The sequence below is a fragment of the Streptomyces sp. Da 82-17 genome (assembly GCF_046098215.1).
Taxonomy (GTDB): Bacteria; Actinomycetota; Actinomycetes; order Streptomycetales; family Streptomycetaceae; genus Streptomyces.
In genome coordinates this window covers 280,689-337,551 of the sequence record NZ_JBJURH010000007.1, presented here as the reverse complement: position 1 = coordinate 337,551, position 56,863 = coordinate 280,689, and the positions used below count along the sequence as shown (strand labels likewise).

General features: G+C 71.8%; 50 protein-coding genes and 1 riboswitch (2 of these 51 only partly in view). Of the genes, 17 read left to right on the top strand and 33 right to left on the bottom strand.

Going from position 1 to position 56,863, the window contains the following annotated elements; translation table 11 throughout:
- The 7 genes from ACIDOF_RS15230 to ACIDOF_RS15200 form a co-directional block, all read right to left on the bottom strand.
- Window positions 1–334 carry the start of a YihY/virulence factor BrkB family protein gene (locus ACIDOF_RS15230; protein WP_409006368.1) on the bottom strand. Its footprint begins 548 nt before the window's first position, so 334 of the gene's 882 nt are visible here — the first part of the coding sequence; its start codon is at window positions 332–334; the stop codon falls past the left edge of the window.
- Window positions 322–753: a GtrA family protein gene (locus ACIDOF_RS15225; protein WP_409006367.1), complete on the bottom strand. Its 432-nt coding sequence runs from the start codon at window positions 751–753 to the stop codon at window positions 322–324. The genes ACIDOF_RS15230 and ACIDOF_RS15225 overlap by 13 nt, the downstream gene beginning before the upstream one ends.
- On the bottom strand, window positions 750–1,703 hold the full coding sequence (locus tag ACIDOF_RS15220; protein ID WP_409006366.1) for a decaprenyl-phosphate phosphoribosyltransferase: 954 nt from the start codon (window positions 1,701–1,703) through the stop codon (window positions 750–752). The genes ACIDOF_RS15225 and ACIDOF_RS15220 overlap by 4 nt, the downstream gene beginning before the upstream one ends.
- Complete coding sequence (locus ACIDOF_RS15215) at window positions 1,696–2,241, bottom strand: phosphatase PAP2 family protein (protein WP_409006365.1); 546 nt, start codon at window positions 2,239–2,241, stop codon at window positions 1,696–1,698. Before ACIDOF_RS15215 ends, ACIDOF_RS15220 begins: the two co-directional genes overlap by 8 nt.
- Window positions 2,242–2,458: 217 nt before the next feature.
- Entirely contained in the window at window positions 2,459–3,052 is a 594-nt protein-coding gene (locus ACIDOF_RS15210) for a 2'-5' RNA ligase family protein (protein ID WP_409006364.1), read from the bottom strand.
- Between the two features lie 76 nt (window positions 3,053–3,128).
- The gene (gene trpS, locus ACIDOF_RS15205) at window positions 3,129–4,148 is read right to left on the bottom strand and encodes a tryptophan--tRNA ligase (protein ID WP_409006363.1); all 1,020 of its coding nucleotides are present in this window, start codon (window positions 4,146–4,148) and stop codon (window positions 3,129–3,131) included.
- 172 nt (window positions 4,149–4,320) lie between these two features.
- Window positions 4,321–5,772, bottom strand: a complete 1,452-nt coding sequence (locus tag ACIDOF_RS15200; RefSeq protein ID WP_409006362.1) for a glycine hydroxymethyltransferase — start codon at window positions 5,770–5,772, stop codon at window positions 4,321–4,323.
- Between the two features lie 71 nt (window positions 5,773–5,843).
- A riboswitch (ZMP/ZTP riboswitch) is annotated at window positions 5,844–5,930 on the bottom strand.
- 117 nt (window positions 5,931–6,047) lie between these two features.
- On the opposite strand from ACIDOF_RS15200, the gene rocD reads away from it, so the two are divergent.
- Window positions 6,048–7,253, top strand: a complete 1,206-nt coding sequence (rocD, locus tag ACIDOF_RS15195) for an ornithine--oxo-acid transaminase (RefSeq protein WP_409006361.1) — start codon at window positions 6,048–6,050, stop codon at window positions 7,251–7,253.
- 50 nt (window positions 7,254–7,303) lie between these two features.
- Here the strand turns inward: rocD and ACIDOF_RS15190 are convergent, their stop codons facing one another.
- From ACIDOF_RS15190 to ACIDOF_RS15180, 3 genes are all read right to left on the bottom strand, one after another.
- Window positions 7,304–8,488, bottom strand: coding sequence for a glutathionylspermidine synthase family protein (locus tag ACIDOF_RS15190; protein WP_409006360.1), 1,185 nt, complete (start codon window positions 8,486–8,488; stop codon window positions 7,304–7,306).
- 3 nt (window positions 8,489–8,491) lie between these two features.
- Complete coding sequence (locus ACIDOF_RS15185) at window positions 8,492–8,737, bottom strand: hypothetical protein (RefSeq protein ID WP_409006437.1); 246 nt, start codon at window positions 8,735–8,737, stop codon at window positions 8,492–8,494.
- A 543-nt stretch (window positions 8,738–9,280) separates the two neighbouring features.
- The gene (locus tag ACIDOF_RS15180; RefSeq protein ID WP_409006359.1) at window positions 9,281–10,744 is read right to left on the bottom strand and encodes a PLP-dependent aminotransferase family protein; all 1,464 of its coding nucleotides are present in this window, start codon (window positions 10,742–10,744) and stop codon (window positions 9,281–9,283) included.
- A gap of 47 nt (window positions 10,745–10,791) precedes the next feature.
- On the opposite strand from ACIDOF_RS15180, the gene ACIDOF_RS15175 reads away from it, so the two are divergent.
- The 9 genes from ACIDOF_RS15175 to ACIDOF_RS15135 all read left to right on the top strand — a co-directional run bounded on the left by ACIDOF_RS15175 (window position 10,792) and on the right by ACIDOF_RS15135 (window position 16,900).
- On the top strand, window positions 10,792–11,313 hold the full coding sequence (locus tag ACIDOF_RS15175; RefSeq protein ID WP_409006358.1) for a carboxymuconolactone decarboxylase family protein: 522 nt from the start codon (window positions 10,792–10,794) through the stop codon (window positions 11,311–11,313).
- Between the two features lie 59 nt (window positions 11,314–11,372).
- Window positions 11,373–11,780, top strand: a complete 408-nt coding sequence (locus ACIDOF_RS15170) for a carboxymuconolactone decarboxylase family protein (RefSeq protein ID WP_409006436.1) — start codon at window positions 11,373–11,375, stop codon at window positions 11,778–11,780.
- The gene (locus ACIDOF_RS15165; protein WP_409006357.1) at window positions 11,771–12,493 is read left to right on the top strand and encodes an isocitrate lyase/phosphoenolpyruvate mutase family protein; all 723 of its coding nucleotides are present in this window, start codon (window positions 11,771–11,773) and stop codon (window positions 12,491–12,493) included. Before ACIDOF_RS15170 ends, ACIDOF_RS15165 begins: the two co-directional genes overlap by 10 nt.
- 205 nt (window positions 12,494–12,698) lie before the next feature.
- The gene (locus tag ACIDOF_RS15160) at window positions 12,699–13,022 is read left to right on the top strand and encodes a hypothetical protein (protein ID WP_409006356.1); all 324 of its coding nucleotides are present in this window, start codon (window positions 12,699–12,701) and stop codon (window positions 13,020–13,022) included.
- Window positions 13,022–14,299 (top strand): hypothetical protein, encoded by a 1,278-nt coding sequence (locus tag ACIDOF_RS15155; RefSeq protein ID WP_409006355.1) that lies wholly within the window; start codon window positions 13,022–13,024, stop codon window positions 14,297–14,299. Before ACIDOF_RS15160 ends, ACIDOF_RS15155 begins: the two co-directional genes overlap by 1 nt.
- 27 nt (window positions 14,300–14,326) lie before the next feature.
- Window positions 14,327–15,037, top strand: a complete 711-nt coding sequence (locus tag ACIDOF_RS15150; RefSeq protein WP_409006354.1) for a hypothetical protein — start codon at window positions 14,327–14,329, stop codon at window positions 15,035–15,037.
- Window positions 15,034–15,660 (top strand): hypothetical protein, encoded by a 627-nt coding sequence (locus tag ACIDOF_RS15145; protein WP_409006353.1) that lies wholly within the window; start codon window positions 15,034–15,036, stop codon window positions 15,658–15,660. Before ACIDOF_RS15150 ends, ACIDOF_RS15145 begins: the two co-directional genes overlap by 4 nt.
- On the top strand, window positions 15,650–16,288 hold the full coding sequence (locus ACIDOF_RS15140) for a hypothetical protein (RefSeq protein ID WP_409006352.1): 639 nt from the start codon (window positions 15,650–15,652) through the stop codon (window positions 16,286–16,288). Before ACIDOF_RS15145 ends, ACIDOF_RS15140 begins: the two co-directional genes overlap by 11 nt.
- A gap of 6 nt (window positions 16,289–16,294) precedes the next feature.
- Window positions 16,295–16,900: a hypothetical protein gene (locus ACIDOF_RS15135; RefSeq protein ID WP_409006351.1), complete on the top strand. Its 606-nt coding sequence runs from the start codon at window positions 16,295–16,297 to the stop codon at window positions 16,898–16,900.
- A 149-nt stretch (window positions 16,901–17,049) separates the two neighbouring features.
- Here the strand turns inward: ACIDOF_RS15135 and ACIDOF_RS15130 are convergent, their stop codons facing one another.
- From ACIDOF_RS15130 to ACIDOF_RS15110, 5 genes are all read right to left on the bottom strand, one after another.
- Window positions 17,050–18,048: a glycine betaine ABC transporter substrate-binding protein gene (locus ACIDOF_RS15130; protein ID WP_409006350.1), complete on the bottom strand. Its 999-nt coding sequence runs from the start codon at window positions 18,046–18,048 to the stop codon at window positions 17,050–17,052.
- Between the two features lie 53 nt (window positions 18,049–18,101).
- On the bottom strand, window positions 18,102–20,120 hold the full coding sequence (locus ACIDOF_RS15125) for an ABC transporter permease (protein ID WP_409006349.1): 2,019 nt from the start codon (window positions 20,118–20,120) through the stop codon (window positions 18,102–18,104).
- Between the two features lie 43 nt (window positions 20,121–20,163).
- Window positions 20,164–21,273, bottom strand: a complete 1,110-nt coding sequence (locus ACIDOF_RS15120) for a glycine betaine/L-proline ABC transporter ATP-binding protein (protein ID WP_409006348.1) — start codon at window positions 21,271–21,273, stop codon at window positions 20,164–20,166.
- Window positions 21,270–22,805: a GMC family oxidoreductase gene (locus ACIDOF_RS15115; RefSeq protein WP_409006347.1), complete on the bottom strand. Its 1,536-nt coding sequence runs from the start codon at window positions 22,803–22,805 to the stop codon at window positions 21,270–21,272. Before ACIDOF_RS15115 ends, ACIDOF_RS15120 begins: the two co-directional genes overlap by 4 nt.
- Before the next feature lie 95 nt (window positions 22,806–22,900).
- Entirely contained in the window at window positions 22,901–24,403 is a 1,503-nt protein-coding gene (locus ACIDOF_RS15110; RefSeq protein WP_409006346.1) for an aldehyde dehydrogenase family protein, read from the bottom strand.
- Between the two features lie 186 nt (window positions 24,404–24,589).
- Between ACIDOF_RS15110 and ACIDOF_RS15105 the strand changes: the two genes are divergently transcribed.
- Complete coding sequence (locus tag ACIDOF_RS15105) at window positions 24,590–25,345, top strand: hypothetical protein (RefSeq protein ID WP_409006345.1); 756 nt, start codon at window positions 24,590–24,592, stop codon at window positions 25,343–25,345.
- Between the two features lie 26 nt (window positions 25,346–25,371).
- Here the strand turns inward: ACIDOF_RS15105 and ACIDOF_RS15100 are convergent, their stop codons facing one another.
- From ACIDOF_RS15100 to ACIDOF_RS15070, 7 genes are all read right to left on the bottom strand, one after another.
- Window positions 25,372–26,250, bottom strand: a complete 879-nt coding sequence (locus tag ACIDOF_RS15100; RefSeq protein ID WP_409006344.1) for a hypothetical protein — start codon at window positions 26,248–26,250, stop codon at window positions 25,372–25,374.
- Window positions 26,251–26,252: 2 nt separating this feature from the next.
- The gene (locus tag ACIDOF_RS15095; RefSeq protein ID WP_409006343.1) at window positions 26,253–26,636 is read right to left on the bottom strand and encodes a hypothetical protein; all 384 of its coding nucleotides are present in this window, start codon (window positions 26,634–26,636) and stop codon (window positions 26,253–26,255) included.
- Entirely contained in the window at window positions 26,620–28,404 is a 1,785-nt protein-coding gene (locus tag ACIDOF_RS15090) for a hypothetical protein (RefSeq protein WP_409006342.1), read from the bottom strand. Before ACIDOF_RS15090 ends, ACIDOF_RS15095 begins: the two co-directional genes overlap by 17 nt.
- A 187-nt stretch (window positions 28,405–28,591) precedes the next feature.
- Entirely contained in the window at window positions 28,592–29,581 is a 990-nt protein-coding gene (locus tag ACIDOF_RS15085; RefSeq protein ID WP_409006341.1) for a malate dehydrogenase, read from the bottom strand.
- 499 nt (window positions 29,582–30,080) lie between these two features.
- Window positions 30,081–31,100, bottom strand: a complete 1,020-nt coding sequence (locus ACIDOF_RS15080; protein WP_409006340.1) for an XRE family transcriptional regulator — start codon at window positions 31,098–31,100, stop codon at window positions 30,081–30,083.
- A gap of 349 nt (window positions 31,101–31,449) precedes the next feature.
- Window positions 31,450–31,938: a DUF3017 domain-containing protein gene (locus tag ACIDOF_RS15075; protein WP_409006339.1), complete on the bottom strand. Its 489-nt coding sequence runs from the start codon at window positions 31,936–31,938 to the stop codon at window positions 31,450–31,452.
- Window positions 31,939–31,944: 6 nt separating this feature from the next.
- Entirely contained in the window at window positions 31,945–32,814 is an 870-nt protein-coding gene (locus ACIDOF_RS15070; protein WP_409006338.1) for a bifunctional methylenetetrahydrofolate dehydrogenase/methenyltetrahydrofolate cyclohydrolase, read from the bottom strand.
- Between the two features lie 254 nt (window positions 32,815–33,068).
- Here ACIDOF_RS15070 and ACIDOF_RS15065 point away from each other — a divergent pair, with 254 nt between their 5' ends.
- The 4 genes from ACIDOF_RS15065 (at window position 33,069) to ACIDOF_RS15050 (ending at window position 36,085) form a co-directional block, all read left to right on the top strand.
- The gene (locus tag ACIDOF_RS15065; protein WP_409006337.1) at window positions 33,069–33,644 is read left to right on the top strand and encodes a hypothetical protein; all 576 of its coding nucleotides are present in this window, start codon (window positions 33,069–33,071) and stop codon (window positions 33,642–33,644) included.
- 47 nt (window positions 33,645–33,691) lie between these two features.
- On the top strand, window positions 33,692–34,456 hold the full coding sequence (locus ACIDOF_RS15060) for an RDD family protein (RefSeq protein WP_409006336.1): 765 nt from the start codon (window positions 33,692–33,694) through the stop codon (window positions 34,454–34,456).
- Window positions 34,457–34,526: 70 nt separating this feature from the next.
- Entirely contained in the window at window positions 34,527–35,222 is a 696-nt protein-coding gene (locus ACIDOF_RS15055) for an RDD family protein (RefSeq protein WP_409006335.1), read from the top strand.
- A gap of 167 nt (window positions 35,223–35,389) precedes the next feature.
- Window positions 35,390–36,085 (top strand): ester cyclase, encoded by a 696-nt coding sequence (locus ACIDOF_RS15050; RefSeq protein ID WP_409006334.1) that lies wholly within the window; start codon window positions 35,390–35,392, stop codon window positions 36,083–36,085.
- An 83-nt stretch (window positions 36,086–36,168) separates the two neighbouring features.
- Here the strand turns inward: ACIDOF_RS15050 and purH are convergent, their stop codons facing one another.
- Window positions 36,169–37,740: a bifunctional phosphoribosylaminoimidazolecarboxamide formyltransferase/IMP cyclohydrolase gene (gene purH, locus ACIDOF_RS15045; protein ID WP_409006333.1), complete on the bottom strand. Its 1,572-nt coding sequence runs from the start codon at window positions 37,738–37,740 to the stop codon at window positions 36,169–36,171.
- Window positions 37,737–38,378, bottom strand: coding sequence for a phosphoribosylglycinamide formyltransferase (gene purN, locus ACIDOF_RS15040; protein ID WP_409006332.1), 642 nt, complete (start codon window positions 38,376–38,378; stop codon window positions 37,737–37,739). The genes purH and purN overlap by 4 nt, the downstream gene beginning before the upstream one ends.
- Window positions 38,379–38,595: 217 nt before the next feature.
- On the opposite strand from purN, the gene ACIDOF_RS15035 reads away from it, so the two are divergent.
- Entirely contained in the window at window positions 38,596–39,438 is an 843-nt protein-coding gene (locus tag ACIDOF_RS15035) for a hypothetical protein (protein WP_409006331.1), read from the top strand.
- 69 nt (window positions 39,439–39,507) lie between these two features.
- Here the strand turns inward: ACIDOF_RS15035 and ACIDOF_RS15030 are convergent, their stop codons facing one another.
- The 3 genes from ACIDOF_RS15030 to ACIDOF_RS15020 all read right to left on the bottom strand — a co-directional run bounded on the left by ACIDOF_RS15030 (window position 39,508) and on the right by ACIDOF_RS15020 (window position 45,557).
- On the bottom strand, window positions 39,508–41,475 hold the full coding sequence (locus tag ACIDOF_RS15030; RefSeq protein WP_409006330.1) for a beta-N-acetylhexosaminidase family protein: 1,968 nt from the start codon (window positions 41,473–41,475) through the stop codon (window positions 39,508–39,510).
- A 49-nt stretch (window positions 41,476–41,524) separates the two neighbouring features.
- Complete coding sequence (locus ACIDOF_RS15025; RefSeq protein WP_409006329.1) at window positions 41,525–43,648, bottom strand: endo-beta-N-acetylglucosaminidase; 2,124 nt, start codon at window positions 43,646–43,648, stop codon at window positions 41,525–41,527.
- Window positions 43,649–43,880: 232 nt separating this feature from the next.
- Window positions 43,881–45,557, bottom strand: a complete 1,677-nt coding sequence (locus tag ACIDOF_RS15020) for a DUF6350 family protein (protein ID WP_409006328.1) — start codon at window positions 45,555–45,557, stop codon at window positions 43,881–43,883.
- A gap of 180 nt (window positions 45,558–45,737) precedes the next feature.
- On the opposite strand from ACIDOF_RS15020, the gene ACIDOF_RS15015 reads away from it, so the two are divergent.
- Complete coding sequence (locus tag ACIDOF_RS15015) at window positions 45,738–47,102, top strand: helix-turn-helix domain-containing protein (protein ID WP_409006327.1); 1,365 nt, start codon at window positions 45,738–45,740, stop codon at window positions 47,100–47,102.
- 124 nt (window positions 47,103–47,226) lie between these two features.
- On the opposite strand, the gene sucD is transcribed toward ACIDOF_RS15015, so the two are convergent.
- The 6 genes from sucD to ACIDOF_RS14985 all read right to left on the bottom strand — a co-directional run.
- A complete protein-coding gene (gene sucD, locus ACIDOF_RS15010; RefSeq protein ID WP_282511032.1) occupies window positions 47,227–48,111 on the bottom strand; it encodes a succinate--CoA ligase subunit alpha in 885 nt (294 codons plus the stop codon).
- A 21-nt stretch (window positions 48,112–48,132) separates the two neighbouring features.
- Entirely contained in the window at window positions 48,133–49,311 is a 1,179-nt protein-coding gene (gene sucC, locus ACIDOF_RS15005; protein WP_409006326.1) for an ADP-forming succinate--CoA ligase subunit beta, read from the bottom strand.
- Between the two features lie 487 nt (window positions 49,312–49,798).
- Window positions 49,799–51,235 carry a hypothetical protein gene (locus tag ACIDOF_RS15000; RefSeq protein WP_409006325.1) on the bottom strand — a complete coding sequence of 479 codons (1,437 nt, stop codon included), beginning with the start codon at window positions 51,233–51,235 and terminating at the stop codon, window positions 49,799–49,801.
- 121 nt (window positions 51,236–51,356) lie between these two features.
- Window positions 51,357–52,526 carry a hypothetical protein gene (locus ACIDOF_RS14995; protein WP_409006324.1) on the bottom strand — a complete coding sequence of 390 codons (1,170 nt, stop codon included), beginning with the start codon at window positions 52,524–52,526 and terminating at the stop codon, window positions 51,357–51,359.
- A gap of 161 nt (window positions 52,527–52,687) precedes the next feature.
- Window positions 52,688–53,893, bottom strand: a complete 1,206-nt coding sequence (locus tag ACIDOF_RS14990; protein WP_409006323.1) for a vWA domain-containing protein — start codon at window positions 53,891–53,893, stop codon at window positions 52,688–52,690.
- A 14-nt stretch (window positions 53,894–53,907) separates the two neighbouring features.
- Window positions 53,908–56,863 carry the 3' portion of a DUF5682 family protein gene (locus tag ACIDOF_RS14985; RefSeq protein WP_409006435.1) on the bottom strand. 155 nt of this gene lie beyond the right edge of the window, so only the last 2,956 of its 3,111 coding nucleotides appear in the window; its start codon lies off the right edge, out of view; it ends in the stop codon at window positions 53,908–53,910.

Here is a 56,863-nt window from a genome sequence, read left to right as displayed (position 1 = left end):
TGCCGGTGAACAGCAGCGCCGCGCCGGCGACGAGGCCGACGGTGCCCGCGTTGGCGACGAGCGCGCCGATGTCCAACTGCTCGGAGATGCCGGGGACTTGCTCGCTCAGCTTGTCCTGGAGCTCGCGCTGCCGCTCTTCGCCGAGGGTCGCGGCGGCGACGGCGGCGGCGACCGTGAGCAGCGGGAAGAGCGCCAGGAAACTGGTGAACGTCATGGCCGCGGCGAGCCGGGACCAGTGCACCTGGTCGAGGGTTTCGTAGGAGCGCCAGGCGTGGGTGGCCATGAGGCGGGTCACGAGCGGTCCCACGACGGGGAGGTTCTTCAGCCAGTCCATGATCTCTGTCTGCCCTCCGAGCGGAAGACCAAAGTCCGAGTACCCCAGAAGCGCACCACAGTGGCGAGCGCCATACCGACTCCCGCGCCGGAGACGGTGTCCGCGGTCTGCGAGGTGAGGCCGAACCCGTAGTGCGAGCAGGCCAGGCAGAGGAGTTGGACGAGGGCGCCCGCGACGTTCACCGCGAGGAACACCGCGTACTGGCGCAGCCGCGAGCCCTCGGGCGTGCGGTGCCGGTACGTGCCGAGGGCGTTGCCCGCGTACGCGACCGTGCAGCCCGCGACGAAACCGGCGGCCTTGGCGGTCAGCGGGTCCCAGCCGGCCGGGCCGCGCAGCCAGACGAAGAGGGCCAGGTCGGCGGCGTACGCGCAGAGGCCGGAGAGGGCGAAGCCGACGAGCTCGCCGCGTCGTACGCTCACAGGTCGGCGACCGCGAGGGCGTACAGGGCGAGCCAGACCAGGCCGATCAGGGCGAGCGGGCGGTCGCGCAGGACGACGTCCTCGGGTTCGCCGGCGGTGCCCCGGTCGGCGAAGACCGCGTACCGCAGGACCGCCAGGATGAAGGCGACCATGGAGAGTTGGCGCCACGGCAGCAGCCCCGCGTCCGCGACGCCGCCGGACTCCATGGCCCACAGGCAGTACGCGAGGACGGCGACGCCGGCGGCGAGCTGCCAGACGAAGCGGAGGTAGCCGGCGGTGTACTCGGTGAGCAGGGCGCGGGTGGCGCCGGTGCGGGCGTCCTCGACGCCGACGGACTCGGAGTAGCGCTTCGCGGCGACCATGAACAGCGCGCCGAAGCCGGTGGTGATCAGGAACCAGCGGGACAGCGGGATCTCCAGGGCGAGCCCGCCGATCATCGCGCGCATCAGGAAGCCGGTGGTGACGACGACGAGGTCGACGACGAGGACGTGCTTCAGGCTGACGCAGTACGCGAGTTGCATGCCGAGGTAGGCGGTCAGCAGCGCCGAGGTCATCGGGTTGCAGAGGAACACGGCGGCGAGCGGCGCCAGGACGGCGAGGACACCGCCGACCGCGTAGGCGACGGGCACGGGGACGTGGCCCGCGGCGACGGGGCGGCGGCACTTGGTGGGGTGGGCGCGGTCGGCCTCGGCGTCGCGGGCGTCGTTGATCAGGTAGACGGCGCTGGCGGCGGCGGTGAACAGGGCGAAGACGAGGGCGAGTTGGACGGCGGCGGTACGGGAGAACAGCTCGCCCGCGGCGGCCGGGGCGGCGACCACGAGGACGTTCTTGACCCACTGCCGGGGCCGGGCGGTCCGCAGCAGGCCGAGGGGCAGACCGACCGGGCCCACCGCGGCGGGCGCCTGCCGCGGCGGGCGGCGTTGCTCGACGAGTGCGGTGCGCTCAGCCACGGCCGCCTCCGCCCATGAGGACGGCGCCCGCGCGGGCGGCGAGCGCGCCGAGGACGGCCCCGGCGGCGACGTCGCTCGGGTAGTGCACGCCGACGACAAGCCGGGACACGCACATCGCGGCGGCGAGCGGCGGTACGAGGCGGGCGCCGAGCGGATGCAGGGCGCCGAACGCGACGGCGGCGGCCGCGGCGGAGGTGGCGTGCGAGCTGGGGAAGGAGTGCCGGCCGGCGGTGGCGACGAGGGGAGGCTGCGAGGCCCCCGCAGCATCCCCTGGCGGCTCGGTGGCCGGGCGGGGGCGGCGTACGACGCGCTTGACGCCCATGCTCGTCAGGTGGGCGGCGGCGGTGAGGGCGGTGGCGCGCAGCCAGGCGGGGCGGCGGTCGGCGTCGAGGGCGGCGCCGGTGAGGCCGGCGGCGAGCCAGAGCGCGCCGTGCTCCCCGGCGAACGAGAGGGCGCGGGCCGCGGCGGCCACCCGCCGGTCGCTGCCGCAGTCGCGTAGCGCGGCGAGGAGTCTGCGGTCCAGGTCCAGGTCGTGCACCGGGCCTCCCAAGCGGTTGTCGAATATCCCGTTTTGCCGCAAATAACCTTCCGCTGAAGAAACGAAGAATGACGGCAATATGGGGCGACACTCGCTCAATCACCCATTCCGGGGCACACCCTTCTGGGATACGCCATTCCGGGGCACGCGACAGGGCCCGCCCACCGCGAGGTGAACGGGCCCTGGACGAGGGTGAGTCGGACCTGGAGGAACGGCGTCAGGCCGTCGGCAGCGGCCCGCTCGGCGTACGCGAGTCGTGCGGCCCACCCTGGACCGGCACCGTGGTCGCCGAGCCGAAGGCGAAGTCGCGCAGCTTCCGCCAGACCGCGTCGGCGCCCTGCTCGTACAGTGCGAAGCCGGTGCAGGACCACTCCGCGGCGTACTCGCTGAGCTCGGCGAAGGCGCGGTCCATCGCCGCGTCGTCGATGCCGTGCGCCACCGTGACGTGCGGGTGGTACGGGAACTGCAGCTCGCGCGCGACCGGGCCCGAGGCGTCCCGGACCTGCTTCTGCAGCCAGGTGCAGGCCTCGGCGCCCTCGGCCACCTGCACGAAGACCACAGGGGACAGCGGGCGGAACGTGCCCGTGCCGGACAGCCGCATCGGGAAGGGCCGGCCGGCCGCCGCGACCTCTTCGAGGTGCCGCTCGATCGCCGGGAGCCGCTCCGCCTCCACCTCGGTCGGCGGCAGCAGCGTGACGTGGGTGGGAATGCCGTGTGCCGCGGGGTCACCGAAGCCCGCGCGCCGCTCCTGGAGCAGGCTGCCGTGAGGCTCCGGGACCGCGATCGAAACGCCGAGCGTTACGGTCCCCACGTCGTTCTCCTCCGTCGTGCGACTGGCCTGTGCAGGGCCCCGGCGGTCGGCGCCGGGGCCAGGGGGTGGTACGGGTTCAGTGCTTCGCCGGTACGAAACCGACCCTGTCGTACGTGGCGGCCAGCGTCTCCGCCGCCACCGACCGGGCCTTCTCCGCACCCTTGGCCAGGATCGAGTCCAGCGTCTCCGGGTCGTCGAGGTACGCCTGCGTACGCTCGCGGAACGGGGTCACGAACTCGACCATGACCTCGGCGAGGTCTGTCTTCAGCGCACCGTAGCCCTTGCCGGCGTACTTCTGCTCCAGTTCCTCGATTCCCGCTCCGGTCAGGGTGGAGTAGATGCTCAGCAGGTTGGAGACGCCGGGCTTGGCCTCCCGGTCGAAGCGGATCACGGTGTCCGTGTCGGTGACGGCGCTCTTGACCTTCTTGGCCGTGGTCTTCGGCTCGTCGAGCAGGTTGATGAGGCCCTTCGGCGTGGAGGCCGACTTGCTCATCTTGATCGACGGATCCTGAAGGTCGTAGATCTTCGCCGTCTCTTTCAGGATGTGCGGCGCCGGGACCGTGAAGGTGTCGCCGAAGCGGCCGTTGAAGCGCTCGGCGAGGTCCCGGGTCAGCTCGATGTGCTGCCGCTGGTCCTCGCCGACCGGGACCTCGTTGGCCTGGTACAGCAGGATGTCCGCGACCTGCAGGATCGGGTACGTGAACAGACCCACGGAGGCCCGGTCCGCGCCCTGCTTGGCGGACTTGTCCTTGAACTGCGTCATCCGCGAGGCCTCGCCGAAGCCCGTGAGGCAGTTCATCACCCAGGCCAGCTGGGCGTGCTCGGGCACATGGCTCTGCACGAACAGCGTGCAGCGCTCCGGGTCGAGCCCCGCGGCGAGCAGCTGGGCGGCGGCCAGCCGGGTGTTGGCGCGCAGCTCGGCCGGGTCCTGCGGGACGGTGATCGCGTGCAGGTCGACGACCATGTAGTACGCGTCGTGGGTCTCCTGCAGCGACACCCACTGGCGGACGGCGCCGAGGTAGTTGCCGAGGTGGAACGAGCCGGCGGTGGGCTGGATACCGGAGAGCACGCGAGGTCGGTTGGCCATGGGGCCCATTGTCTCAGGTGCGGGGGCGTGTTCGGCCCGGGGTACGTGTTGTTTGCCCCACCCCGCCCCTTCCCGAAATCCTGCGGAGCTTCGGGGGCTCCGCCCCCGGACCCCCGCTCCTCAAACGCCGGAGGGGCTGGTTTTTCAGCCCCTCCGGCGTTTGAGGCGGGTCAGGGGAAACTCAGCTCAGGTCCACACCGGGGTACAGCGGGAAGCCCGACACCAGGTCGGTCGCGCGGCGGGCCACCTCGTCGGAGATCTTCTCCTCCAGGACGTGCTGCGCCTTCGACGGTGCGCCCTTCGCCGTCGTGCCCGGCTCCGCCGCCGTGAGGACCGTGTCGATCAACCCCGCGATCTCGTCCATCTCCGCGGTACCGAGGCCCCGCGTCGTCAGCGCCGGCGTGCCGATGCGGATGCCGGACGTGTACCAGGCGCCGTTCGGGTCGGCGGGGATCGCGTTGCGGTTGGTGACCACGCCGGAGTCGAGCAGCGCGGCCTCGGCCTGGCGACCGGTCAGGCCGTACGAGGACGCCACGTCGATCAGGTTCAGGTGGTTGTCCGTGCCGCCCGTGACGAGGGTGGCGCCGCGGCGCATCAGGCCCTCGGCGAGGGCGCGGGCGTTGTCGACGACGCGCTGCGCGTAGTCCCGGAAGTCGGGGCGGCGGGCCTCGGCGAGGGCGACGGCCTTGGCGGCCATGACGTGCGGCAGCGGACCGCCGAGGACCATCGGGCAGCCGCGGTCGACCTGGTCCTTGAGGCTGTCGTCGCACAGGACCATGCCGCCGCGCGGGCCGCGCAGCGACTTGTGGGTGGTCGTGGTGACGATCTGGGCGTGCGGGACCGGGTCGAAGTCGCCGGTCAGGACCTTGCCGGCGACGAGGCCCGCGAAGTGCGCCATGTCGACCATGAGCGTCGCCCCGACCTCGTCGGCGATCTCCCGCATGATCCGGAAGTTCACCAGGCGCGGGTACGCCGAGTACCCGGCGACGATCACCAGCGGCTTGAACTCGCGGGCCTGCGCGCGCAGCGCCTCGTAGTCGATGAGGCCGGTGGCCGGGTCGGTGCCGTAGGAGCGCTGGTCGAACATCTTGCCCGAGATGTTCGGGCGGAAGCCGTGCGTGAGGTGGCCGCCCGCGTCCAGGGACATGCCGAGCATCCGCTGGTTGCCGAAGGCCTGGCGCAGCTCGGCCCAGTCGGCGTCGGTGAGGTCGTTGACGTTGCGGACGCCGGCGCGCTCCAGGGCCGGGGCCTCGACGCGGTCGGCGAGGATCGCCCAGAACGCGACCAGGTTGGCGTCGATGCCGGAGTGCGGCTGCGCGTACGCGTGCGCGGCGCCGAACAGCTCGCGGGCGTGCTCGGCGGCGAGGGCCTCGACGGTGTCGACGTTGCGGCAGCCGGCGTAGAAGCGGCGGCCGACGGTGCCCTCCGCGTACTTGTCGCTGAACCAGTTGCCCATCGCGAGCAGCGTCGCCGGGGAGGCGTAGTTCTCGGAGGCGATCAGCTTGAGCATCTCGCGCTGGTCGGTCAGCTCCTGGCCGATGGCGTCGGCGACGCGGGGCTCGACGCCGCGGATCACGTCGAGGGCGCTGCGGAACGCGGTCGACTCCGTGGAGCGGGGCGGGGTGGCGGACATGGTGAGGACCTCCGGACGCGGTGACGGTCGTTTCTCGGTACGACGCTTCGTACGGTCTCGTACGACGTTCTCGGTACGGCCCAGGCGCACGGCACACAGTTCACGGACCGCTCCCCGATGGTTGATCCCATCTCAGCACGCCAGTCACGGCCCGCTGCTCACCTTACCGGCGAGCGTCGCGGCGAGGTTTCCCCGTCCGTGATGCGAGCGACCATAGGCACAGGGGCGTCATCCGCTCCCCTGTCGGACCCAGCTCCACGACGAACGGAGATCCCGTGTCCCGTACGGAACAGGCCATCGCCTCGGCGGACGCCCACAGCGCGCACAACTACCACCCGCTGCCCGTGGTCGTCGCCACGGCCGAGGGCGCCTGGATGACGGACGTCGAGGGCCGGCGCTACCTCGACATGCTCGCCGGGTACTCGGCGCTGAACTTCGGGCACGGCAACCGGCGCCTCCTCGACGCCGCCCGCACCCAGCTGGAGCGGGTCACGCTGACCTCGCGGGCCTTCCACCACGACCGGTTCGCGGACTTCTGCGGGCAGCTCGCCGAGCTGTGCGGCATGGAGATGGTGCTGCCCATGAACACGGGCGCGGAGGCCGTCGAGACGGCGGTGAAGACCGCCCGGAAGTGGGGCTACCGGAACAAGGGCATCCTCGACGGCATGGCGAAGATCGTGGTCGCCGCCGACAACTTCCACGGCCGTACGACGACGATCATCAGCTTCTCCACGGACCAGGAGGCGCGCGCCGACTTCGGCCCGTACACGCCGGGCTTCGAGATCGTGCCGTACGGCGACCTGGACGCACTGCGGGCAGCCGTCACCGACAACACGGTCGCCGTGCTCCTCGAACCGATCCAGGGCGAGGCGGGCGTCCTCGTGCCGCCGCCCGGCTATCTGGCGGGCGTGCGCGAGGTGACCCGGCAGCGGAACGTGCTGTTCATCGCCGACGAGATCCAGTCGGGCCTCGGCCGTACGGGCAAGACCTTCGCGTGCGAGCACGAGGGCGTCGTCCCCGACATGTACGTGCTCGGCAAGGCGCTCGGCGGCGGGGTCGTGCCGGTGTCGGCGGTGGTGTCGTCGGCGGACGTGCTGGGTGTCTACAAGCCGGGCGAGCACGGCTCGACGTTCGGCGGGAACCCGCTCGCCTGCGCCGTCGCCCTGGAGGTGATCGCGATGCTGCGCACCGGCGAGTTCCAGGAGCGGGCCACGGAGCTGGGCGAGCATCTGCACCGCGAGCTGGGCCTGCTCGTCGGCGGCGCGGTGCGCGAGGTGCGCGGGCGGGGCCTGTGGGCGGGCGTCGACATCGACCCGTCGCACGGCACGGGCCGGGAGATCTCCGAGAAGCTGATGGAACGGGGCGTGCTGGTCAAGGACACGCACGGCTCGACGATCCGGATCGCGCCGCCGCTGGTGATCTCGAAGGAGGACCTGGACTGGGGGTTGGACCAGTTGCGGTCGGTGCTGTCGGCCAAGTAGGCCGCTGTACTCGTCGAGGGTGCCGTCGGCCACGGCACCCTCGACGCCGACTAGAGGATCACGTGCGGCAGGAACCGCGCGTACTCGTCCGTGACCAGGCCCGACGACTCGCGGATGCCGAGGCCCGCCGACTCGTCCTCCACGACCCACGCGCCGAGCACGACCCGGTTGCCGTCGAAGTCCGGCAGCGGCGCCAACTCCTGGTAGCAGCACGGCTCTTCGCGTACGACCGCGGGCTCGCCCGGCTCGTGCACCGTGACGCCGGCGCCCTCGCGGCCGAGCAGCGGCTTCGCCACGTACCCGCCCTTGTCGGCGAGTTCGCGGGGGCCGTCGAGGTAGGCGGGCAGCAGGTTCGGGTGGCCCGGGTACAGCTCCCAGAGGATCGCGAGCAGCGCCTTGTTGGAGAGCAGCATCTTCCAGGCCGGCTCGATCCACAGGGTGGTGCCGGTGCCGCCGCCGTTGTCCAGGGTGTCCAGGACCTGCGGGCCGAACGGGTCGGTGGCCAGCCACTCCCACGGGTACAGCTTGAAGCAGCTGCGGATGAAGCGGAGCTTCTCGTCCACGAACCGGCCGGACAGCTTGTCCCAGCCGATGTCCTCCATCGAGATGGCCTCGGTGTCGATCCCGGCCTGCTGCGCGGTCTCGCGGAGGTACGCGACCGTCATCAGGTCCTCGCCCAGCTCGTCGCCGTTGGAGTGCGCGAAGTAGAGCGGGCTGCCCGGCGGGAGCAGCGCGGCCTGCTTCTTCCAGGCGTCGATCAGGCGCTCGTGCAGCGAGTTCCACTGGTCGGCGCCCGGGAAGCGCTCCTCCATCCAGAACCACTGCGGGCTGGCCGCCTCGACGAGCGAGGTGGGGGTGTCCGCGTTGTACTCCAGCATCTTGGCCGGGCCCGTGCCGTCGTACCGCAGATCGAACCTGCCGTACACGGACGGGAGTTCGGCCCTGCGGCGCCAGGCGTCCGCGACCAGGGACGCGAGGCGCGGATCGGTGATGCCGAGGTCGGCGAACCGGTTCTGCTCGACGATGTGCGCGGCCGCGGCCAGGCACATCCGGTGCAGCTCCTCGACGACCTCCTCCAGCGCCTCGACCTCCGGCAGCGAGAAGACGTAGTACGCGCTCTCGTCCCAGTACGGACGCAGCGAATCGTCCGGGTAGCGGGTCAGCGGGTAGATGCAGCCCTGCTCCTCGACGGTCTGCTGCCAGCCCTCGCGGGGCTCGATCGTGCGGCGCTCCACGGGTCAGCCGCCGCTGGAGGAGGAGCAGCCGAAGCCGCCGCGGGACACGGACGACTTGTCGAAGCTGCCGCCCTCGACCTTGCCGTTCTTCGAGCTGCCGCCGTAGTAGTACGAGCCGCTGCCCCCGCTGCCGCCGCTGCCCCCGCCCTTGCACTCGTAGCTGGGCAGCTGCTTGCGGGACATGGGGTCCACGCAGCGTTTGTCCGGCTCGGAGCCGCAGGCGCTGAGGGAGACGGCGAGGAGGCCCATGCCGCCGAGTATCACTGTGCTGGAGCGCAACTTCCGCGGGCGGCGTGTGCCGGTGCCCGTGCCGGGCGCGGTTTCGGTCGCAGTGTCGACGTTCGTCATGATTCGGCCACTCCCCCGTTGTACGTGTCTGATGTTCGACTGGGGTCAGGGTAGAGAACCCTCCCCTCGGGGCCGCAAGTTGGGGCTTGGGGGGAGGTTTCTTCGTGCGGGTTGGTGGCGGTTCGCGCCACGGCTCGTCCCCCCCACCCCGCCCCTTCCCGAAAGTCCTCAGCGGACAACTCCGGGACTCCGCCCCGGGCCCCGGGGGCGTCGTTCGGCTGCCGCGCCGCTGTGGCTGATCGCGCAGTTCCCCGCGCCCCTGTCGGGGCACGGATCCCCCACGCCTGCTGTGGGAGCCCTGATAAGGGGCGCGGGGAACTGCGCGACCAGCCGCGACGGCGGGTAAGCCGGAAGACGACCCGGACGGAGCCCCTCTGGGGGCACCTCCCAGCGGTAGCTGGGGGAGATTGAGGAGCGGGGGGCCGGGGGCGGAGCCCCCTGGGGTCAGGGGGTCTCGGCCAGTACCGCGGCCAGCGCCTCGCACAGCGCGTCCAGCGCCCCCGCCCACCCGTGGTCCGGCGGTGTGCCGTAGCCGACGACCAGGGCCGCGCGGTCCGTGCGCGGGACGTCGGGGTGGCGGAAGCGGTCGAGGCCGAGGAGGGTCAGGCCCTGCCAGGCCGCCGCCCGGATCGCCGACTGCTCGGCCCCCGCCGGGAGTTCGAGCACCGCGTGCAGCCCCGCCGCGATCCCGCTCACCGACACCTGCGGCACCCGCTCGGCGAGCGCCGCCACGAGCTGGTCGCGCCGTCGCCGGTACCGCAGCCGGCAGGCCCGTACGTGCCGGTCGTACGCCCCCGACGTCAGGAACTCGGCGAGCGTCAGCTGGTCGAGTGCGCCGCAGGCCCAGTCCGAGGGGCCCTTGCCGCGCGCCACGTCCGCCGCGAGCCGGGCGGGCAGCACGAGCCAGCCGAGCCGCAGGCCGGGGGCGAGGGACTTGCTGGCGGTGCCGAGGTACACGACGCGTTCCGGGTCGAGGCCCTGGAGGGCGCCGACGGACTGCCGGTCGTAGCGGAACTCCCCGTCGTAGTCGTCCTCCACGATCAGCCCGCCGCCGCGCCGCGCCCAGTCGACGGTCTCGGCGCGCCGCTCGGGCGGCAGGGCGACGCCCAGCGGGAACTGGTGCGCGGGCGTGAGCAGCACCGCGTCGGGCCGCAGCCGCGGCAACGCGTCGGTGCGGGTGCCCTGTTCGTCGTACGGCAGCGGGGGCGTGCGCAGGCCCGCGGCGGTGAGGAGTTCGCGGTGCACGTCGAGGCCGTACGACTCGACGGCGACGGAGGGGCTGCCGCCTCGGCCCTCCCGCAGTACGCCCGCGAGGAGTTGGAGGCCGTGCGCGGCGCCGGCGCAGACGACGATGCGGTCCGGGTCGGCGTACACGCCGCGGGCGCGCGCGAGGTAGTCGGCGAGGGCGGTGCGCAGCTCGACACGGCCGCGCGGATCGCCGTACCCGAAGGCCTCGTTGGGCGCGGCGGCGACGGCCTTGCGGGCGGCCCGCAGCCATGCGGCGCGCGGGAACGCCGACAGGTCCGGGCTGCCCGGCAGCAGGTCGTGCCGCGCGGGCCCCGGCGTGCGGGGCGGCGGCGGGGGCGCGGCCGGGCGGGACACGGCGCGCTCGGCGACCCGCGTGCCGGAGCCCTGGCGCGCGGTGAGCCAGCCCTCGGCGACGAGGTCGGCGTACGCGTCGGCGACGGTGTTGCGGGCGACGCCCAGGTCGACGGCGAGGGTGCGGGAGGAGGGCAGCCGGGTGCCGGGCACGAGCCGGCCGCCGCGGACCGCTTCGCGGAGGGCGTCGGTGAGGGCTCTGCGCACGCCGGAGCCGCTGCGGGCGGCGGTTTCGCGCAGGTCGATGTGCAGGTCGACGCCGGTGCCGGAGGGCCCGGCGCCCGGCAAAGTGGCCCATGATTTCGCCATGGAAGTGGACCATACGCCTGGGCCAACACGTCCGTAGGGTCGAGTCCATGAACCATCACGAGCAGCAGCACGGAGACGGGCGCGGCTACGCCCCCGAACACACCCCCCGCATGGAATGGGCCAAGCTCGCCCCCGACGTGTACAAGGCGATGTGGCAGCTGGAGAAGGCCGCCCGCCAGGGCCTCGACCCGGCCCTCTACCACCTGGTGAAGATCCGCGCCTCGCAGATCAACCACTGCGCCTTCTGCCTCGACATGCACACCAAGGACGCGCTCGCCGAGGGCGAGTCGGTGGAGCGGATCATTCAGCTGAGCGCCTGGGAGGAGTCGAAGCACTTCTACACGCGCAAGGAGATCGCCGCGATCGAACTCACCGAGGCCGTCACCGTGTTGACGGAGGGCTTCGTGCCGGACGAGGTGTACGCGCGGGCCGCCGCCGAGTTCGAGGAGGCCGAACTCGCCCAGCTGATCGCGGGGATCACGGCGATCAACGCGTGGAACCGGTTCAGCGTGGCCACGCGCAAGGTCCCGGGCCACTACAAGCCGGCGGCGCAGGGGGCCCGTTCGTGAGCGCGACTCCCCGTACGTACCCCCGTACGACCGCGCTCGACCCGGGCTTCCGTACGGCGATGCAGTCGCTGAGCGCCGCCGCCAAGCGCGGGCTCGGCGACGCGGTCCTCGCCGAGCTGGTCATGATCCGCGCCTCGCAGCTCAACCGGTGCGCGTTCTGCCTCGACATGCATCTGACGCTGGCCCGGAAGGCGGGCGAGTCGGAGGACCGGCTCGACCTCCTCGCCACCTGGGAGGAGACGGACGGCACGTACACGCCCCGCGAACGCGCCGCGCTCGCCCTCACGGAGGCGATCACGGAGCTGACGTCGACGGGCTTCGTGCCGGACGAGGTGTACGCGGAGGCCGCAGCCCACTTCGACGACCGCGAACTCGCCCACCTCATCGGCGTGATCACGGCCATCAACTCCTGGAACCGCCTGATGGTCGCCCGCCGCATCCAGCCCGGAGGCCCGGCATGGCCGTGACGGCGTTCAGGAATCTGCACCTCGACCGCGCGCCCGGCGACCCGCTGATCCTCCCCGGCCCGTGGGACGCGGCCAGCGCCCGCGTGTTCGCCGAGGCGGGCTTCCCCGCCCTGGCCACGCCGAGCGCGGGCATCGCGGAATCCCTCGGCCACGCGGACGGGTCCACCCCGGCCGACGAGATGTTCGCGGCGGTCGCCCGGATCACCCGCGCGGTCTCGGCATTCGGCATCCCGGTCTCCGCGGACCTGGAGTCGGGCTACGGCCTCCCGGCCCGCGAACTCGTCGACCGCGCCCTGGAGTCGGGCGCGGTCGGCGTCAACCTGGAGGACTCCGGCCCGATATCCGGCCTCAAGGACCCTGCGCGGCACGCGGGTTGGCTGGCCGAGGTGCGCGCGGCGGCGGGCGACGCCCTGTTCGTCAACGCCCGCGTGGACACGTACGTACGGGGCGTCCCGGACGTCGACGAGACCATCCGCCGCGCCCGCCTCTACGTCGAGGCCGGCGCGGACGCCGTCTACCCGATCCTGTGCCCGCCGGACCACCTCCCCACCCTGTCCGCCTCCGTCCCGGCCCCCCTGAACGCCCTCGCCCTCCCCGACGGCCCACCCCCACCCGAACTGAGCCGACTCGGCGCGACCCGCGTCACGTTCGGCCCGGGGCTGCTGAGGCGGGCGATGGGGGTGGTGGGGGAGATGGCTCGGGGGTTGCGCTGACTCCCCTCGCACGCCTCGGCCTTGGCGAATGCACCCGTCGAGTAGTGACCCGGTGCAGATCCAGTGCGGGCTTCCCTCCCGGCCCCTCAAGGGCAAAGGGGCTGACCAGCGGGCTTATATGACGGATGTAGGGTGCCGAGAGGTCCAGCGGGCGACACGCCCCCTGGACCTTTCACGTCCAGCGCCGATCGGGGAACAGCGGTTCATGGGAGAGCACTTCAAGACGGACATCGACCAACTCCAGCAATTCCTGTCGAACCTGGAGAGATGCGTCGACGAACTCAACGAGGCCCGGACCGCCCTCGCCCACGTCCGCGGCGACCAGATCGGCACGGCCCGCCTGGACGAGGCCTGCGACAAGTTCCAGATGGAGTGGAAGTACGGCTCCGACAAGACGAAGGAACTGATCGGCGAGATCAAGGAGGGCGTCGAGGGCAACAAGAAGGGCTACGAAGAGGTCGAACAGGCCTTGGAGAAGGCCTTCAAGCAGATCGCCGACCAGAGCACCTCGGGCGGGGGCGGTAAGTGATGGCGGCGAACCCCTACTCCAACATCGGCTTCAATCCCGTACCGGGCATCCCTGCCGAGGTCTCCAAACTGCAGGAGAAGGTTGCCGCGGCAGCCACGGCCCTGGAGAACACCCACCGCCAGCTGAGCAGGCTCACCGCCGAGAGCAGCTACTGGCAGGGCGACGCGGCGGAGAAATTCCGCGAGAACATCGACGGCGACCTGTCGGACTACCTCAAGAAGGCCGGGGCATCCCTGCGCGCCGCCGCCCACCACCTGCACAAGTGGGACGGCCAGTTGGGCTCCAACCGTGAGCTGGCGACGAAGTACGACGAGGCCGCCGGGGAGAAGAAGGCGGCTGCGGACAAGGCCAAGAGCGCGTACGACCAGGCGGCCCAGAACCCGGACCTGAGGCCCGCCGAACGGTACCCCTCCCAGGAGGAGGCCGACGCCGCGACCGCCCGGATGCGCACCGCCGAGAGCGAGCTCCGCGAGGCGAGCACGGCCCTCACCAAGGCGAACGACGCGTACGACGAACTGAACCGCAAGATCAAGGAGTTGGAGGCCCACCACTCCGACCAGGCGGACGTCATCGCCAAGGCACTCTCCGTGCAGGCGGACAAGGCGCCGGACAAGGGGTTCTGGGAGAGCGTCGGGGATGTGCTCGCGTCGATCGGCACCTTCCTGTACGAGCACGCGGGCACCATCGGTGCGATCGCGGGCCTGCTCGCACTGTTCCCGACGCCACTGGCACCCCTCTTCGCCGGAATCGCCATCGTGGCGAGCGGCACCTCGATGACCAAGAACTTCGCAGACAAGAACTTCAGGGAAGCCTTCTTTCCCTGGGGCGACAAGTTCGGGTGGAACATGGACACCTTCTCCGCCTATGCCTCGTTCGGTGGCGACACTCTCGGCATGGTGCCCGGCGGAAAGGCGTTGGGGACCGCCGCCAAGGAAATCGGCGAAGGACTCAGGTACGCCGACGAAGTCGGCACAGTCGTGAAGAATTCCGAAAAGGTAGCGGAATTCACCAAGGAAACGTGGCACGTCCTCAAAACAGCTCCCGCGACACAGGTCGACGAGGCCTGGGACGCGGCCAGGGCGAGCGCCGGCGGCTCCGCCAAGCTGATGGCCGATATCAGCGTGAACGGCCTCAACGTCGCCGCGAACGTGGAGTCCTCGCTCGAAACAGCCGGCGTGGTGCCGAAGGACGGGGCTGCGCACAATGCCGCGGAGATCACCAAGGCCGGCGCAGGAGCCTACGGCGTGCCCGCCCTGATCAGCTCGTTCATGCGGTGACAGCAAGCCTCTGAAAGGTGGGACATCGTGTCTGATGTCATTTCGAAATCACCGGGCGAGCCGGAGCCGCTCTTCTGGTTCGGGATCCCGCACGGCTACATCAAACTGGACCTCGATCCGCCGCGGGAGCAGATCGAGTCCATGGTGGAGCAGGCACTCGAGCTGCCCGCTGAAATGCGCGACCAGGCGGATCAGGTCCTGCAGTTCTACGCGGGCTTCGTCAGGTCTCTCAAGGCTCAGAACGTCCATGCCTGTGCGGTCGGCCTCCACCCGGACGAATCCGGCGGCTACGCCTCGTCCACCATCACGGTCTCGACCGTGCCCACTCAAGGGGCCAGCGCGAAACTGGTCATCGCCGGGCTGGCGGGGACGGCGGCGGACTCTTCGGACAAGGGAATGCGGCCGCTCGAACTGCCCTGCGGCCTGGCCTACCTGGCTGAGGAGAAGCGGCGTACGCCTGCACTCGGCAACCCTCCAGAGGGCAGCGACGGTCCGCTGATGGGGACCGTCTGGCAGGGCACCGTGGCGATCGCAGGCACCGGCACGCCCGACATCATCGTGATCCAACTGGTGACGTCATCGCTGGAGTTGGCCGACTCCTACCGGGACATCCTGCTCGGCGTCGCGCGCACCGTCACCTTCGCCGATCCGGAGCGATCCCGGACGGCTGACCAAAACCAAGACGTAGAACAGGCCCCCGGCTCCGTGGCCGCGGCCATCAGGAGCGATTTCGGATGACCCAACCGACCCAGGCACCTGACGTGGCAGAGGTGCTGAAACGCAACTACGGCGTGCTGTACAGGCACGCCGCGGGCCGTCTCGCGCTCATCGCGCTCCTGATCGTCGCGTCCTACGGGCTGCACGCCTTGGGAACCCCCGATCCGGTGCTGGTTCCCTTCTTTGTCGTCGCCGCCTTCGTGTTCCTCTTCGCGGTCATCCGACTCTCGAACGGCCTGCGCATGGGCGTGAGCAAGCGGGTGTTGAACACCTACCCGCTCGAGTACCACACGCGAGTGGACAAGAAGTCGAGTCAGTGGCTGCTGCTGGGCGACGTCCACACCGTCAAGGTCTCCGTTCGCGGTCGGCACGGCGCACCTCGCATGCGGGCCGTCAACGCTTCAGCCGTCCGCCGCTGGCCCAAGGGGGCTGAGACGGGCGGCGCCTGGGTGGCCGGCGACCTGGCGTTCGGCGCGGTCATGGTCGTTCCCGGAACCCTCGACCTGCTCTTCATGCAGCCCGAGAACTGGGACAAGTTCGCCGCCGAACGTGCCCAGGCCGACCCTGAACGGCTTGCCCGCGCAGAGCGGTCGGGCATCACGAAGCGCCTCGAGCGGGAGCCCAAGGTCTCGTATGGAACGTGAAGCGAGCGGACTGGACACCGCCGCGCTTCGACGGAAGATGGTGAACCGGGTCTGGTGGGTCGGGATCCGTAACACCGTGGGTTACGGGCTCATGGCGTTCGCGACGCCGGGCGTGGGGCAGGCGGCGAAGAGTGCCGGGATGGGCTGGGTGCCCGTGGTCGGCGGGCCGCTCATCTTCATCGGCATCCTCGGCTTCCTCGGCACCGTCTTCGGTACCCTCCCCGGACTGTTCGTGGTGCGCGGCGCCGGCCGCGCCCTCTCCCACTACACCTTCGACACCTTCATCCCCCGCATCACCAAGGTCGACGGCGCCGACGCCACCCGGGGGCGGCCGAAGGGCATGACGCTCACGCTGCACACCGCGGAGGGGCACGAGTCGCCGCTCATGCGGGTCAACCCCGTTCCCCGGCGCGGGCCTTGGCGGAATCCGTGGCCGGAGGGGATCGACGAGGGTCTGTACATCGCGGGCGACCCGCACTTCGGCGTCGTCGGGTACGTGCCGTCCAGCGGTGTCTTCCTCTTCATGCAGCCGGACGACTGGGACGGCACGGCGGACGAGCGGCGGCAGGCGAGCCCCGGGCGGGTGCGGCGGGCTGCCGAGGCCGAGTTGAACCAGCGGATCATCTGACACCCCATGACCGAGACCGAGACCGGTACCGGAACGACCACCCGCGCCCCCGCCCGCCGCCACCCCGCGGCCCGCGCCTTCCTCTGGCTCGGCAGTGCGCTGGTCGCGTTCGCCGGGGCGTTCTGGTTCGTCACCGCCTCCGTGGACCTCGCGTTGTCCGCCGGGCTGTACGGCACCCCCGGTACGTACAAGGTGAGTTCCTGTCACGACGCCGACAGCAGCTCGAAGAACTCCGACTACTCCTGCTACGGGGAGTTCCTGCCGGACGGCGGGTACGCCACGTCCCAGAAGTTGGAGGACACCGGGCACGACTATCCGGACGGCTACACCTTCGACGCGCGGAGGGGGGACGTGCCGGAGGAGTCCGGGAGGGTGCAGCGGACCGGGGTGTGGGGTGTGGCCGGTGAGTTGTGGCAGGTCGGGTTCGCCGTGGTGATGCTCGCCTGGGTCGCGTACCTGGGGATCAAGCCGCCCGCGTGGAAGGCGGACCCGCCCCGCAAGCCGTCGCGGCGCACGCGGGTGGCGGACCGGGTCGGGCTCGTGCTTCTCGGCGGCCTCGCCGTGGGGGCGCTCAGCTGGGTCGTGATGTTCGTCGGCTCGTTCGTGCCCTGACACCCGTACGCCGACCCCCGTACGCCGACACCCGTACGCAGACACACGTACGCAGACACACGTACGCACTCCCAGAACGCCGGTGCCGGGCGCCCCCTCCGCAGAAGGGTGCCCGGCACCGGCGCGTTCAGGCCCTCAGGCCCGCCGCCTCACTTCTTCGGCAGCCAGGCCTCCCAGACGTCCTTGTTCTCCTTGACCCACTTCTTCGCCGCTTCCTCGCCGGACATCTTGTCCTTGGCGATCCACTTGGCGACCTCGTTCTGCTGCTCGGTGGTCCACTTGAAGTTCTTCAGGAACTCGGCGGCGTCACCGCCGTTCTTCGCGAAGTCCTTGTTGAGGTACTTCTGCAGCGGGGTGTTGGCGTAGCCGCACTCCGTCTTCGCGGCGGGCTCGTTGCAGCCCTCCTTGAACTCCGGCAGCTTCACCTCGACGAGTTCCACGTCGTTGTTCAGCCACTGCGGCTCCCACCAGTAGGTGATGAACGGCTGCTTGTTCTTGTACTTCTGCTGGATCTCCTTGATCTGAGCGGCCTCGTTGCCGGTCTCCTTGACCTTGAAGTTCAGCTTGTGGTTCTTGATGAGGTACTCGTCGTACGTGGTGTACGAGGGGGCCGCACCGAGGAACTCGCCCTTGTCGCCGGACTCGGAGGTGCGGAAGTCCTTGTAGAGCTTGTTGAGGCCCTCGTAGGTCTTCGCCTCGGGGTGCTTGTCGGCGTAGTACTTCGGGATGAACCAGCCGATGTGGCCGGTCACGCCGAGGTCGCCGCCCTTGACGACCTTCTTCTTCTCGTTCTTCTTGCCGCCGGTGCCGTCGTCCAGGTACAGCTTCTGCTTCTCGGGCTGGCCGTCCCAGTCCTCCATGATCGCGTCGGCCTTGCCGTTGTTGAGGGCGTCCCAGGCGATGGGCTCGTCCATCGTCTTGAGCGTGACCTTCTTGACGTCCAGCTCCTCCTCGAGGATCACCTTGGCGACCTCGGCGTTGGCCTGGGCGCCGACCCACGACGGGACGGTGATCGTGACCTCGTCGGAGCCGCCGGTCTTGCCGGTCTCGGCGGCGCAGCCGCTGAGGGCGACGACGCCGAGGACACCGGCACCGGCGACGAGGGAGTTGGCTATCCGGCGGTTGCGGCTGTGCTTGCTGGTCTTCACTTGAACGTCCTTACATGGCAGGGGAGTTGCAGAAGTGCGGAAGTGCGGAGGAGTCAGGAGAGGCCCTGCTTCGCGTCCGCGCCCGGCTGCGAGATCCGGTCGAGCAGGACGCCGAGGCAGACGATCGCGATACCGGCCGTCATGCCGAGGCCCAGGTCGCCCTTGGCGAGGCCCTTGACCACGTCCACGCCGAGCGCGCCGCCGCCGATCATTCCGGCGATGACGACCATCGAGAGGACGAGGACGACGCCCTGGTTGACGGCCAGGAGCAGCGACTTGCGGGCCAGCGGGATCTGGACCTGCCGCAGCTGCTGGCCGGTCGTGGCGCCGAGCGAGCGGGCCGCCTCCAGGGCGGCGGGGTTGATGGAGCGGATGCCCTGGTTGGTGATGCGTACGACCGCGGGCAGCGCGTAGATCACGGCCGCGGCGACACCGGCGAAGCGGCCGCCCATGAACAGCGCCACCATCGGGATGAGGTAGATGAACTGCGGCAGCGTCTGCATGGTGTCGAGCACGGGGCGGATCGCGCGGTCCAGCCAGTCGACGCGGGCGGCGAGGACGCCGATCGCGAAGCCCAGGATCAGGGTGAGGACCAGGGCGGCGATGACCTGGGACAGGGTGTCCATGGAGCGGGTCCACAGGCCCATGCCGCCGATCACGCCGAGCGCGAGGACGGTGGTGAGCGCCGCCCGCCAGCGGCCCGCGAGGTACGCGAGGACGCCGCCGAGGACGAGGACCGCCCACCACGGGGTGGCCTGCAGGGCGTCGCGCATCGGGTTGATGACGTAGTTCGCGAAGCCGGACGCCCAGGTCAGGGTGCCGCCGATGACGGGGATGCCGGAGCCGAGCTCGTCCTCGATCCAGGTGGTCGCGGAGTTGACCGGGCCGGAGATGGAGACGACCCACGCGTCGGGCCACTCGACCCGGCCGAGCGCGGAGCCGACGACGGCGGCGATCGCCGTGCCGACGACGACCACGCCGCCCTGGATCCAGGCCGCGCCCCGGGTGCGTACCGCCGACGGGTCGTCGAGGCGCTCGCCGGCGGCGGACGTGGTGCGGTCGAACCAGATCGCGATCAGGACGATGGCGATGCCGGCGCCCAGGGACTGGCCGATGTCGAGGATCGACAGGGCGCGGAAGATCTCCTCGCCGAGGCCCTCGGCGCCGATCATCGACGCGAGCACGACCATCGACAGACACATCATGATCGTCTGGTTGAGGCCGAGGAACATCTGCTTGCGGGCCAGCGGCACCCGGGCCTTGGCGAGCAGCTGCCAGGGCGTCGCGCCGAGCGAGCGGGACGCCTCCAGGGCGACCGGGTCGGCGCCGCGCAGGCCGAGGGCGGTGAGGCGGGCCATCGGCGGGGCCGCGTAGATCACGGTGGCCGCGAACGCCGCGGGCACGCCGACGTCGAAGATCAGCACGAACGGCAGCAGGTACGAGAACGCGGGCAGCACCTGCATGGTGTCGAAGACCGGGCGGAGCACGCGTTCGCCGCGGTCGGAGAGCCCGGCGACCAGGCCGAGGGCGAGGCCGACCAGGGCCGAGGCGATCACGCAGATCACCATCAGGCCGAGGGTCTCCATCGCCGGCTCCCACATGCCGAGCACGCCGATCACCAGGAAGGTGACGAGGGCGGTGCCCGCGGTGCGCAGGGCGCGGCGGTGCAGTCCGGCGCCGCCCGCGTACCAGGCGATCAGCACGGCGAGGACGGTCACGCCGATGAAGCCGAGCGACTCCAGGAGGCTGACGACGAGGTCCACGGAGGACTCGGCGGTGTTGCTGATGTGCAGCAGGAAGTACAGGAACAGCCAGTGGGTCTCACGGTTCTCGACGAGCCACTCGTTGAGGTCGGTGAGCGGCGTGCGCAGATCGAAGGTGAGGCTGTCCGGCCAGACGCCGCTGCCGGTGACGGCGGCGCTCACCACGGCGAGCAGCAGCGCCGCGATCAGCAGCAGGGCCTTGGGGCTGGCGGCGAGCCGGGCGAGGAAACCGGGCGCCTGCGGGGTCGCCGGTGCCTGCTCGGCCGCATCGGCCTTGTCCAGTACGGGAGTTGTGGGAGTCGCGCTCATCGGCGGCCCCCGTCCGCATGCGGGCGTATCGGAAGGTGGGTGCTCATACGGCCGCGACCTCCTTGCCCTCGGTGTCGGGGCGGCCGTCGAGGCCGGCGACCACGGCGAGCAGCCGCTCGTGGTCGACGACGCCGAGGGTGCGGCCGTCCTCGACGACGCGGCAGGGCTCGCCGCAGTCGGCGACGGCCTCGATGGCGTCGACGACGAGGGTGTCGGGGGCGAGTTCCCGGCCCGAGCCGGCCTCGGCGGCGTCGGCGGGGCGCATCGCGCGGCGTACGGAGATGACCTGCTCGCGCGGGACGTCGCGGACGAAGTCGCGGACGTAGTCGTCGGCCGGGTTGGCGACGATCTCCTCGGGGGTGCCGAGCTGCACGATGGCGCCGTCGCGCATCAGCATGATGCGGTCGCCGAGGCGCAGCGCCTCGCTGAGGTCGTGGGTGATGAAGACCATGGTGCGGCCCTCTTCGCGGTGCAGGCGGATGACCTCCTCCTGCATGTCCCGGCGGATCAGCGGGTCGAGGGCGCTGAACGGCTCGTCGAAGAGCAGCACTTCGGGGTCGACGGCGAGGGCGCGGGCCAGGCCGACGCGCTGCTGCTGGCCGCCGGAGAGCTGGCCGGGGCGGCGCTCCTCCATGCCGGCGAGGCCGACCTTCTCGACGATCTCCTGGGCCTTGGCGCGCCGCTCGGCCTTGCCGACGCCCTGGATCTCCAGGCCGTACGCGACGTTGTCGAGCACCGAACGGTGCGGCAGGAGGCCGAAGTTCTGGAAGACCATCGCGGTCTGGCGGCGGCGCAGTTCGCGCAGCCGGTTCTTGTCCATGGCGAGGACGTCCTCGCCGTCCATGGCGATGGACCCGGAGGTCGGCTCGATCAGCCGGGTCAGGGTCCGTACGAGGGTGGACTTGCCGGAGCCGGAGAGGCCCATGACGACGAAGACCTCGCCGCGCTGCACGTCGAAGCTGACGTCGCGGACGGCGGCCGTGCAGCCGGTCTTCTCACGCAGCTCGGCGGTGGTCAGCTCCTTGTGGGCCGGGTCGCCGGGGATGCGGTCCGCCTTGGGTCCGAAGACCTTCCACAGCTCGCGTACGGCGAAGGCGGGCGCGGAGGGGTCCCCCGCGGTCGGCGCCGTGGTCTTGGTGTCGGTCTCGGTCATCGGACATCACTCCCGGTCAGCAGGTCCGCGCACTTCTCCCCCACCATCAGCACCCCGATCATCGGGTTCACTGCGGGCATCGTCGGGAAGACGGAGGCGTCGGCGATACGGATGCCATCGAGGCCGCGGACGGTGAGGTCCGGGGACACTACGGCGAGTTCATCGTTTTCGGCACCCATGCGGCACGTGCCGGCCGGGTGGTACACGGTGTGCGCGGCCTTGCGGACGAGTTCGCTGATCTCGGCGTCCTCGGTGACCTCGGGGCCGGGGAAGACCTCGCGCTTGAGCCACTTCTTGAACGGCTCGGCCTCGGCGACCTTGCGGGCCAGCTTGATGCCGTCGACGAGGGTCTGCCCGTCGTAGTCGCCCTCGTCCTCGAAGTACTTGAAGTCCAGGGCGGGCTTGACCTCGGGGTCGGCCGAGGTGAGGTAAAGGCGGCCGCGGGCCCGGGACTTGGGGATGTTCGGGGTCATGGAGACGCCGTGCTCGGGGCGTTCGTAGCCCAGGCGCTCCGGGTTGTCCGTGAACGGGATCTGGTAGAAGTGGAACATCAGGTCCGGGCCCTTGTGGTCCGGGTCCCGCTTCACGAACAGGCCCGCGTCGGAGTCCATCGCGGAGTTGTCGGGGATCGGCCCGTTCGTCTCCCAGACGATGACCGACTCGGGGTGGTCGATCAGGTTCTCGCCGACGCCCGGCAGGTCGTGCACGACCGGGATGCCGAGCGCTTCGAGGTCCTTCTTCGGGCCGATGCCGGAGTGCATCAGCAGCCGCGGGGTGTCCACGGCGCCGGCGCAGACCAGGACTTCACGGCGGGCGGTGAGCAGCTTCTCCTCGCCGTCCTTGGCGCGTACGTGCACGCCGCGCGCGGTGGTCCCGTCGAGCTCCAGCTTGTACGCCCAGGTCTCCAGGAAGAGGTGCAGGCCCGGGCGGTCGCCGGCCTCCATGTGCGGGTGCAGGTAGGCGACGGAGGCGGAGGACCGCTTGTTGTTCTCCGGGTGGTACGAGAGGTCGAAGAAGCCGACGCCCTCCTCGAAGGGCTGGTCGTTGAAGCCGACGACCTCGGGCACGCCGAGCGCGGTCTTGGTGGCCTCGACCCAGTCGGTGGCGATCTGGTTCTGGTCCTTCTTGGCGACCCGCACGATGTTGTTGCGGAGCTTGCCGAAGTAGGGGTCCATCGCCTTGGCGTTCCAGCCGGTGGCGCCGGCCTCCTCCCACTCGTCCCAGTCGGACGGCAGCGGCTTGAAGGAGATCAGCGTGTTGTGCGAGGAGCAGCCGCCGAGGACCTTGGCGCGGCTGTGCAGGATGTGCGAGTTGCCGCGGGGCTGCTCGGTGGTCGTGTACTCGTAGTCGAGCTCGCCGCCGAGGAGGCCGAGCCACTTGCGCAGGGTCAGCACGTCCTCGCGGTCGATGTCGGACGGGCCTCCCTCGATCACGGCGACGGTGACGTCCGGGTTCTCGGTGAGGCGGGACGCGATCACCGATCCTGCGGTGCCGCCGCCGACGATGACGTAGTCGAACTCGGTTCCGGTCATTCGGGTACTGCTCCTCTTCCTGCGAGGGTGGTGCACAAGGTGCTTGCGCTTAAGGGGCGGGCGCCGCGCAGGAGTTCGCGGCGCCCGCGGTGGTCTCAGCCCGTGAACCAGCGCACCGGCTGCGGCGCGAGGTTCTCGTAGACGTGCTTGGACTCGCGGTACTCGGCGAGGCCGGCGGGCCCGAGTTCGCGGCCGACGCCGCTCTTGCCGAAGCCGCCCCACTCCGCCTGCGGGAGGTAGGGGTGGAAGTCGTTGATCCAGATCGTGCCGTGCCGCATCCGGCGGGCCATGCGGCGCGCACGCCCGGAGTCGCTGGTCCAGACGGCGCCGGCGAGGCCGTACTCGGTGTCGTTGGCGAGGGCGACGGCCTCGTCCTCGGTGGTGAACGTCTCCACGGTGAGGACCGGTCCGAAGACCTCCTCGCGGACGGCGCGCATGCCGCGGTGGCAGTTGTCGAGCACGGTCGGCTCGTAGAAGTAGCCCTCGGCGGGACGGATGTCGCTCGGCTCGGGGCGCTTGCCGCCGGTGAGCAGCTTGGCGCCCTCCTCCAGGGCGGTGTCGACGTAGTACTCGGTCTTGTCGAGCTGCTGCTGCGAGACGAGGGGGCCGCACTCGACGCCCTCCGCGGTGCCGCGACCGAGCTTGATCTTGCTTGCCCGTACGGCGAGTTCGGCGACGAAGCGGTCGCGGACCGACTCCTCGATGATGAGGCGGCCGCCGGCCGAGCAGACCTGGCCGCTGTGGATGAACGCGGCGTTGAGGGCCTGGTCGACGGCGGTGTCGAAGCCCTCTTCGGTGGCGCAGGCGTCGGCGAAGACCACGTTGGGGTTCTTGCCGCCGAGTTCGAGGGCGACCTTCTTGACGGTGACGGCGGCGGCCTGGGCGACCTTGGTGCCGCTGAGGAGTCCGCCGGTGAAGGAGATCAGGTCGACGTCGGGGTGCTCGGCGAAGCGGGCGCCGACGCTGTGGCCGGGGCCGGTGACGATGTTCGCGACACCGGCGGGGAGTCCGGCCTCGACGAGCAGCTCGATCAGCGCGACCGTGGTGAGCGGGGTGATCTCGCTGGGCTTGATGACGAAGGTGTTGCCCGCGGCGAGCGCCGGGGCGATCTTCCAACTGGCCTGCAGGAGCGGGTAGTTCCAGGGCGTGATCATCGCGCAGACGCCGACCGGTTCGTGCACGACGACGCTGTGCACGGTGTCCGTGCCGGCGTCCACGACGCGACCGGCGCCCTCGCCTATGACGAGGTCGGCGAAGTAGCGGAAGGCGTCGGCGACGCAGTCGACGTCGACACGGCCCTCCTCGAGGGTCTTGCCCGCGTCCCGGCTCTCCAGGAGGCCTATCTTCTCCCGGTCCCGGACGAGCAGGTCGGCGACGCGGCGCAGCAGGGCGGCCCGCTCGGCGACCGGGGTGTCCGGCCACGTACCGTGATCAAATGCCTTGCGGGCCGCGGCGATCGCGGCGTCCGCGTCGCTCGCGTCACCCTCCGCCACCACGGCGAACGGCTTGGCATCCGCGGGGTCGAGGATCTCGCGCGTGGCTCCCGAGGCGGCGGTGCGCCACTCTCCGTCCACGTGGATGGTCTGTTGTACCGACACTTCGCGTCTTGCCTTCCGTTTACCGATTTGTTCACCCGGTGTCTCTGCGGTGACCCGATGCCCCTGCCCTTGGGGCCGAAAAGCATGTCGGTTCCCGCTGCGAAAGTGCCGCGCGTCACTCCGCATGCGATCAAATTGCCCGGGTCGTACGGTTTATTGCGGAATCTCCCGGCGGGAGGAAGCGTCATGCCCAAGCCCCGTAAGGCAACTTTCAGCACATTTGGTGTCACTCTCTGTGTCACTGCTCTTGTCGGCGGGCTCTGCGGCACCGCGACCGCCGCCGACGACAACGGCATCGCGGACAAAAGCCCCCAGGAGATCGGCACGGCGTCCCGCACCGCGTTGCTGAGCGTGACGTCGCTGCACGTCGAGGCGGAGATCAAGGGCATGGCCGAACCGGCCCCCGCCTCCTTCGAGCTCTCGTACGACACGAAGGACAACTGCACCGGCACGGTCACGAACCAGAACGACAAGGGCACGATGGAGGTCGTCCGCAAGGGCGACCGGGTGTGGATCAGGCCGGACGAGAAGTGGCTGGCCTCGCAGATGCCGCAGCTCAAGGGCAATGACGCGGCCGAGCTGCTCAAGGGCAAGTTCTTCGGGACGACCGTGCGGAACGCGGACGGCGCGAAGATCGCCCAGCTCTGCGACCTCAACTCCTTCAAGCAGCAGATCACCGACCGGTCCGGCAAGGCCCGGAACGCGACGGTCGAGAAGGGCGGGCGCACGGAGGTCGACGGCCGCCCCGCCGTCCTGCTGAACATCACCAACAACCAGCAGAAGGGCAGGACGTACGTCTCCACCGAGGGCAAGCCCTACCCCCTGAAGGTCGAGGCCGACGACCCGACGCGAGGCGTCGAGATCGCCATGACCTTCTCCGAGTTCGACAAGCCGGTGGACGTGCAGGCCCCGTCGGACGACCAGACCGTCGACATCAACTGACCCCGTGCCACGGCGAGTTGAGCACCTCAGGACGAGGGGGCCGGAGCGAACGAACCGAGCGCGTCCTCCAGGACCTGCCGCTGCCGGGGCCAGTCCTCCTCGGGCCCGATACTCAGGACCGCCCACAGCGCCGGGTCGTCCGGGCCTCCGGGCACGATCCGGTCGAGGGTGCGCAGCTCCATCGCCCACTCCTCGCTCAGGTACGAGTAGTCCAGCTCGGCCGCCTCCCCGCGCGGGTCCGCGACCGGGCCGAGCGCGTTCCGCTCGTACGCGGGCAGCCGCTTCAGGTCCTTCTCGGCCAGCTCGACCGTGCTCATCGGGGTCGCACCGGGCTCGGTGACCCGGAAGACCTGCAGCCGCTCGGGGCCGTCGGGCGACTCGTAGTAGTACAGCGTGACGCCGTTCTTGCCCTGTTCCGTGCGGCGCTCCCAGCCCTCCGGCACGGCGAGCGTGAACTCGTCCTCCACGGCGGCCACGTACCCCGCCGGGACCGTGGCCGACGGCGAGGCGGACTGCGACGGGCTCGGCGCGTCCGACGGCGTCTCCTCCGCCGGGGGCGAGGTGACGGCGCTCGGCGTGGGCGACGGCTTGGCGTCCGGCGGCGGCCCCTCGCCCCGGCCCCACAGCAGATACGAGCCGACGCCCACCGCGAGCACGGCGACGGCCACCGCGCCGACGACCACACCACGGCGGAACCGGGGGCGGGGCCCGTCCGGCGGGCTCGACTCCGGGGTGTACTCCGGCGGGCTCGACTCCGGTGTGTACGGGGCGGGTTCGGCCGCCCCCGGCGCGTGCTCGGGGCGCGGCGGAGGCGGCGGGGTGTACGGGGCGGGCTGCGGGCCGCCGGTGTCCCAGCGCTGCGTCTCGGGGTTCCAGCGCACCCCGCCCTGCCCCTGGTCCGGCACGCTCAGCCTCCGAGGAGCGCGCCGACGGCCTGCGACACCGCCACGACCGAGGCGAGGGTCCCGGTCACCGCGGCCCCGTCCGTGAGGGCCTGCCGCAGCCGCCCGAGCCGTCCGGGCCCGGCCCGCCCGTCCCGCTCGATCTCGCCCTCGGCGTCCGCGAGTTCGGCGTCGAGCGCGTCCCGTGCCTCGCTCTGCGCGAACCGCGCCAGGTCGCCGCGCAGCTCACGGATCGTACGGAGCAGCTCTTCCTGGGCGGGGTCGCGCGGGGCGCCGGCGTTGCGGTTGTCGACGTTGCTCACCTGGTTGTTGTTGCCCACGGCGAAGGCGCCGCCGCTCACGTGGTTGATGTGCACGCCGCCCGTGATCGGGTCATCGTTCGCTGCCACTGGAGTCTCCCCCCGACTTGGTGAACGGCGAGCCCGGCCCGGGCCGACTGCCCGAACTCCCGGGCTGCACCGTCTGGTTGGTGATGACGTTGTGGTCGCCGACGGCGAAGGCGCCGCTGGCGTTCTCGATGAGGGTGCCGCCGCCGCTGACGTTCACGATCTTCTGCGCGAACTCGTCCGTGCGGTACCCGGCGTCGCGCAGCGCGGCCCGCACGCCGTTCGCCACCCGGTCCTGCACGGACTTCAGATAGCGGCGCACGTCCATGTCCTGGAAGAGCGAGGACTCGCCGTCGGAGCCCAGCTCGCGCACCGAGCACGCGGGCCCGTCCGGCATCGCCGCGCCGTACCCGCCGGTGAGGATGCGCCAGGAGAAGGCGATGCCGCGGCCGAGGGTGGTGAGCGCGGACACGAGGGAGCGCGGCGTGCGCGCGAGCGCCCAGACGGCCTTGCCGAACAGGCTGTTGTGGCGGTACTGGTGCGCGATCCGGTCGGCGTTCTCGAAGTCCTTGCGGATCGGCAGCAGCACGTGCGGGGCGATCTCCAGCATCAGCATGCCGCCCTGCGTGTGCACCCGCACGAAGACCGTGGTGACGACCTCCTCCTCCCAGCCACCGACCCGGATGCGCAGGAAGTGCCGCCGCGTCTCCCCGCCCTCCTCGACGGCCTCGGCCCGGTGCACCCGGAACGCCTGGTCGTCGTACGGCGCGAGATCGCGCTGCGGCAGGCCGTCGACCGGCAGGAACACGCACTCGTCGATCTGCAGCTGGCGCAGCCGGTCCCGGACCGTGCCGGCCGCGTGCGGCGCGGGCACCCGGAGTTCGGCGAGCAGCGGCCGCACCGCCTCCAGGATCATGCGGTTGCCGATCGGCAGCTGGGTGCGCTCCGGGTCGGGCCGCAGCTCGACGGCGAGCGTCCACGCGTCGTACGGCTCGCCCGCGCCGCAGAAGGGGCGGGCCGCGTGGTACATGACCAGCGGGGCGTGCTGCTCGGTGCGGATACGGCGGCGCAGCCGCTGGAACCGGCCGTTCTCGGCGCGCTCCGCCGGGTCGGCCGCGATGTCCCCGAACTTCTGCGGGTGCAGCTCCCCGGCGAGGGCCCGCGCGAACTGGCCGCGCTGCGCCGCCACGCAGGCCGCGACGAGCAGCAGCGTCACCAGGCAGACCCAGGCGTGGAAGGGCTCGACCGGGCCGCCCGACTCGAAGGCGAGGACCAACTGGGCGATCGGTTCGGGCAGCACGTCCGCGAGGAACCGGGCGACGCTCAGGTCCTCGGCCTCACCCGCGATCACGGCGATCAGGCTGCCCAGCGCGAGAAGCAGCATCAGCCGCCCGTACCACTTGATCCACCAGGCCGGGAAACGGCGCCAGACCGGGGGCTGTTCGGCCGGGCCGCGCACCTTCGTGGCAAGGAACAGCAGCAGCGAGGGCGTCAGGAACACGATCAGCAGGTACTCGCTGAGGACCATGCCGACGATCCACAGGAACAACACGCCCGCCGCCCAGCCCAGTTCGAGCCGGCGGGCACGCAGCGCGTGCGCGAGGACGCGGGCCGCGTCGAAGCCGAGGGAGGGGGCGACGATGCGCTCCTCGTGGACGTACAGCTCGTCGATGACCGCGTCGCGGTAGGCCTCGTCCAGGTAACTGCCCGCGCACAGCAGGCGGGTGGCCTCGCTGGCGCCGGGCGGGGTGACCGGCAGAGCCGACGGAAGCCCCGCGTCCGTGGGCTCGGCGGGTCCTGACTGTGGCGGCACCTGCGCCTGCTGCGACAACGCTCCCCCTGTGCCCTGCGAGTCAACTTCCGTACGACACACCGGAGTTGACGCTCGATGTGTGCGAGGTCACATCATAGAGGAGTCGGGGAGGTGCGTCGCACGAAAAAACCTCCGCCCCGGCGGCCGTCGCGCGGCCCGCCGGGGCGGAGGTGGAGGCGGAGGTCGAACTCCTGTGGAGCGGGGCTCAGATCAGGTCGAGACCGCGCACGGCCTCGCGCTCCTCGGCGAGCTCCGCGACGGAGGCGTCGATGCGGGCGCGCGAGAACTCGTTGATGTCCAGGCCCTGGACGATCTCGTACTTGCCGTCCTTGGTGGTGACCGGGAAGGAGGAGATCAGGCCCTCCGGGACGCCGTACGAGCCGTCGGACGGGACACCCATGGAGGTCCAGTCGCCCTCGGCGGTGCCGTTGACCCAGGTGTGGACGTGGTCGATGGCGGCGTTCGCGGCGGAGGCGGCCGAGGACGCGCCCCGGGCCTCGATGATCGCGGCGCCGCGCTTGGCGACGGTCGGGATGAAGGTGTCGGCCAGCCACTGCTCGTCGTTCACGACCTCGGCGGCGTTCTTGCCGGCGATCTCCGCGTGGAAGATGTCCGGGTACTGGGTCGCCGAGTGGTTGCCCCAGATGGTGAGGCGCTTGATGTCCTCGACGGAGGCGCCGGTCTTCTGGGCCAGCTGCGTCAGGGCGCGGTTGTGGTCGAGGCGGGTCATCGCGGTGAAACGCTCGGCCGGTACGTCCGGGGCGGCGGCCTGGGCGATCAGGGCGTTGGTGTTGGCCGGGTTGCCGACGACGAGGACCTTGATGTCGTCCGCGGCGTGGTCGTTGATGGCCTTGCCCTGCGGCTTGAAGATGCCGCCGTTGGCGGCGAGCAGGTCGCCGCGCTCCATGCCCTTGGTGCGCGGGCGGGCGCCGACGAGCAGCGCGACGTTGGCGCCCTCGAAGCCCTGGTTCGGGTCGTCGAAGATGTCGATGCCCTTGAGCAGCGGGAACGCGCAGTCGTCGAGCTCCATGGCGGTGCCCTCGGCGGCCTTCACGCCCTGCGGGATCTCCAGGAGGCGCAGCTTGACCGGCACGTCCGCGCCGAGCAGGTGGCCGGAGGCGATGCGGAAGAGCAGCGCGTAGCCGATCTGGCCGGCCGCGCCGGTGACGGTGACATTCACGGGAGTGCGGGTCATGGCGATCTCCGTTAAGACAGCTGGCGGTTGGGGCCCTGCCCCGGGGTGCGGGATCTCCGTACCGGCGCCGTCGTACCGATCCACCGACCGTTCTTCGATGATCGATCTCTTGGCGTCAAGAGAGATCCACCGGTCAGGCTATACCGCCCCGTCCGGACCGCACCGCCGGACCTGTGTGGCCCGGCCCACACGTACGGCTGAACGTCCGTCGCGGCGGCGGCCGCCGCCCGGGAGGGGATGAGCGCCGACCGCCACCACGCGGGGGCCGCAGGCCCCGGACTCACACCCGAGGACCCGTTTCTCCCGTGGGGGGACGCCCCAGCGCCTGCCCCGAGAGAAGCGGGGCATGCGTGCCGGGGAGAACTTGGCTGGGGGAAGTCTTCCCGGCCGGACGCCGGGGCCGTTGGCCACCGCGGTCGGGCCGCCGCCACGGGACCGCCTGGACGGCGGGGCTGGGTGGTCGCCGGGGGCGGGGCGGCGCCGGGGGCGGGGTGGTTCGTCAGCTGTTCGTCGGGGGCGTGCAGCCCTTCGTGCCCGTGGTGAGGGTTGCGCAGGCCCTTGCCTCGGTGGCGTTCTTCACGGCGACCATCGGGGTGTACGCGTCGCCGTCGCCGTCGACCTCGCCGCGCTGGTCGTCGGAGCCTGCCGTGCCCGATATGCGGACCGTGTCGCCGGGGGCGGCCTGGGTGATGCGGGCCCAGGCCGCGCCGCACGTCTCGCTGTAGCGCACCTCGACGAGGGCCGTGCCGACGGTGACGCTGGTCGAGGTCAGCGCCAACTCGCCGCTGCACGCCATCCGTTCGGGATCCTCGCCGGTGCAGTCCGCGCCCACGCACTTCACCCCGTCGGGCAGCTTCTGCTCGCTCTTCGTCGGGGACGGGGACGGCTTCGCCACGGGCTCGCCGCCGCCGAACCCGAACCCGGTGAAGTACAGCGCGCCCGCGATCACGCCGAGCACGAGCAGCACGCCGAGCAGGACAGCAGCGCCCTTCCGCTTGGGAGGCGGGGTCTGGTGCGGCGGACGGGAGGAGGGGCCCGGCTGCGGCGCGTACGGCCCGGCCGGGGTGGCGGTGGCGGCACCCGCACCCGGCGGCGGAGCCGAGGCCTGCGCCTTCCCCTTGGACGGGGCCGACGGGCCCGAGGCCGCCGACGTCGCCGACGGGGCCTGCGTCGCCGGCCCGAACTCCCCCAGCGCGGCCCGCGCCTGGGAGATGCGGATCGCCTCCATCGTCATGTCGTGCCGCATCTCGGACCGGCTCCAGGCACGCTCCGCGAGCTCCCACATCGTGGTGAGGTGCATCGGGTTGGTCCCGGTGACCTCGGCGAGCGCGACGATCGCCCCCTTGGGCGCGAGCAGCCGCCCGTTCAGATACCGCTCCCACGACGTCTTGCTGTATCCCGTACGGTCCGCGAGCGCCGCGATGCTCAGGCCGCTGCGGTCGACGAGCCTGCGCAACTGGCTCGCGAACTCCCGTACCTGTGGATCGAGTTCTTCCGGTAGCGCCTTCCAACGAGGCATGCTTCCCCCCTTGTCCCCTGTCCCCTGCTCCCCCCGCGCGTGCCGCCCAGTCTCCCACCGCGGAGCGGAAGTGCCACATGGACCCCGCGGCACCTGCGGGAACGTCATTACGGGCTCGTGAAGATCGTTGCCGTCCGCACACACCGTGTCGGAATGGTCACCTCCGCGTCACAGGCCACAGGCGGCCCTTGATCCTCGGTTGTCACGTCCATGACTCTGGATTCCGGGCGGGGAAACGCATCCGGCCCCGCCCGGAAAAGCCGACGGCGCCCGTCCTCCCTCGGGGGAGAGGACGGGCGCCGTCCGCGCGTGCGTACCGCCGTACTGCCGTACTGCCGTACCGCCTCGGCTAGCTCGTCACCGTGAAGTGCAGGATGCCTTCCAGGAACGGGATCTCGAGCCCGTCCGGCTGGGCCATCAGCGCGAGCAGCACGATCACCGCGCCCATCACCCCGTACGTCACCATGTCGGTGAACCGGGAGCGGACCGCCAGCATGCCGACCGACGGGAGCACCCACCGCAGGCCCGCACCCACGAGGAGCGCGACGCCGATCAGGACCGTGCCGACCCGGAACAGGTCGAGGGCCGTCAGGAACAGGCCGAGCCCGGTCAGGCCGAGCACCGTGAGCATCGGCCACTGGCGGGCGGGCGCGGGCGCGTCACCGGCGGCCGCGCGACCGCCGCCCTCGGGACGCGCGGTGTCCCGCGTGATCGACGGGAAGCGCCGCGTCTTCTTCTTCACGGGTTCCTGCACGTCCTCGCGGGACTCCGGGGCGGGCCCCTGCGCGCCCTCGCGGGATTCCGCGCCCTCGCTCACCGACACAGCCACCTCACCCATGTCCCGTCACCGCGCACCCTGCGCGTCCGCGGCCAGCTCGGCGGCCTCCACGACGTTCACGAGCAGCTGCGCCCGCGTCATCGGGCCCACGCCGCCCGGGTTCGGCGACAGCCAGCCCGCGACCTCGGCGACGCCCGGGTGCACATCGCCGACGATCTTGCCGCTCTCGTCCCGGCTGACGCCGACGTCGAGCACCGCGGCGCCCGGCCGTACGTCCTCCGGCTTGATCAGGTGCGGGGAGCCGGCCGCGGCCACGATGATGTCGGCCTGGCGGAGCTGCGCCGACAGGTCACGGGTGCCGGTGTGGCACTGCGTCACCGTCGCGTTCTCCGACTTGCGGGTCAGCAGCAGCGGCAGCGACCGCCCGATGGTCACGCCCCGGCCCACGACCACCACGTGCGCCCCGTTGAGCTCCACCCCGAACTGCCGCAGCAGCTTGACGACGCCCCACGGCGTGCACGGCAGCGGCGCCGGCTCGTTCAGGACGAGGCGGCCGAGGTTCATCGGGTGCAGGCCGTCCGCGTCCTTGGCGGGGTCGATGAGCTCCAGGATGCGGTTCTCGTCGATGCCCTTGGGGAGCGGCAGCTGCACGATGTACCCCGTACAGGCCGGGTCCTCGTTCAGTTCGCGCACGACCGCCTCGATCTCGTCCTGCGTGGCGGTGGCGGGCAGTTCGCGCTGGATGGAGGCGATGCCCACCTGCGCGCAGTCGCGGTGCTTGCCCGCGACGTACTTCTGGCTGCCGGGGTCCTCCCCGACGAGCACGGTGCCGAGGCCGGGCGTCACGCCCCGCGCCTTGAGGGCTTCCACACGGCGGACGAGGTCGGCCTTGATCGCTGCGGCGGTGGCCTTGCCATCGAGAATCTGGGCGGTCATGCCCCCATCCTCGCGGATGACCCGCCCCCCGCTCCAATCCGGCCCGATCCCGCCCGGAGTCCGGCTTGTGTCCGCCCTGTGTTGCACTTGCACAACTCTTCCGGCCGTGGCTGGACAAATACGCCGCGCTTTTAGAACGATGAGCGGCGCAGTGCCGCGGGCAGTGCACGGGGGGAACACCGCAAGACCGCTCTGACCAAGATCCTCCGTACCAGCCGCGTAGTCCACGCACGTCAACGGAGGAAACAAGCGCCATGAGCTTCGGCGACCCCAACAGTCCCTACGGGCAGCAGCCCCAGGCCGGGCCCTACGGCCAGCCCCAGCAGGCCATGGGCCAGCCCGGCTACGGCTACCCGCAGGCGCCGCCGGTCCAGCAGCCGTACGGCGGCTACCCGGTCGGCCCGACGGAGATGCCGAAGCCCGCCCGGCAGGCCCGGATCTTCCTGGCGATCGTCGCCGGCGCGCACCTGCTCGTGGCGATCCTGTACGGCGTCGCGATGGCCGTCTTCGACAGTTACGTCGACAACTCGGGCCTCACCGGTGACGAAGCCACGGCCGCCGCCGGCCTCGGCATGGGCTTCATCGGCTTCTTCCTGGTGCTCGCCACGGTGTGGGCGATCGTCGGCCTCGCGCTCTTCCTGAAGTGGCCGACGGGCGGCAACGGCGTCCGGGTCTTCGCGATCGTCTACGGCTCGCTCGCGATCATCACCGGCATCTTCAACATCACGACGTACGGCCTCGGCCTCGCGCTCATCGCGCTGTCGATCCTGCTGATCGTGTTCGCCGCGAAGCGCGAAACGGCCCAGTGGTTCCAGCGCCCGCGCTACTGAACACCGCTCGAACCCAGTCCCCCCCAACTCCCCGGAGGAGCCTCGCCATGAGCTTCGGCGACCCGAACAACCCCTACGGCCAGCAGCCGCAGCAGCCCCAGCAGGGCGGCCAGCCGTACGGCTACCCGCAGCAGCCGCAGGGCCAGCCCGGCTACGGCTACCCGCAGCAGGCCCCGCAGGGCGTCCCGCCCCAGCAGGGCTACGGCTACCCGCAGCAGCAGCCGCAGGCCGGCTACCCGGGCTACCCGCAGCAGCCGGGCACGGTCCAGGCCAACAACGGCTACATCAACATTCCGGCGCTGGGCACCGTGCAGCTGGCCAGCATGGGAATCCGTTTCGGTGCCCGCGTGATCGACGGCCTGATCATCTCCGTGATCATGGGTGTGCTGTCCGTCGTGGGCGTCATGGGCATGGTGGGCGTGGCCGGTAACGCCGCCGAAGAGTGCGGCGACTACATGGACCCGGGCTACGACGCCTGTATGCAGGACGCGTCGACCGGCTTCTTCGGCGTCTTCTTCGGCATGGTGGGCCTGCTCATCGTCATCGGTCTGCTCTACGAGTGGCTGATGGTCTCGTTCGCGGGCGCCACGCTGGGCAAGATGGCCGTCGGCATCAAGGTCGTCAAGGAGGAGACCGGCCAGGCTCCCGGCGCCGGCAGCGGCTTCATCCGCTACATCATCCCGTACGCGGGCTACCTGGTCTGCGGTATCGGCATGCTCCTCGTCTACCTGTCCCCGCTCTTCGACAACTCCGGCAAGACCCAGGGCTGGCACGACCGCGCCGCCCACACCCTGGTCATCAAGAAGCCGTAGCGGACGGCACGACCACACCAACGACGAAAGCGCCGGCCGCCGCCGGCGCTTTCTCTTCGAGGAAGACGCCATGAGCTTCGGCGACCCGAACAACCCGTACGGCCAGCAGCCCCAGCAGCCCCCGGCCCAGCCCGGCTACGGCTACCCCCAGCAGGCCCCGCAGGGCGTCCCGCCCCAGCAGGCGTACGGCTACCAGCAGCCGGGCTACCCGCCGGCCGCGCAGCCCCCGGTCGGGCACGGCTTCGTGCAGCTGCCCGCGCTCGGCACCGTCCAACTCGCCAGCATGGGGTCCCGGTTCGGCGCCCGGCTCATCGACGGCGTCGTGATCGGGATCATCTACGGCATCTTCACGGCCGTCGGCCTGCTCGGCGCGCTGGGGCTGGCCGACGAGGCGGACAAATGCGACTGGCGGGACGCCGACTACTACGCCTGCCGTGACGACGCCTTCATGAACGCGCTGTTCGTGGGCCTCGGCGTCATGGCCGCTCTGCTCCTCATCACCCTCCTCTACGAGTGGCTGATGATCTCCTTCGCGGGTGCCACGCTCGGCAAGATGGCCGTCGGCATCAAGGTCGTCAAGGACGACACCGGGCAGGCGCCGGGCATCGGCGGCGGGTTCGTACGGTGGGTCATCCCGCAGCTCGGCGGTCTGCTCTGCGGCATCGGCACACTGCTCGTGTTCCTGTCGCCGCTCTGGGACAACTCGGGCCGCCAGGCGGGCTGGCACGACAAGGCCGCCCACACCCTGGTCATCAAGAAGCCGTAACGGCCCCGTAGTTGGCAGTGCGCAGCGCCCCTTTCCGGCAGCGGTCGGAGAGGGGCGCTGCGCGTCGTACGGGGCCCCGGGGAGGTCCGGCGCGACGGTCCGCGATGCCGGGTATAGCCTGAAATCCCCCACTGGTTAGCACGGTCGCTCTTCCTCAGGAGCGACTCATGACGTTCGTCCAGCTCATCGACATCAAGACCCACGACCTCGACCGGCTCAACCGGCTGATGGACGACTGGGTCGTAGCGACACAGGGAAAGCGGACCGCCACGCACTCGATCGTCGGCCGGGACCGTTCCGACTCCACCCACGTCGTCGAGATCGTGGAGTTCCCGTCGTACGAGGAGGCGATGAAGAACTCCGACCTCCCCGAGACCAACCGGATCTTCGAGGAGATGGTCGCCGCCTGCGACGGGATGCCCACGTTCACGGACCTCGACGTCGTCCGCGACGAGCAGCTCAACAAGGCGACCTGCCAACGCTTCTTCGACGAGGTCGTCAACGGCAAGAACCTCGACCTCGCGGACGAGCTGTGCACCGCCGACTACCGGGAGCACGACCCGGCCCTCTCCTCGTACGACATCGACCTCGCGCAGGCCAAGCGGGAGAACGGCGAGGTCATGGACGCCTTCAACCCGCAGCTCACGGTGGAGAGCATCATCGCCGAGGGTGACACGGTGTGCTGCCGGATCACCTTCCGGGGCAAGCACACCGGGGAGTTCCAGGGCATCGAGGCGACGAACAAGGACGTCTCCGGGACCGGGCACGCCACGTTCCGCTGCAAGGACGGCAGGATCGCGGAGTCCTGGTGGAACTGGGACGACCTCGGACTGATGCAGCAGCTGGGGGTGGTGGAAGGCTGACCGAGGCCTGATCCCGAACGAACGCCGACGGGCGGCGGGGCGCTGTGCTGCGACCCGCCGCCCGTCGTACCTGACGTGCCCGGTCAGTGGAAGAAGTGCCGCGTCCCCGTGAAGTACATCGTCACGCCCGCCTTCTTCGCCGCCTCCACGACCAGCTCGTCGCGGACCGAACCGCCCGGCTGGACCACGGCCTTGACGCCGGCCGCGGTGAGGATCTCCAGGCCGTCGGGGAACGGGAAGAACGCGTCCGACGCGGCGTACGAACCGGCCGCCCGCTCCGCGCCCGCGCGCTCGACGGCGAGCTTCGCCGAGTCGACCCGGTTGACCTGGCCCATGCCCACGCCGACGGACGCGCCGTCCTTGGCGAGCAGGATAGCGTTGGACTTCACCGCCCGGCAGGCCCGCCAGGCGAAGGCCAGCTCGGCCAGCTCGGCCTCGGACAGGGCCTCACCGGTCGCGAGGGTCCAGTTCGCCGGGTCGTCGCCCTCGGCCTGCAGGGTGTCCGTGACCTGGGCGAGGCCGCCGCCGTCGATCGGCTTGAACTCGGCCACCAGTTCCGGCGCTTCGGGGCAGCGCAGGACGCGGATGTTCTTCTTCTTGGCGAGGATCTCAACGGCGCCGTCCTCGTAGTCCGGGGCCACGATGACCTCGGTGAAGATCTCCGCGACCTGCTCGGCCATCGCGACGGAGACCGGACGGTTGACCGCGATCACACCGCCGAACGCGGACAGCGGGTCGCAGGCGTGCGCCTTGCGGTGCGCCTCGGCGATGTCCGCGCCGACCGCGATGCCGCACGGGTTGGCGTGCTTGATGATCGCGACGGCCGGCTCGGAGTGGTCGTACGCGGCCCTGCGCGCGGCGTCGGTGTCCGTGTAGTTGTTGTACGACATCTCCTTGCCGTGCAGCTGCTCGGCATTGGCGAGACCGCCGCAGCCGCCGGTGTAGAGCGCGGCGGCCTGGTGCGGGTTCTCGCCGTAGCGCAGCACGTTCTTGCGCTCGTACGTGACGCCGATGAAGGACGGGAACTCCTCGCCCTCGCCCGCGTAGTCGGCGGCGAACCAGGAGGCCACGGCCACGTCGTACTCGGCGGTGTGGCGGAAGGCCTCGGCGGCGAGCCGCTTGCGGGCGGCCAGGTCGAAGCCGCCCTCCTTGGCGGCGGCCAGCACGTCCGCGTACCGCTCGGGGCTGGTGACCACGGCGACCGACGGGTGGTTCTTGGCGGCGGCGCGGACCATCGACGGGCCGCCGATGTCGATCTGCTCGACGCACTCGTCGGGCCCGGCGCCGGACGCGACGGTCTGCGTGAACGGGTACAGGTTCACGACGACCAGGTCGAAGGGCTCGACGCCCAGCTCGGCGAGCTGCTCGCGGTGGCTGTCCAGGCGCAGGTCGGCGAGGATGCCGGCGTGCACGCGCGGGTGCAGCGTCTTGACCCGGCCGTCCAGGCACTCGGGGAAGCCGGTGAGCTCCTCGACCTTGGTGACCGGGGCCCCGGCGGCGGCGATCTTCGCGGCGGTGGAGCCGGTGGAGACCAGCTGGACCCCGGCCTCGTGCAGCCCGAGCGCCAGCTCTTCCAGACCGGTCTTGTCGTAGACGCTGATGAGCGCCCGGCGGATCGGGCGGGGACCTTCTACGGTCGTACCTTCGGCGGTCACGGGATGGAAACCTTTCGTCCCTCAATGCGGTAGCCGTGCCGGGCCAGACGCCCCACGACCTCGACGAGCAGCTTGCGCTCGACTTCCTTGATGCGCTCGTGGAGCGCCTCGCCACCGTCCTGGTGGTCCTCGTCCCGGACCTCGACCACGCCCTGGGCGATGATCGGGCCGGTGTCGACGCCGTCGTCGACGAAGTGGACGGTGCAGCCGGTGACCTTCGCGCCGTACGCGAGCGCGTCGCGGACGCCGTGGGCACCGGGAAAACTGGGCAGCAGCGCGGGGTGGGTGTTCACGGTCCGCCCGCCGAAGCGCGCGAGGAACTCCTTGCCCACGATCTTCATGAACCCGGCGGAGATCACCAGGTCGGGCTCGTACGCGGCGACGGCCTCGGCGAGCGCCCGGTCCCACTCCGCACGCGTGGCGTGGTCCTGCACCCGGCACACGAACGTCGGCAGGCCCGCACGCTCGGCCCGCTCCAGGCCGGCGATGCCGCTGCGGTCGGCGCCCACGGCGACGATCTCGGCGCCGTAGGCGGCGCTGCCCGCGGCGTCGACGGCGTCGATCAGCGCCTGCAGATTGGTGCCGGACCCGGAGACGAGCACGACGAGGCGCTTCGGGGCGGAGGCGGATGAGGCCACGACGGGGCCCTTTCATGGCTTGCTCGGCTTTGTGCGGTCGTACGAATGCTTCATGGGTCCCGATACGGGGAACTCTACGAAGCGCTCGACCGTCAGCAACGATACCGGCACACGATGCGGCCCCCGCGGGACGGGGACCCGGCCGGAAGGTAGCGTCAGGGAAGCAAGCGCTACGCATGCCCTGTAAGGGCCTCAACTAGGGGAAGACGCACACCAGATGCCGGACCGACTGCCCACGCCCCCGTCCTCGTCCCAGGAGGACCCGTCCGAGGACGGGCCCCGGCCGAGCGCGGGCCCGGACACGGAGCGCACCGGCTCCAGGACGGAGAGCACCGGGTCGCGGGGCGACGGCCCGAGCGGCGCGGACAACCCCTTCGCGCCCCCGCCCGAGGGCAGCCCGGACCGGCCGTGGCAGCCGCGGCAGCAGGGCGGCGGTGACGAGCAGGGCGGTGGCCGCTGGAGCAGCCGGCAGCCCGGCCGCTCCTCCGGCCCGTTCGGCCAGCGCCCCGGCGAGGGCGGCGACGGCCAGGGCGGGCAGGGCGGCCCCGGCGGCGGCCTGCGCTGGGACCCGACGGACCCGGTCCAGCGCCGCGCGCGGTACGCGTTGCTCGCCGGCATGTGGGGCTTCTTCTTCGCCCTGTTCAGCTGGACGTACGTGGGCCTGCTGCTCGGCGCGCTCGCGCTGTACTGGGGCATCAGCTCGCTGCGGGCCAAGGCCGGGGCGAAGCCGGACGCCGCGAAGGCCGACGTGGACGCGATCACCGGTCGGGCCCAGGCGCAGGCACAGCCCCCGGCCTCTTCCGCGGCACCGGCCCCGTCGGCCCCCGCTCCCGGTCAGCAGCCCGCGCGGCCGCAGCGGACGGCGGCGATCAGCGGCATCGTGGTCGGCTCGCTTGCCCTGGCGGTCGTGGCGGTGACGTTCTCGGCGCAGCTCGTGTACCGGGACTACTTCACGTGCGTCAACGACGCCCTGACCACCACGGCCCAGGAGCGCTGCGCCGACCACCTGCCGGAGCAGCTCCGCCCGCTCCTGGAGACGAACGCGAGCACGCCGGAGTAGCGACGCGAGCGGGCCTTCGGAATCCCGTGACGTACGGACGACGTACGGATTCCGAAGGCCCGCCGCTGTTCACGCGGTCGCGTCGTGCCGCTTCGCCACCTCCGCGAGGAACTCCTCGATCACCGGGTCGCCGAGCAGCACCGGGCCGACCTGGTGGTGCTCCTCCGGATCGACCGTGATCTTTCCGGCCGCGGCGGCCGCCGCGTCCATCGCCTCGCGCTCGGCCGCCGCCTTCGCCGCGTCGCCCGCCTCGATCGCGGCGAGCGTGTTCAGGCCGTGGTCCATGGCCTCGCCCCACAGCTGCGTCGCGTCCAGCCAGCGGTCGGCGTCGGAGAGGAAGAGCCGGTCGGGCAGGCCCTCGCGCAGGGTCGCGGGGGCCCGGCGGATCTCCTTGACGACGTCCCCGAACTCCCGCAGCGCGGCGGCCGGTTCGGCCTCGTACGCCGTCCAGAACGCGGCCGTCTCCGCGGTCAGGCGGGGCGACTGCGGCTGCCACGGCTGGTCGCCGAAGGTCGGTGCGAGGTGGTTGAGGTCCACGAACCGCTGCAGCGCGTCCGCGACCCGCGCGTCGCCGCCGGACAGGTACAGGGCGGCCTGCCGGGCGGACCGCTCGCGGTCGTACGCCTCGTCGTTCCAGGCGAAGTCGAGCATCGTGAACATGGCGGGCTTGCTGGCCGACATCTGGTTCATCGGGTTGGAGACGAGCCCGCTGATGTGCGCCGAGAGCCCGCGCTCCCGCTTGTCGTACGGGGCGAGGAGCAGCCGGCCGCGGGTCCTGGCGAAGTCGTTGACCGGGTAGTTGTCCCAGACGAACACCTTGCGGCCGAACAACTCGGCGGCCCGCTCGGCCTGTTCGTCGGTGATCTCCGGCGGAACCACGTCCGTGCCGGTCCACATCACCTCCACCTGCGGGTCGAGGGTGGCGCGCATCAGCTGCTTGTACGCGGTGTCGGTGAGGTCGCCGTACTCGGTCGGGACCATCTGCAGCGGGTTGGCGCCCTCGCGGGTCTCGATGAACTCGCGCTGCACGGTGTTGAGCAGCCGCACCTGCGCCTCGGCCGCCGGGCCGCGCCCCGGAGCGCCGAACTCCGCCTCGTCGGCGGCGCAGTTCCACTTGGTGTAGCTGATGTCGTCGAGCGGGATGGAGAAGGAGCGGACACCGACGTCGTACAGCGCCTGCAGCTTCGCCGTGAGCGCCTTGGTGTCGGCCGGGTCCGAGTAGCAGATGGAGGCGCCGGGCGAGACGGCGAACGTGAACCGGACGTGGTGGTCGCTCGCGCGCTCGACCAGCGAGGCCAGTTCGGCGAGCTTGTCGGCCGGGTAGGGCTCGCGCCACTTCTCGCGGTGGTACGGGTCGTCCTTGGGCGCGTACACATAGGTGTTGGCGCGGACGTCGCCGAGGAACTCCATCTGGTCGAGGCGTTCCTCGTGGGTCCACGGCGGCCCGTAGAAGCCCTCGATGCTGCCGCGCAGCGGCATCGCCGGGCGGTCGCTGACCGAGGCTCCGGCGATCCTCGCGGTGCCCTCCTCGGTGCGGGTGAACAGTTGCCGCAGGGTCTGCACGGCGTAGAACTGCCCGGCCGCGTCGGTGCCGCCCACGGCGACGGTGCCGGAGGCGCGCGCTCCGCCGGAGACGCGCAGCGCGTACCCCTCGGCGTGGTCGGGCACGGCGGTGTCGCCGAGCGCCCGCGCGACGTCGGCGCGGTCGGCGGGGCCGAGCAGCAGCGTCAACGGGGCGTTGCCGCTCGCCTGTCGGCGCACGTCGATGTCCTTGACGCCGTTGGCCCGCAGCGTCTCGACGATCAGGCGGCGGGCGGCGGCGTCCGTGCGGTCGTCCACGACGAGCTCGGCGCGGCCGGGCACGAGGACGTCGTCGCCGGTGCGGGACATGGCGCGCGGGGTCGGCGACACGACCGGCAGCGACGCCTCGGCGGCGGCGCCGGCGCGCGGGGCGGGTTCGGGGGCGGCGGCCGAGACGGTGGCGGCCATGGACGTGGCGACGGCGAGCGCGGTCAGGGTTCTGGCCAAGCGGGGCACAGCGTTCCTCCAGGTCTCTCGGGGTGGGACATGGGGTGCTCCGAACCGATCAGTTCCAGCGGACCTCCGCGGTCGCCGGGGTGCTGCGGGCGCCGTCCGGGGCGACGGCGACGAGCTGCAGGGACGTGGTGCGCTCGGTGCCCGCGCGGGTCAGGGACTTGACGTAGTACACCTCGTCGTAGATCCGGCCCACCGACTCCCGCCGCCTGTCCGGGAGTTCGCGGTGGACGTCGTAGTACCAGACGCCCTGCTCCCGCATCCGCCAGGACAGGAAGACCTCGGCGGAGCGGCCGTCGGCGGCGACGTGCGTGGCGTCGACGGTGAAGCCGGACGGGGTGTCGGGGCGGGCGGAGTCGGCGCCGAGCAGGGCCAACTCGCCGATGTTCAGGGCGTATTCACCGGCCTTTGCCTGCGTGACGCGGACGCCGATCGCGGCGATGGTGCGGCCCCGGAACGCGTCCAGGCGGTGCTTGGCGGTGGTCCAGGAGGCGCCTTCGGCGCGGCCCGCGGGCAGCCACTCGAAGGTCTTGGGCGCGTCGGCGAAGAGCAGTCCGACCTCCAGGCCGCTGTCGGCGCCTGCCCGCCCGGTCAGGAACGTCACGGCGAGCGTCTCGCCGCCGCGCACGTCGAGCGCGGTCTTGAACAGCCGTACCGTCGTGGGGTTCTCGGGGCCGAGCTCACCGGAGAGGCGCAGCGAGGAGCCGCCGTCGTAGGCGCGCGTGTAGTCGTAGTCGACGGTCAGCGGGGCGCCCGTGCCGCCGCTGCGGGTCCAGAACTGCCAGGTGGGCAGGATGTCCTGGATGCCGGCGTTGGCCCACTCGCGCTCGCCCGCGGGCCTGCCGTCGAGCCAGAAGGCGCGCCCGTGGCCGGTGTTGAAGCGGGTGACGAACGGGAACGCGCCGATCACGGACCGCTCGGTGATGTAGCGGGCGACGCCGTCCCACTTCTTGTGGTTGTCGATGTCGCGGCCCTTGCCGTCGTCCTCGTGCGGCCAGGGCACGTACTCGGTGCGGCCGGTGCGGGTCGGGTCCTCGTTCGGGCCCGACCAGTAGCGCCGCTCCCGCTGGAACACGGCCGGCTGCGCGTCGGGGTTCTCGCGGTCCGGGTAGCGGTCCCAGGCGAAGTGCGAGCCGAACAGCGCCCAGCTGGTGCGGGCGGGCTTGCCCTCGGGGAAGACCAGGCGGGTGTCGTACGGCGGGTTGTAGCCGTACTTCTCGTTCTCGGTGCCGTGGAAGACGACCTCGTACGGGTCGAGACCCAGCTTCCTGGCCGTCTCGACGGACTTCTCGACCTGGGCGTCGTCCGGCATCCAGTAGTTGGCGAACAGGCTGTTGTTGACGGGGGTTTCGCCGTCCAGGATCCAGGGGGCGTTCTTGTCGTTGAGCTGGTTCTGGTAGTCCAGCTGCCCGTTCACCATGATCGTGTCGTACCACTGCACGTGGAAGCCCTCGGGCGCCTGCGCGCGCAGGTACTTCAGCATCTCCAGCAGCCTCGCCGCGTCGGCGGGCGCGGTCTCGGCCTCCTGGTTGATGAAGTAGCCGTCGAAGCCGAAGTAGTCGGCCATCTCGATCAGCTTGTCCGCGACCGGGAAACTCCCGTCGGCGCGCCGCTCCAGATAGTCGGCGAACTCGCCGTTGCGCGGCCAGAACCAGCAGCCCAGGCTCTTCGCCCCGTTGCGGTGCGCGGCGTCGGTGTAGGCCGGGTTGGGCAGGTTGATCAGGCCGTGCTCGGGGTTCTCGGTCGGCGAGCCGTCGACGGGCATGCCGTGCCAGGACCCGTACAGGTCGGTGTACTGCCAGAAGCGCAGCAGCCTGCGGGCGTAGACGTCGTTGTACTTGTACGCGGTGAAGAACGAGTTGTCGTAGTCGTAGCTCAGGTTCATCAGCTGCGGCCCGGTCGCGAGGTCCGGGTCGGCCTGGGTCGCCGCGAAGGGCGCGATGCGGGCGGCACGCGGGACGCGGGAGCGGAAGTAGCGGGCCCAACGGTCGGTCTGCGGGCTCCAGTTCTTCAGCGAGGCCGCGTTGTAGCCGTGCATGTAGGGCTGGTGCGGGGCCCGCCCGGGGGCCGGGTCGGCGGCGGCGCTCGCCGGGAGCGCGAACGGCCCGACCGGACCGGCGAGACCGACGCCCACCCCTGCCGCCCCGAGCATGCCGAGAAACGTTCTGCGGTCCATCAGGTCATCAGCCCTTCACGGAAGGTAGGGAGTTCTACGCGGAAGTCCTACGGGGAAGTCCGGAAGGAAAGCTGCCCGTGCCATGCAGACACGTCAATACATCGCACCCAACTAATGCGATTTAGCTGGGAGTTACTAATGCGGTTTACCAGAACCCTTGTTGCCGCGTTAGGGAGTGGCTACGATCCGACGGAACCGGCTTGTGCGGAAGCCGAGTTGGAGGCCGGCCGCCTCAGCCTTCCTTCCCGTTCCCCTTACCGGCCCTCCTGCCGACGAGCGTCGCCGTGAAGTCGTACGGCTCGAAGCCGGCGCCCTCCTCGTCCGCACCGTCCGCACGCTTCCGCCGCCGGCGGAGCCGTACCCGCGGAAGCCGGATGCCCGGGAGCCGGACCGAAGGGAGCCTCGGGGCAGGGATGTTGAGCGCGGGGAGCTTGGCCCGCAGCCTTGACAGCCCGAACGACGGCAGCCGGAACCGTCCCCCGAGGCGGGTCCACGCGTCCCCCGCGCGGCCCGCCCGCCGCGTCCGCACCCGCCACGCCCGCAGCCCCAGGGCGACCGGCGCCCCGAGCAGCCCCGCCCACAGCAGCGCCGCACCGCCCGTCCGCCACCACACCGGCCCGAAGTCCGCCAGCGCCCCGTCGCCCAACGGGCCGCCCGCGAGCGCCGCGAGAGCCGCGAGCGCCAGCCCGCACACCAGCGCCGCAAGCCCCGCCGTCAACGCCGTTGCGCCACGCGACCAGGCCGCCTCCGGCTCCCCCTTCGGCACCGCCGCCCGCGCCGTGAACCACCCGACGGTGAGCCCGCACGCCCCGCCGACCGCGCACGCCGACCAGGTCAGCGGCGTACCCGCACCCGCGTCCGGGACCGCGGCGAGCAGCGGGAAGGGCGGCAGCAGCACCTCCGTCGAAGCCGCCGCGGGCCAGGCCGCACCGCCCGCACCGAGCGCGAAGCCCGGCCCGAGCCCGTAAGAGGCGCCCCACACCGCGGCGTTGGGCACCAGCGCGACGGCCACCAGGAGCACCGCGCCCCGCCCCGACCACACATCGCTCAACTGCAGATACGAGGTCTGCGCCGCCTGCGTGTGCAGGACGAGCGACACCCCGACGAGCAGCGCCCCGCCGCCCACGAGCACCAGTACCCCGGCCGCCCCCGCCCGCAGCGCGGCCCCGGCACGGGACCGTACGGCGAGCCGGTCCGGCTTCGCGCCCGGCTCCGCGTCCGGGCCCTTGCCCGGCTTCCCGCTCGTCTGCCCGTCCGGCTCCGGGTCGAGGGCGTCGAGGAGGCGGCGCAGCGGGGCGGGCAGCGGGCCGTGCGGTCGGCCGTACGCGGCCCACACCCCGGCGGCCGTGCCGAGGACGGCGAGCGCGACGAGGTGCAGGACGGCACTCAACGAGTCGGCGCGCAACGGCCCGTCCGCCGCGAACCACGTGGCGAGCGCCCCGACCGCCAGATATCCGGCGACCACCCCGCCGAACGCGAGCCGCGGCCGCTCCGCGGCGTCGGCGGCCTCGGCGGCGTCCCGGCCCGCGCGGTGCAGCAGCAGCGCGGGCACGACGACGAGGAGCAGCGGGGTCACGCCGAGCGGGGCCGGGCTGCCGGTGAGCGTGTCCGACCTGACCAGGTCGGCGCCGTGGGCGAGCAGCCAGAGGGCGGCGGTGACGTGCAGCGCGTCGTCCGGCCCGCTGTCCGGGTAGGGCGAGCTGATCCAGCCCGCCATCACGAGGACGGCCAGCGCCCCGAGCCCGAGCCCGGCCGCGACCACTCCCCCGACGACACTGCCCACGACCGCCGAGGCTCTGCGCCGCCGACCGCTGCGCGCGAGCCCGCCGAGCACCGACGGGGGCGCCGCCGAGGCCTGCGAACCGGCTGGGGGACGGGGCGAGGAGCTGCGGTCGGTCGTGTGCGTCACGCCCGCCATGGTCCCAACGACACGCGCTTTCTCGTCGTAACAGGCGAATACACGCAGTGTCGCCCAATATACGTTTATGTTCTTTTTCGTACGCCATTGGGCCGCACGCACCACCGCGGTCCTTCTTGCGCACGACGGCCCGAACGACGGTCCTACGGCCCACGGTGTGGAGAGTCCGACATGACCCAGAGCGCCGCCGACCCCCTGCCGTCCCCCAAGGAGTGCCGACGGCTGCGGGAGGCGCAGGATCTGACGCAGGCACAGGTCGCCGCGAAGGTCGGCGTCACCCGCGAGACGGTCAGGTCCTGGGAGACCGGCCGCACCACCCCGAGAGGAAGCAAGCGCGCAGCATACGCCCGCCTGCTCGCCGCCGCCCCGGCCCGCAAACGACCACCGGGCGGAACGTCGAAGGGCCACTCGGGCTCGGCGTCCCGGAACGCGAAGGCGGCGCACGGGGGCGGGAAGTCCCACGGCTCGAAGGCGACCGCCACTGCGGAGCCCGGCGCTCCGGAGGTCGCCGACGCGGAGGTCGCCGGTCCGGAGGTCGCCGCTGCCGCGGAGGAGGGGACGCCGACCGAGCCTGCGCGGACCGAGCCTGCGCGGACCGACCCTGCGCCGGCCGAGGGCGTGCCGACCGAGCCCGCCCCGGCCGCAGCCGCCGTCGAGGGTGCCGGGGCGGCGACCGGCCCCGCGAGCCCCTCTGCACCCGAATCCGCGACCGAATCGGCGACCGAATCCGTCGGCAGCCGTCTGACCCCCGATCAGGCCTTCGACGCCCTCTACGCGTTCACCGCGCCCGCCCTCGTACGGCAGACCTATCTGCTCACCGGGCGGCGGGGGCTCGCGAAGGAGGCGGTGGAGCGGGCGTTCCAGCAGGCCTGGGAGCGCTGGCCGGAGGTGGCCGTCGACCGGGACCCGGTGGGCTGGGTGCGGGCGGCGGCGTACGAGTACGCGCTGTCGCCGTGGCACCGGTTGCGGCGCAGGCACCGGCAGCCGGACGTGCCGCCCGCGGAGGCCGAGGACCGCAAGCTCCTCGACACCCTGCTCAGCCTGCCCGCGCCCTACCGCAGGACCCTGGTCCTCTACGACGGCGTCGGGCTGGACCTGCCGGAGACCGCCGCCGAGACGGAGGCCTCCACTCCGGCAGCGGCGCACCGGCTCCTGCACGCCCGCGAGGCCGTCGCCCAGCAACTGCCCGAGCTGGCCGAACCGGCCGAACTGCAGCGCAGGCTGGACGAGTTGGCGCGCGCCGAGAAGCTGGGCTCCGGCCCCGCCCCCGTCGTACGCCAGGGCGGAGAGCACCGCTCACGGTTCTGGACGCGGGCCGCGATCGCGTTCACGGCACTGATCATCGGCGCCTCCGCGCTCGCGCTCGCCACGTCCCCGCGGCAGTACGAGCCGGTGCCCGCGCCCGGTGCGCCGATCGCCGGGGTGCCGCCGCGGATGGGGCCCGCACCGCTGACGGCGCAGGACAAGTGGCTGCAGAAGAAGCTGCGGACCGACCCCGGGAACGGTCCCCAACGGCTCGCCCCGCTCGTCGAGTAGGACGGCAAGGCCTTCCGCCTTCCACCTTTCCGCCGTCCGCCGTTCGCCGTCCGCCACCGGAACGCACGCGGGCCCGCACCCCTGGCAGGAGGGGTGCGGGCCCGCGTGCGTGAAGCGGTGCGGCTCAGCCGTTGAGGATGGCGCGCGCCAGCTTGGCCGTCTCGGTCGGGGTCTTGCCGACCTTGACGCCCGCGGCCTCGAGGGCCTCCTTCTTGGCCTGCGCGGTGCCGGAGGAGCCGGAGACGATGGCGCCGGCGTGGCCCATGGTCTTGCCCTCGGGGGCGGTGAAGCCCGCGACGTAACCGACGACCGGCTTGGTGACGTTGGCCTTGATGTAGTCGGCCGCACGCTCCTCGGCGTCGCCGCCGATCTCGCCGATCATCACGATCAGGTCGGTGTCGGGGTCCGCCTCGAACGCCTCGAGGGCGTCGATGTGCGTGGTGCCGATGACCGGGTCGCCACCGATGCCGACGGCGGAGCTGAAGCCGATGTCACGGAGCTCGTACATCATCTGGTACGTCAGCGTGCCGGACTTCGAGACCAGGCCGATGCGGCCCGGCTTCGTGATGTCGCCCGGGATGATGCCGGCGTTGGACTGGCCCGGCGTGATGAGGCCGGGGCAGTTCGGGCCGATGATGCGGGTCTTGTTGCCCTTGGCCTTGGCGTACGCCCAGAAGGCGGCCGAGTCGTGGACGGCGATGCCCTCGGTGATGACCACGGCGAGCGGGATCTCGGCGTCGATGGCCTCGACGACGGCGGCCTTCGAGAAGGCCGGGGGCACGAAGAGGACGGAGACGTTGGCGCCCGTCTTCTCCATGGCCTCCTTGACGGAACCGAAGACCGGGACGGACGTGCCGTCGAAGTCGACCTCGGTGCCGGCCTTGCGCGGGTTCACGCCGCCGACGATGTTGGTGCCGTCACCGAGCATGAGCTTGGTGTGCTTCATGCCGGTGGCGCCGGTCATGCCCTGGACGATGACCTTGCTGTCCTTGTTGAGGAAGATAGCCATGGCTGTTCTGTCCCTCGTCCCTTACTTCGCGGCCGCGAGCTCGGCGGCCTTGTCGGCCGCGCCGTCCATGGTGTCCACGCGCTGCACCAGCGGGTGGTTGGCGTCGCTGAGGATCTTGCGACCCAGCTCCGCGTTGTTGCCGTCGAGGCGCACGACCAGCGGCTTGGTGACCTCTTCGCCCTTGGACTTGAGGAGCTCCAGGGCCTGCACGATGCCGTTGGCGACCTCGTCGCAGGCGGTGATGCCGCCGAAGACGTTGACGAAGACGGACTTGACGTCCGGGTCGCCGAGGATGATCTCCAGGCCGTTCGCCATGACCTCGGCGGAGGCGCCGCCACCGATGTCGAGGAAGTTGGCGGGCTTGACGCCGGAGTGGTTCTCACCGGCGTACGCGACGACGTCCAGGGTCGACATGACCAGGCCGGCGCCGTTGCCGATGATGCCGACCTCGCCGTCGAGCTTCACGTAGTTGAGGCCCTTGGCCTTGGCCGCAGCCTCGAGCGGGTTGGCTGCGTCCTTGTCCTCGAGCGCCTCGTGCTCGGGCTGACGGAAGTCGGCGTTCGCGTCGAGCGACACCTTGCCGTCCAGGGCGAGGATGTCGCCGGAGGCGACCTTCGCGAGGGGGTTCACCTCGACGAGGAGGGCGTCCTCGGCGACGAAGGTGTCCCACAGGGTCACCATGACCTCGGCGACCTTCTCGGCGACGTCGGCCGGGAACTTGGCCTGCGCGACGATCTCGCGGGCCTTCTCGATGGTGACGCCCTCGTTGGAGTCGACCGGCACCTTCGCGAGCTTCTCGGGGGTCGACGCGGCGACCTCCTCGATGTCCATGCCACCGGCGACGGACGCCATGGCCAGGAAGGTGCGGTTCGTACGGTCGAGGAGGTACGAGACGTAGTACTCCTCGACGATCTCGGGAGCCGTCTCGGCGATCATCACCTTGTGGACCGTGTGGCCCTTGATGTCCATGCCGAGGATGTCCGTCGCGCGAGCGACGGCCTCGTCCGGGGTCGCCGCCAGCTTCACGCCACCGGCCTTGCCGCGACCGCCGACCTTCACCTGGGCCTTGACGACGGACTTGCCGCCAAGCCGCTCGGTCGCCTCGCGGGCTGCCTCAGGCGTGTCGATGACTTCACCGGCCAGCACCGGTACACCGTGCTTGGCGAAGAGGTCCCTCGCCTGGTACTCGAACAGGTCCACGCGCGTCCGTCCCTTTTCAGTGGTATCGCGTCGATCGCGTGCGGCAGGCACTTCTTTTCGGTGCGCTGTCGCTTTCGCGTTCTGTCACGTTCGTTTTCTGCGTGGGCGTGCCGCGAAGGGCAACGTGACGGCGCTGTCACTGAGGGAGGCGTGCACGGTGTCCGTGGACGCGGCATGTCCGTCTCGCAGGTTATCGCCGCGGGACGTGGGTCCCTAAATCGCAGATCACACTCCGGCGGTGATTACGGTCACAGAAAACGGGCCGGGCGGCGCTGCGCGTTGCCTCCGGGCACGCCCGGAAGGGTTGCGCAGCAGGTCTCCGCCCGACCCGCTGTCTGAGTGGTGCCGTGCCGGTACGGGCGCCTCCGCGCGGTGGTCGCGGGAGGCGGCGGCCCCGTACCGGCCCTGGGCCGCCCCCGGGATCAGAGGCCCGGCCCTGTGGGAACAGAGGCCGACCTCGTGGGATCAGAGGCCGACCCTGTGGGGATCAGAGGCCCGAGACGAAGCCCGGGGTGATCGCCGAGACGGTGTTCGTGACGCCGGAGACGGCGTTGTTCACGAGCGGGTTCACGTCCGACTTGACCGTGGTGGTGAGGTCCTGCGCGAGCGGCTGGACGCCGGCGGTCACGTTCTGGGTGAGGCCCTTGGTGCTCTCGCCCACGCCCTGGCCCAGGGTGGTGACCTCGTCGGCGATGCCGGCGACGGCGGGCTTGGCGTCCTCGACGACGGCGCCCGCGAACGGCTGCACCTCACCGACGACACCGGCCGCGAACGGCTGCACGTCGACGCTGACGTCCTGCGCGAGCACACCGGCGTCGGTCACGGCCTGGCCGGCGACCGGCACGGCCGAGTCGACGGCGGCCGAGGCCAGCGGCGGCAGCACGGCGTACGACGTCTCGTCGACGATCGGCTGGGCCTTGGCGACCGCGCCCTGGACGGCACCCGGCGCACCGGCGACCAGGCTCTGCGCCTGGCCCTGCACCTGGAGGCCGACGCCCTGGACCTGGTCACGGGTGTCCTGGACCTGGCCGCGGGTGTCCTGGACCTGGCCGCGGGTGTCCTGGACCTGGGTGCGCAGCTGGTCCTGGACCTGGAGGCGGGTGTCCTGGACCTGGCCCTGCGTCTGGAGGAGGGTGTCCTGCACCTGGCCCGGGGCCTGCTCGGCGAGCGCCGGGGCCTGCGCGGCCAGCTCCGGGGCGAACGCGGCGAGCGGGCCGAAGAGGTAGTCCACGTCGCCCTTGGCGTCGGCGACCCGGTCCTCCGCGTGGCCCCGCACGTCGCCGGCGTGGCCCTGCACGTGGCCCTTCGCCTCGTCGAGGTGGCCCTGCACGTGGGCGGCGTGGCCCTGCGCGTAGCCCGCGGCCTCGCCGACGTGGCCCTGCGCCTGGTCGAGGTGGCCCTGGACCGCGCCGAGCTCCGGGGTGCCGACGGCCGGGATCGCGCCGTACGCCGGGAGCTCGCCCTCGACGTACTGGCGGGCCTGGCCCGCGGCGTCCTGGACGTCTCCGGCGCGCAGGTCCTTCAGGTCGGCCGCGGCGCCCTTGGCCTGACCGGCGGCGCCCTTGACCTGGCCCTTGACCTGGCCCTTCGCGCCCTTGACCTGGCCGGCCGCGGACTTCGCCGTGCCGGTCGCCTTGCCGGTCACGCCCTCGGCGCGGTCCTGCACGCCGCCGACGGTCGACTCGACCGTGCCGTTCGCGCCCTCGACCGCGTCGCCGAGGGTGTCCTGGAGGCCTTCGTCCGCGGTGACGTCGACGTCCACGTCCGCGGTGCTCAGCGGCAGCGCGGAGGAGGGCAGCTCGGCGGCGTTGGCACCGGCCGCGCCCATCGCGATCATGCTGGTGGCGCCGGCGGCTATGACGATCGAACGGCGCAGGTTCCGGCTGCTGGTGACGGCCTTGCTGGGCTTGCTGTGCTTGCTCATGCTTGCGTCGATTCCTTCGAATTCGAGGGGGTCGGGAGCGCAAGGGGAATGGGGCGCTCCACGGGATGGGCAGACCTGTCCCGCCCCCGCGCGGCAGGTCCGAGGCGGGGAAAGGCCTGCCCTAGCCGGGGAATTCGAGGATGTCGCGATGCCTGTCGCGGGTCGGGTGGTGCGCCGCGGCCGGGCCCTCGCCCGCCACGAGCCCGAAGGAGGGCGCACCGGAGACGGCCGCCGCGTGCAGCTCACCGTGCCGCTGCGCGCTGCCGTCGGACACCGCGTGCGCCGCGATGCCGTACGGGCCGGGGCCCAGCGGGCCGTCGAACGGCAGCTGCGGCTGCGGCCGCCGCGCCTCCCGGCCCGTGCCGCCGTCCTGACCGAGGTGTCCGACCACGGCGCCCGGGCCCTGCAGGTGGTACGCCGCGCCCTTGTCCCCGGCCTTGTCGCCGTCCTGGCGCGCCTTGCCGTCACGGCCGTGCGGAGCGGTGGGCTCCGGCGCGGGCTGCGCGGGGCCGGGGGCCGGGGCACCCGTGCCGGGTCCGAGGTCTCCGAGCCCGGGCCACGAGGGCCTGGGGAACGGCGACTCGGGCATCCGCCGCGCGGCCTCCTCGGCCAGCGCCCCGAGCGGTTCCGCGACCGTACGCGTCAACTCGCCCGCCGCGGAACGGGCGAACGAGACCGTCGCCGCGGTCGCGGCGGTCGCGGAGCGGGTGACGTGACTTACGCGCGTGGTGAGCGAGGGGGTGGTGCGGGGAGAGGTGGAGCGCGGAGACGTGGTGCGCGGCGAGGTGGCCGGGGTGGCGGTCGCGGTGCCGGTCGAGGCGGCCGGTCCGCTCCGTCCGGCCCGGTGGCCGTCGAGGATCACCGCGCGCGAAGTGCCGGTACGGGAGGGGGTGTTGCTGTCGGCGTTCGTCCCGGCAGGGGCGGTGGGGCCCTCGGCGTCGGGCTCGGCAGCGGTGTCGGCGGAGCGGCCGGAGGGGCTGTCGGACGCGGTTCCGGTGCCCGAACTCGACGGATTCTCGGTGGACCTGAAGGTGCCCCGGTCGGCGTCGGCATCAGCACCGGCGTCGGCGTCAGTGTCGGCGTCTGGTGTGGCCGTCGTCCTCGACGTGGCCGTGACCGAGTCCGACGGCTGCGGCAGTTCCGCCGCTTCCGTCGCCTCCGCCCGGCCGCCGAACAGCAGCCCGAACGCGAACAGCACTCCCACGAACAGGGCTGCGCGCAGCGCACGCCGACCGCCCGCCGAGCGCACCAGGCGCTCGGCGGCGGCGGGAAACGCGGCTGCTTCGGTCAAGTTCGGGGAGCCCTCCAAGTAGGCGGCGGTCGATACTTGCATGCGACGGCAGGCGTTGCGCAAGTCCCCTGTGACTGATGGGCCGCCATGTCCGGAATAGCCGCCCACGACCATTCCCGCCTGTTTCAGGCGCCGTTCACGACCGGGCGTTCACCCCGCGTTCAGACCGCGTCCGGTATCGGCAGTCGCCGCTTCTCGATCGCGGCCGCCATCACCTCCGGAAACAGATCGGGTGTGCAGGCGAACGCGGGCGCACCGAGCCCGCCGAGCGCCGCCGCGTGCTCCCGGTCGTACGCGGGCGCGCCCTCGTCGGACAGCGCCAGCAGCGTCACGAACTGGACGCCGGCCGCTTTCATCGCGGCGACCCGCTTCAGCATCTCGTTCCGTATCCCGCCCTCGTACAGGTCCGAGATCAGCACCACCACCGTGTCCGCGGGGCGCGTGATCTGCGACTGGCAGTACGCGAGCGCCCTGTTGATGTCCGTGCCGCCGCCGAGCTGCGTGCCGAACAGGACGTCCACCGGGTCGTCCAGCTGGTCCGTCAGGTCGACGACCGCCGTGTCGAAGACGACCAGCCGCGTCGCGACCGACCGCATCGACGCCAGGACCGCGCCGAACACCGAGGCGTAGACGACGGACGCCGCCATCGAGCCGGACTGGTCGACGCAGAGGATCACCTCCTTCTTCACGGACTGCGAGGCCCTCCCGTATCCGACGAGGCGTTCCGGGACGACCGTGCCGTGCTCGGGCAGATAGTTCTTCAGGTTGGCGGCGATCGTGCGGTTCCAGTCGATGTCCCGGTGGCGCGGGCGGCTGATGCGCGCGCTGCGGTCGAGCGCGCCGGTCAGCGTCGACCGCGTACGCGACGCCAGGCGTTTCTCCAGGTCCTCGACGACCTTGCGGACCACGGCCCGCGCCGTCTCCTTCGTCGTCTCCGGCATCGCCTGCTTCAACGACAGCAGCGTGCCGACGAGGTGCACGTCCGCCTCGACCGCCTCCAGCATCTCCGGCTCGAGCAGCAGCGTGGACAAGCCGAGCCGCTCGATCGCGTCCCGCTGCATCACCTGCACCACGGACGACGGGAAGTATCTGCGGATGTCGCCGAGCCAGCGCGCCACCGACGGCGCCGAGGCACCCAGCCCGGCGGAGCGGTCCCTGCCCTTCCCGGCGCGGTCGCCCTTGCCGTACAGCGAGCTGAGCGCGCCGTCCATCGCCGCGTCCTGCCCGCTCAGCCTGCACCCGGTCCCGTCGGCCGCGTCCCCGCCGAGCACGAGCCGCCACCGCCGAAGCCGCTCCTCCGCACTGGACGTCGTGGCGGCGCTGGGCGTCGTGGCTGCGCTGGGCGTCGTCGTGGCTGCGCTGGCCATACGGGCACCTCCGTTCATACGGGCACCTCCGTGAGGTCGCGGGTCGACGTCGAGGGCGGGGCCGTTTCGGGGGTGAGGCCGAGGAGGAGGTGGAGGACGGGCAGCACCGCATCGGCCCGCTCCTCGTCCGGCTCGGCGGCGAAGCCCCGTATCCGGGTGGTGGCCGCGATCGCCCCGGCCGTCTCGCCCGGCCCGCGCCGCACCAGCTCCCCGAGCGTGCGCCGCACCCCGGCCTCGTACGCCGAGAACGTGCGGCGCAGCAGCGGCAGTACGTCCGTGAACGCCTCGGCCGGTACGGACGTCAGCCAGGCGTCGACCAGGCCGAGCAGCCGGTCGTCGTGGATCAGCAGCATTCCGCCGCCCGTGCCGCCCGACCCGGCGCCGACGAAGCCCTCGATCCACGCCGCCGCGTCCGCAGGGGGCGTGCCCGGCGACAGTGCGAGGCTCATCAGCCGCTCCGCCTCACCGTCGGCCAACTCCCCTTCGTCCAGCAGGAGTCGGACCGCCCGACCGCGCACCTCCCCCGGCACCGAGTCCCGCCCGCCGAGCACACGCAGCACGGAGCGCCAACGGCACTGCAGGGATGGGGTGTTCGCCTCGCCGGGCGCGTTCGCCGGAACGCATGGGGCAGGCTCCGGGGCGAGTGCCGAGGTGGGCGCCGGGGTGGATTTCGGGGCCTCGGCGAGCAGGCCCACCGCCGTGTGCACCGCGTCCACGTGTCCTCTCATCTGCGCCGCCCCGTCCGCGTCCAGGCCTGCGCAGGCCGGCGGCAGGCCCACGAAGACCCGCTCGGCTAGACCCGCCGCGACCTCGGCGAGCGCACCGGTGTCCGTGCCCCGCACGTCGCCGTAGCGCAGCGAGCGGACCAGTGCGGGCAGGGCCTGGGCGAGGTGGCCGACATCCGTGTCCAGCGCCGCCCGGTCGGCCAACACTCGCATCACCGTTGGGAGCGCGTCCGGGAGTTCGGCGAGGAGACAGCGCTCGGCGAGCGCGGTGACGTCGGCGAGCGCGGACGCCGCGACCGCCTCCGACTCGGCCTTCGCGGTGGCGGCCGCGAGCACCGTCGTGCCCCAGATTCCCGCCTCGGCGACCCGCACTGCCAGCTCGGGCTCCCAGCGCAGCCGCCAGCTCTCGCGGAACGTGCCGGTCGTGCCCCGCGTGCCCGCCGACGGCTCGCCCCAGCCGACGCCGAGGAGACGCAGCCGGTGCAGGAGCCTGCTGCGCGCGGCGTCCGTGTCCTTGCGCAGGTCGAGGTCCAACTCCCGCTCCATTGCCTCGGGTTTGAGGCGCAGGCGGCGCTGTGTCCGGGTCAGGTCGCGCTGGAGCGGCACGGCGGGCGCGGACTCGGGCACTTCGCCGAGCACGTCCCCGACGACGAGCTTGTCGTGCACCAGCGCCAGCGGCACGTCCGATCCGTCGCACATCACCGCGCGGACCGCGTCGGTGGTCTCCGACAGCCCGGGCAGGGGGCGTCCGCGCATCACGGCCAGGGTCTCGGCGAGCCGCACCGCCTCGATGGCGTGCGCGGACGACACCGCCCTGTCCTCGTCCCTGAGCAGCCCGGCGACCTTGGTCATCCAGCGCTCGACCGGCCGGTCCGGGGCGCGGAACAGATGCGCGTACCAGCCCGGCGACGCGATGCCCGCCCCGTAACCGCTGGCCCGCGACAGCCTGCGGTGGGTCCACGGCACCCACGTCATGTCGACCTTCGCCTTGGGCAGGCCCTTCAGGAGCGCACGGTCGGCGGTCACGGTGGCGCGGGCCGCGAGCGCCGGCACGTGCCAGGCCCCGCACACCACGGCCACCTCGTCCCCGAACTCCTTGCGGGCTGCTCGGAGTCGGAGCCGCATGTACGCCTCGCGGACCGCGTCCCGCGTGCGGCCGCCGTCCCCGTACTGCTCGCGCAGGGCGCCCATCGCCTCGGCCAGCGCGGCGAACGGGGCGAGCGCGTCGTCGCCCGCGCGCCGATGCTCGACCACGTCCTCCCACCAGCGCTCCGGGTCGTCGTACCCGGCCGCCTCGGCGAGCACGGCAAGAGGATCGACCCGAAGATCCTGCTGCCCCTCGACTCCCCGCTCGACCACCCTGCCTTGCCCGTCCGGGCCGCCTTGGCCGTCTGGGGGACCTTGCCTGTCCGGGGCACCTTGGCCGTCCGGGGCACCTTGGCCGTCCGGGGCACCTTGCCCGTCTGGGGGGCCTTGCCCGTCCGGGCTGACCTTCCTGTCCGCGGCGCCTTGCCCGTCCGGGGCACCCGGGCCAGCGTTCCCGCCCAGACTGTCCTGCCTGCCCGAGGCGCCTTGCGAGTCCGAGGTGCGTTGCCCGTCCGGGCCGTACTGCCCGCCCAGGTTGTCCTGCCTCCGCAGGCCGTCCTCCCTGCCCAGGCCGCCCGGGCCGTCTGGGCCATCCGGGCCGCCCCAGCCCTCAAGGCCACCTTGTACGCCAGAGGCACCTTGCCCTCCCCGGCTGCCTCGCCCGTCCGGGGCGCCTTGCCCATCCGGGGTGCCCGGGCCGGCCTCCCCACCCGGGGTCTCTTGCCTCCCCAGGCCGCCCTTCCCGCCCAGGCCGTCCGGACTGTCCGGGCCGTCCGAGCCCTCCGCACCATCCCGGCCGCTCGGGCCAGTCGGGCTGCCCGAGCCATCCAGGTCGCCCGGGCCGCCCAGGTCGCCCGGGCCGCTCGGGTCGCCCTGCCCCCTCGACGGGGCCTCCTCGCCGGCGTCGGCCCCCTCCTCCCCCGGTGCCCCCGCGAGGGAATGCGCCGCCGGCAGGTCGATGAACCGTGCGGGTACGCCGTGTTCCACCGCCCAGCGCAGGGCCACCCACTCCGGGGAGAACTCGGCCAGCGGCCAGAACGCCGAGCGTGCCGGGTCGTCCGTGACGTGCGCCAGGAGCGCCACCGGCGGCGTCATCCCCTCGGCCCCGGCCAGCTCCACCAGGGCGTCCGCTTCGGGCGGTCCCTCGATGAGCACGGCA

What these genes read in the sequence shown, in the direction of transcription:
- trpS (WP_409006363.1), bottom strand. Translation starts at nt 4,148, where the DNA reads ATGGGCCCCATGGCCAACCGACCTCGCGTGCTCTCCGGTATCCAGCCC.
- ACIDOF_RS15200 (WP_409006362.1), bottom strand. Translation starts at nt 5,772, where the DNA reads ATGTCCGCCACCCCGCCCCGCTCCACGGAGTCGACCGCGTTCCGCAGC.
- ACIDOF_RS15185 (WP_409006437.1), bottom strand. Translation starts at nt 8,737, where the DNA reads ATGGGCCTCCTCGCCGTCTCCCTCAGCGCCTGCGGCTCCGAGCCGGAC.
- ACIDOF_RS15180 (WP_409006359.1), bottom strand. Translation starts at nt 10,744, where the DNA reads ATGGCGAAATCATGGGCCACTTTGCCGGGCGCCGGGCCCTCCGGCACC.
- ACIDOF_RS15175 (WP_409006358.1), top strand. Translation starts at nt 10,792, where the DNA reads ATGAACCATCACGAGCAGCAGCACGGAGACGGGCGCGGCTACGCCCCC.
- ACIDOF_RS15170 (WP_409006436.1), top strand. Translation starts at nt 11,373, where the DNA reads ATGCAGTCGCTGAGCGCCGCCGCCAAGCGCGGGCTCGGCGACGCGGTC.
- ACIDOF_RS15165 (WP_409006357.1), top strand. Translation starts at nt 11,771, where the DNA reads ATGGCCGTGACGGCGTTCAGGAATCTGCACCTCGACCGCGCGCCCGGC.
- ACIDOF_RS15160 (WP_409006356.1), top strand. Translation starts at nt 12,699, where the DNA reads ATGGGAGAGCACTTCAAGACGGACATCGACCAACTCCAGCAATTCCTG.
- ACIDOF_RS15155 (WP_409006355.1), top strand. Translation starts at nt 13,022, where the DNA reads ATGGCGGCGAACCCCTACTCCAACATCGGCTTCAATCCCGTACCGGGC.
- ACIDOF_RS15145 (WP_409006353.1), top strand. Translation starts at nt 15,034, where the DNA reads ATGACCCAACCGACCCAGGCACCTGACGTGGCAGAGGTGCTGAAACGC.
- ACIDOF_RS15140 (WP_409006352.1), top strand. Translation starts at nt 15,650, where the DNA reads ATGGAACGTGAAGCGAGCGGACTGGACACCGCCGCGCTTCGACGGAAG.
- ACIDOF_RS15135 (WP_409006351.1), top strand. Translation starts at nt 16,295, where the DNA reads ATGACCGAGACCGAGACCGGTACCGGAACGACCACCCGCGCCCCCGCC.
- ACIDOF_RS15125 (WP_409006349.1), bottom strand. Translation starts at nt 20,120, where the DNA reads ATGAGCGCGACTCCCACAACTCCCGTACTGGACAAGGCCGATGCGGCC.
- ACIDOF_RS15120 (WP_409006348.1), bottom strand. Translation starts at nt 21,273, where the DNA reads ATGACCGAGACCGACACCAAGACCACGGCGCCGACCGCGGGGGACCCC.
- ACIDOF_RS15115 (WP_409006347.1), bottom strand. Translation starts at nt 22,805, where the DNA reads ATGACCGGAACCGAGTTCGACTACGTCATCGTCGGCGGCGGCACCGCA.
- ACIDOF_RS15105 (WP_409006345.1), top strand. Translation starts at nt 24,590, where the DNA reads ATGCCCAAGCCCCGTAAGGCAACTTTCAGCACATTTGGTGTCACTCTC.
- ACIDOF_RS15085 (WP_409006341.1), bottom strand. Translation starts at nt 29,581, where the DNA reads ATGACCCGCACTCCCGTGAATGTCACCGTCACCGGCGCGGCCGGCCAG.
- ACIDOF_RS15080 (WP_409006340.1), bottom strand. Translation starts at nt 31,100, where the DNA reads ATGCCTCGTTGGAAGGCGCTACCGGAAGAACTCGATCCACAGGTACGG.
- ACIDOF_RS15075 (WP_409006339.1), bottom strand. Translation starts at nt 31,938, where the DNA reads ATGGGTGAGGTGGCTGTGTCGGTGAGCGAGGGCGCGGAATCCCGCGAG.
- ACIDOF_RS15070 (WP_409006338.1), bottom strand. Translation starts at nt 32,814, where the DNA reads ATGACCGCCCAGATTCTCGATGGCAAGGCCACCGCCGCAGCGATCAAG.
- ACIDOF_RS15065 (WP_409006337.1), top strand. Translation starts at nt 33,069, where the DNA reads ATGAGCTTCGGCGACCCCAACAGTCCCTACGGGCAGCAGCCCCAGGCC.
- ACIDOF_RS15060 (WP_409006336.1), top strand. Translation starts at nt 33,692, where the DNA reads ATGAGCTTCGGCGACCCGAACAACCCCTACGGCCAGCAGCCGCAGCAG.
- ACIDOF_RS15055 (WP_409006335.1), top strand. Translation starts at nt 34,527, where the DNA reads ATGAGCTTCGGCGACCCGAACAACCCGTACGGCCAGCAGCCCCAGCAG.
- ACIDOF_RS15050 (WP_409006334.1), top strand. Translation starts at nt 35,390, where the DNA reads ATGACGTTCGTCCAGCTCATCGACATCAAGACCCACGACCTCGACCGG.
- ACIDOF_RS15035 (WP_409006331.1), top strand. Translation starts at nt 38,596, where the DNA reads ATGCCGGACCGACTGCCCACGCCCCCGTCCTCGTCCCAGGAGGACCCG.
- ACIDOF_RS15025 (WP_409006329.1), bottom strand. Translation starts at nt 43,648, where the DNA reads ATGGACCGCAGAACGTTTCTCGGCATGCTCGGGGCGGCAGGGGTGGGC.
- ACIDOF_RS15015 (WP_409006327.1), top strand. Translation starts at nt 45,738, where the DNA reads ATGACCCAGAGCGCCGCCGACCCCCTGCCGTCCCCCAAGGAGTGCCGA.
- sucD (WP_282511032.1), bottom strand. Translation starts at nt 48,111, where the DNA reads ATGGCTATCTTCCTCAACAAGGACAGCAAGGTCATCGTCCAGGGCATG.
- ACIDOF_RS15000 (WP_409006325.1), bottom strand. Translation starts at nt 51,235, where the DNA reads ATGAGCAAGCACAGCAAGCCCAGCAAGGCCGTCACCAGCAGCCGGAAC.
- ACIDOF_RS14990 (WP_409006323.1), bottom strand. Translation starts at nt 53,893, where the DNA reads ATGGCCAGCGCAGCCACGACGACGCCCAGCGCAGCCACGACGCCCAGC.